This window comes from Roseateles chitinivorans, from assembly GCF_050632145.1.
Taxonomy (GTDB): domain Bacteria; phylum Pseudomonadota; class Gammaproteobacteria; order Burkholderiales; family Burkholderiaceae_C; genus Roseateles; species Roseateles chitinivorans_B.
The window spans coordinates 2927231-2983386 of record NZ_CP192577.1; the positions used below are offsets into that span (position 1 = coordinate 2927231).

At 69.2% G+C, this 56156-nt stretch carries 51 protein-coding genes, 2 tRNA genes and 1 pseudogene (2 of these 54 running past the window's edge); 28 read left to right on the plus strand and 26 right to left on the minus strand.

The window, feature by feature from the left end; genetic code table 11:
• The 4 genes from ACQ86G_RS13525 to ACQ86G_RS13540 all read left to right on the plus strand — a co-directional run.
• A protein-coding gene (locus ACQ86G_RS13525; protein ID WP_431261028.1) for a peptidase inhibitor family I36 protein crosses the window boundary here: on the plus strand, positions 1-1138 show its 3' portion. 878 nt of this gene lie to the left of the window's left edge; 1138 of the gene's 2016 nt are visible here — the last part of the coding sequence; the start codon falls outside the window, past its left edge; it ends in the stop codon at positions 1136-1138.
• Between the two features lie 135 nt (positions 1139-1273).
• On the plus strand, positions 1274-1969 hold the full coding sequence (locus tag ACQ86G_RS13530) for a phytanoyl-CoA dioxygenase family protein (RefSeq protein ID WP_431261029.1): 696 nt from the start codon (positions 1274-1276) through the stop codon (positions 1967-1969).
• Positions 1970-1993: 24 nt separating this feature from the next.
• Positions 1994-2533, plus strand: a complete 540-nt coding sequence (locus tag ACQ86G_RS13535; protein ID WP_431261030.1) for a hypothetical protein — start codon at positions 1994-1996, stop codon at positions 2531-2533.
• 137 nt (positions 2534-2670) lie between these two features.
• The gene (locus tag ACQ86G_RS13540) at positions 2671-5367 is read left to right on the plus strand and encodes a DUF2339 domain-containing protein (protein WP_431261031.1); all 2697 of its coding nucleotides are present in this window, start codon (positions 2671-2673) and stop codon (positions 5365-5367) included.
• 32 nt (positions 5368-5399) lie between these two features.
• On the opposite strand, the gene ACQ86G_RS13545 is transcribed toward ACQ86G_RS13540, so the two are convergent.
• From ACQ86G_RS13545 to xdhA, 6 genes are all read right to left on the minus strand, one after another.
• A complete protein-coding gene (locus ACQ86G_RS13545) occupies positions 5400-5975 on the minus strand; it encodes an outer membrane beta-barrel protein (protein WP_431261032.1) in 576 nt (191 codons plus the stop codon).
• A 54-nt stretch (positions 5976-6029) separates the two neighbouring features.
• On the minus strand, positions 6030-7451 hold the full coding sequence (locus ACQ86G_RS13550; protein ID WP_431261033.1) for a sensor histidine kinase: 1422 nt from the start codon (positions 7449-7451) through the stop codon (positions 6030-6032).
• Entirely contained in the window at positions 7448-8107 is a 660-nt protein-coding gene (locus tag ACQ86G_RS13555; RefSeq protein ID WP_431261034.1) for a response regulator, read from the minus strand. The genes ACQ86G_RS13550 and ACQ86G_RS13555 overlap by 4 nt, the downstream gene beginning before the upstream one ends.
• Before the next feature lie 70 nt (positions 8108-8177).
• Positions 8178-9806 carry a phosphoethanolamine transferase gene (locus ACQ86G_RS13560; protein WP_431261035.1) on the minus strand — a complete coding sequence of 543 codons (1629 nt, stop codon included), beginning with the start codon at positions 9804-9806 and terminating at the stop codon, positions 8178-8180.
• A 260-nt stretch (positions 9807-10066) separates the two neighbouring features.
• Complete coding sequence (gene xdhB, locus ACQ86G_RS13565; protein WP_431261036.1) at positions 10067-12472, minus strand: xanthine dehydrogenase molybdopterin binding subunit; 2406 nt, start codon at positions 12470-12472, stop codon at positions 10067-10069.
• Positions 12469-14019, minus strand: a complete 1551-nt coding sequence (gene xdhA / locus ACQ86G_RS13570; protein WP_431261037.1) for a xanthine dehydrogenase small subunit — start codon at positions 14017-14019, stop codon at positions 12469-12471. Before xdhA ends, xdhB begins: the two co-directional genes overlap by 4 nt.
• A 173-nt stretch (positions 14020-14192) precedes the next feature.
• Here xdhA and ACQ86G_RS13575 point away from each other — a divergent pair, with 173 nt between their 5' ends.
• The 4 genes from ACQ86G_RS13575 to ACQ86G_RS13590 all read left to right on the plus strand — a co-directional run bounded on the left by ACQ86G_RS13575 (position 14193) and on the right by ACQ86G_RS13590 (position 19319).
• Entirely contained in the window at positions 14193-15161 is a 969-nt protein-coding gene (locus ACQ86G_RS13575; protein ID WP_431261038.1) for a LysR family transcriptional regulator, read from the plus strand.
• Between the two features lie 78 nt (positions 15162-15239).
• Entirely contained in the window at positions 15240-16553 is a 1314-nt protein-coding gene (gene guaD, locus ACQ86G_RS13580; RefSeq protein WP_431261039.1) for a guanine deaminase, read from the plus strand.
• A 153-nt stretch (positions 16554-16706) separates the two neighbouring features.
• A complete protein-coding gene (locus ACQ86G_RS13585; RefSeq protein WP_431261040.1) occupies positions 16707-18695 on the plus strand; it encodes a prolyl oligopeptidase family serine peptidase in 1989 nt (662 codons plus the stop codon).
• 201 nt (positions 18696-18896) lie between these two features.
• A complete protein-coding gene (locus ACQ86G_RS13590; RefSeq protein ID WP_431261041.1) occupies positions 18897-19319 on the plus strand; it encodes a cold-shock protein in 423 nt (140 codons plus the stop codon).
• A 115-nt stretch (positions 19320-19434) separates the two neighbouring features.
• On the opposite strand, the gene ACQ86G_RS13595 is transcribed toward ACQ86G_RS13590, so the two are convergent.
• Entirely contained in the window at positions 19435-21813 is a 2379-nt protein-coding gene (locus ACQ86G_RS13595; protein ID WP_431261042.1) for a TonB-dependent receptor plug domain-containing protein, read from the minus strand.
• A 438-nt stretch (positions 21814-22251) separates the two neighbouring features.
• Between ACQ86G_RS13595 and ACQ86G_RS13600 the strand changes: the two genes are divergently transcribed.
• Positions 22252-22458 carry a Blp family class II bacteriocin gene (locus tag ACQ86G_RS13600; RefSeq protein WP_431261043.1) on the plus strand — a complete coding sequence of 69 codons (207 nt, stop codon included), beginning with the start codon at positions 22252-22254 and terminating at the stop codon, positions 22456-22458.
• 77 nt (positions 22459-22535) lie between these two features.
• Entirely contained in the window at positions 22536-22766 is a 231-nt protein-coding gene (locus tag ACQ86G_RS13605) for a hypothetical protein (protein WP_431261044.1), read from the plus strand.
• 192 nt (positions 22767-22958) lie between these two features.
• On the opposite strand, the gene ACQ86G_RS13610 is transcribed toward ACQ86G_RS13605, so the two are convergent.
• Positions 22959-24011, minus strand: a complete 1053-nt coding sequence (locus tag ACQ86G_RS13610) for a LacI family DNA-binding transcriptional regulator (RefSeq protein WP_431261045.1) — start codon at positions 24009-24011, stop codon at positions 22959-22961.
• Between the two features lie 113 nt (positions 24012-24124).
• On the opposite strand from ACQ86G_RS13610, the gene ACQ86G_RS13615 reads away from it, so the two are divergent.
• From ACQ86G_RS13615 to ACQ86G_RS13630, 4 genes are all read left to right on the plus strand, one after another.
• The gene (locus ACQ86G_RS13615) at positions 24125-24871 is read left to right on the plus strand and encodes a sulfite exporter TauE/SafE family protein (RefSeq protein WP_431261046.1); all 747 of its coding nucleotides are present in this window, start codon (positions 24125-24127) and stop codon (positions 24869-24871) included.
• Positions 24872-24919: 48 nt separating this feature from the next.
• On the plus strand, positions 24920-25312 hold the full coding sequence (locus ACQ86G_RS13620) for a response regulator (RefSeq protein ID WP_431261047.1): 393 nt from the start codon (positions 24920-24922) through the stop codon (positions 25310-25312).
• An 89-nt stretch (positions 25313-25401) separates the two neighbouring features.
• On the plus strand, positions 25402-26163 hold the full coding sequence (locus tag ACQ86G_RS13625; protein WP_431261048.1) for a YoaK family protein: 762 nt from the start codon (positions 25402-25404) through the stop codon (positions 26161-26163).
• A 52-nt stretch (positions 26164-26215) separates the two neighbouring features.
• On the plus strand, positions 26216-26845 hold the full coding sequence (locus ACQ86G_RS13630) for a hypothetical protein (protein WP_431261049.1): 630 nt from the start codon (positions 26216-26218) through the stop codon (positions 26843-26845).
• A gap of 20 nt (positions 26846-26865) precedes the next feature.
• On the opposite strand, the gene ACQ86G_RS13635 is transcribed toward ACQ86G_RS13630, so the two are convergent.
• From ACQ86G_RS13635 to ACQ86G_RS13650, 4 genes are all read right to left on the minus strand, one after another.
• On the minus strand, positions 26866-27555 hold the full coding sequence (locus ACQ86G_RS13635) for a hypothetical protein (protein WP_431261050.1): 690 nt from the start codon (positions 27553-27555) through the stop codon (positions 26866-26868).
• A gap of 78 nt (positions 27556-27633) precedes the next feature.
• Complete coding sequence (locus tag ACQ86G_RS13640; RefSeq protein ID WP_431261051.1) at positions 27634-28248, minus strand: DUF4124 domain-containing protein; 615 nt, start codon at positions 28246-28248, stop codon at positions 27634-27636.
• Positions 28249-28356: 108 nt separating this feature from the next.
• On the minus strand, positions 28357-28830 hold the full coding sequence (locus ACQ86G_RS13645; protein WP_431261052.1) for a hypothetical protein: 474 nt from the start codon (positions 28828-28830) through the stop codon (positions 28357-28359).
• Between the two features lie 17 nt (positions 28831-28847).
• Positions 28848-29420 (minus strand): hypothetical protein, encoded by a 573-nt coding sequence (locus ACQ86G_RS13650; RefSeq protein ID WP_431261053.1) that lies wholly within the window; start codon positions 29418-29420, stop codon positions 28848-28850.
• A gap of 336 nt (positions 29421-29756) precedes the next feature.
• Here ACQ86G_RS13650 and ACQ86G_RS13655 point away from each other — a divergent pair, with 336 nt between their 5' ends.
• Positions 29757-30449, plus strand: coding sequence for a hypothetical protein (locus ACQ86G_RS13655; protein WP_431261054.1), 693 nt, complete (start codon positions 29757-29759; stop codon positions 30447-30449).
• A gap of 61 nt (positions 30450-30510) precedes the next feature.
• Here the strand turns inward: ACQ86G_RS13655 and ACQ86G_RS13660 are convergent.
• From ACQ86G_RS13660 to ACQ86G_RS13670, 3 genes are all read right to left on the minus strand, one after another.
• Positions 30511-30586 (minus strand) — tRNA-Asn (locus ACQ86G_RS13660).
• A 103-nt stretch (positions 30587-30689) separates the two neighbouring features.
• A tRNA-Asn gene (locus tag ACQ86G_RS13665) sits at positions 30690-30765 on the minus strand.
• A gap of 36 nt (positions 30766-30801) precedes the next feature.
• Positions 30802-33024: a TonB-dependent siderophore receptor gene (locus ACQ86G_RS13670; protein ID WP_431261055.1), complete on the minus strand. Its 2223-nt coding sequence runs from the start codon at positions 33022-33024 to the stop codon at positions 30802-30804.
• A 447-nt stretch (positions 33025-33471) separates the two neighbouring features.
• Between ACQ86G_RS13670 and ACQ86G_RS13675 the strand changes: the two genes are divergently transcribed.
• The 10 genes from ACQ86G_RS13675 to ACQ86G_RS13720 all read left to right on the plus strand — a co-directional run bounded on the left by ACQ86G_RS13675 (position 33472) and on the right by ACQ86G_RS13720 (position 43638).
• Positions 33472-33723: a hypothetical protein gene (locus ACQ86G_RS13675; protein WP_431261056.1), complete on the plus strand. Its 252-nt coding sequence runs from the start codon at positions 33472-33474 to the stop codon at positions 33721-33723.
• Positions 33724-33982: 259 nt separating this feature from the next.
• Positions 33983-34312, plus strand: a complete 330-nt coding sequence (locus ACQ86G_RS13680; RefSeq protein WP_431261057.1) for a DUF4148 domain-containing protein — start codon at positions 33983-33985, stop codon at positions 34310-34312.
• Positions 34313-34517: 205 nt separating this feature from the next.
• On the plus strand, positions 34518-34772 hold the full coding sequence (locus ACQ86G_RS13685) for a hypothetical protein (protein ID WP_431261058.1): 255 nt from the start codon (positions 34518-34520) through the stop codon (positions 34770-34772).
• Positions 34773-35022: 250 nt separating this feature from the next.
• Positions 35023-35355 (plus strand): DUF4148 domain-containing protein, encoded by a 333-nt coding sequence (locus ACQ86G_RS13690; protein ID WP_431261059.1) that lies wholly within the window; start codon positions 35023-35025, stop codon positions 35353-35355.
• Positions 35356-35562: 207 nt separating this feature from the next.
• Positions 35563-35817, plus strand: coding sequence for a hypothetical protein (locus tag ACQ86G_RS13695; RefSeq protein WP_431261060.1), 255 nt, complete (start codon positions 35563-35565; stop codon positions 35815-35817).
• A gap of 158 nt (positions 35818-35975) precedes the next feature.
• Positions 35976-38903 (plus strand): ATP-binding protein, encoded by a 2928-nt coding sequence (locus ACQ86G_RS13700; RefSeq protein ID WP_431261061.1) that lies wholly within the window; start codon positions 35976-35978, stop codon positions 38901-38903.
• A 148-nt stretch (positions 38904-39051) separates the two neighbouring features.
• Positions 39052-40548, plus strand: coding sequence for an efflux transporter outer membrane subunit (locus ACQ86G_RS13705; protein WP_431261062.1), 1497 nt, complete (start codon positions 39052-39054; stop codon positions 40546-40548).
• Between the two features lie 76 nt (positions 40549-40624).
• Positions 40625-41821 carry an HlyD family efflux transporter periplasmic adaptor subunit gene (locus tag ACQ86G_RS13710; protein WP_431261063.1) on the plus strand — a complete coding sequence of 399 codons (1197 nt, stop codon included), beginning with the start codon at positions 40625-40627 and terminating at the stop codon, positions 41819-41821.
• A gap of 22 nt (positions 41822-41843) precedes the next feature.
• Entirely contained in the window at positions 41844-43385 is a 1542-nt protein-coding gene (locus tag ACQ86G_RS13715; protein WP_431261064.1) for a DHA2 family efflux MFS transporter permease subunit, read from the plus strand.
• 16 nt (positions 43386-43401) lie between these two features.
• Entirely contained in the window at positions 43402-43638 is a 237-nt protein-coding gene (locus tag ACQ86G_RS13720) for a hypothetical protein (protein WP_431261065.1), read from the plus strand.
• Here ACQ86G_RS13720 and ACQ86G_RS13725 read toward each other — a convergent pair.
• From ACQ86G_RS13725 to ACQ86G_RS13735, 3 genes are read right to left on the minus strand one after another with little or no spacing between them, the layout of a single operon-like run.
• Positions 43615-44055 (minus strand): hypothetical protein, encoded by a 441-nt coding sequence (locus tag ACQ86G_RS13725; protein ID WP_431261066.1) that lies wholly within the window; start codon positions 44053-44055, stop codon positions 43615-43617. The genes ACQ86G_RS13720 and ACQ86G_RS13725 overlap by 24 nt on opposite strands.
• 3 nt (positions 44056-44058) lie before the next feature.
• The gene (locus ACQ86G_RS13730; RefSeq protein ID WP_431261067.1) at positions 44059-44610 is read right to left on the minus strand and encodes a DUF7716 domain-containing protein; all 552 of its coding nucleotides are present in this window, start codon (positions 44608-44610) and stop codon (positions 44059-44061) included.
• Positions 44611-44612: 2 nt separating this feature from the next.
• Positions 44613-44948, minus strand: a complete 336-nt coding sequence (locus ACQ86G_RS13735; protein ID WP_431261068.1) for a hypothetical protein — start codon at positions 44946-44948, stop codon at positions 44613-44615.
• A gap of 355 nt (positions 44949-45303) precedes the next feature.
• Here ACQ86G_RS13735 and ACQ86G_RS13740 point away from each other — a divergent pair, with 355 nt between their 5' ends.
• The 3 genes from ACQ86G_RS13740 (at position 45304) to ACQ86G_RS13750 (ending at position 48982) form a co-directional block, all read left to right on the plus strand.
• On the plus strand, positions 45304-46473 hold the full coding sequence (locus ACQ86G_RS13740; protein ID WP_431261069.1) for a PspA/IM30 family protein: 1170 nt from the start codon (positions 45304-45306) through the stop codon (positions 46471-46473).
• Positions 46470-47096 (plus strand): YqiJ family protein, encoded by a 627-nt coding sequence (locus ACQ86G_RS13745; RefSeq protein WP_431261070.1) that lies wholly within the window; start codon positions 46470-46472, stop codon positions 47094-47096. Before ACQ86G_RS13740 ends, ACQ86G_RS13745 begins: the two co-directional genes overlap by 4 nt.
• 134 nt (positions 47097-47230) lie before the next feature.
• Positions 47231-48982, plus strand: coding sequence for a flotillin family protein (locus ACQ86G_RS13750; protein ID WP_431261071.1), 1752 nt, complete (start codon positions 47231-47233; stop codon positions 48980-48982).
• Positions 48983-49154: 172 nt separating this feature from the next.
• On the opposite strand, the gene ACQ86G_RS13755 is transcribed toward ACQ86G_RS13750, so the two are convergent.
• The 8 genes and pseudogenes from ACQ86G_RS13755 to ACQ86G_RS13790 form a co-directional block, all read right to left on the minus strand.
• Positions 49155-50258, minus strand: coding sequence for an NAD(P)/FAD-dependent oxidoreductase (locus ACQ86G_RS13755; protein WP_431261072.1), 1104 nt, complete (start codon positions 50256-50258; stop codon positions 49155-49157).
• 53 nt (positions 50259-50311) lie between these two features.
• Positions 50312-50635 carry a ferredoxin FdxA gene (gene fdxA, locus ACQ86G_RS13760; protein ID WP_416757927.1) on the minus strand — a complete coding sequence of 108 codons (324 nt, stop codon included), beginning with the start codon at positions 50633-50635 and terminating at the stop codon, positions 50312-50314.
• Between the two features lie 108 nt (positions 50636-50743).
• Positions 50744-51607: a uroporphyrinogen-III C-methyltransferase gene (cobA, locus tag ACQ86G_RS13765; protein ID WP_431261073.1), complete on the minus strand. Its 864-nt coding sequence runs from the start codon at positions 51605-51607 to the stop codon at positions 50744-50746.
• A 46-nt stretch (positions 51608-51653) separates the two neighbouring features.
• The gene (locus ACQ86G_RS13770; RefSeq protein WP_431261074.1) at positions 51654-53021 is read right to left on the minus strand and encodes a sulfate adenylyltransferase subunit 1; all 1368 of its coding nucleotides are present in this window, start codon (positions 53019-53021) and stop codon (positions 51654-51656) included.
• Positions 53021-53980 carry a sulfate adenylyltransferase subunit CysD gene (gene cysD, locus ACQ86G_RS13775; RefSeq protein ID WP_431099745.1) on the minus strand — a complete coding sequence of 320 codons (960 nt, stop codon included), beginning with the start codon at positions 53978-53980 and terminating at the stop codon, positions 53021-53023. Before cysD ends, ACQ86G_RS13770 begins: the two co-directional genes overlap by 1 nt.
• Positions 53981-54002: 22 nt before the next feature.
• Positions 54003-54884 (minus strand): phosphoadenylyl-sulfate reductase, encoded by an 882-nt coding sequence (locus ACQ86G_RS13780; protein ID WP_431261075.1) that lies wholly within the window; start codon positions 54882-54884, stop codon positions 54003-54005.
• Positions 54885-54886: 2 nt separating this feature from the next.
• Positions 54887-55387, minus strand: a complete 501-nt coding sequence (locus ACQ86G_RS13785; protein WP_431261076.1) for a DUF934 domain-containing protein — start codon at positions 55385-55387, stop codon at positions 54887-54889.
• Between the two features lie 35 nt (positions 55388-55422).
• Positions 55423-56156 (minus strand): annotated as a pseudogene (locus ACQ86G_RS13790) (nitrite/sulfite reductase); it runs 954 nt beyond the window's last position.

Here is a 56156-nt window from a genome sequence, read left to right on the forward strand (position 1 = left end):
CCTGCGCGCGCTGTTCCCGGTGTCCACGGTGACGCCCCAGTCGCATCCGGTCTTCGTGTCGGGCAAGGTCACGACGCTGCCGACCACCGACGCGCAGTGGAGCGATGCCTTCGGCAAGATCCTGGGCGAGCTGGCCGACCTGCACCGCATCGAGGGCGCCGCGCGCCACGACTACTACTTCGGCTTCATCCCGAAGCGCACCTGGGGCCTGGCGGGTCTGGGCTACGTGCCCGGCAACTCGGCGGTCGGTTTCGACATGCCGAGCAATCCGGACACGGTGCGCGATGTCGTCGCGCACGAACTCGGCCACAACTTCTCGCTGCCGCACGCGGCCTGCGGCGGCGCCGGTTCGCCGGATCCGAAGTACCCGTACCCGGACGCCAACCTGGGCAAGCCGGGCCGCTACATCTGGAGCTACCTGTCGGACACGAACTCGTTCTACGACCCGCGCCCGACGGACCGCCACGACATCATGAGCTACTGCGGCGGCACGGTGTTCTCGGACTACAACTACCGCATCATGCAGACCTTCCTGACGCCGGCCGACACGGTCAAGGCACAGGCGGCGGAAGCCAAGGCGGTGGCGCAGGACGTGCTGCTGATCAGCGGCAACATCAACGGCCGCCAGGTCGAGGTGAATCCGGTGAAGTCGCTGTTCGCCAAGCCTGACGTGGCCTCCGGCCCGTACGTGCTGCGCGTGCAGACGACGGGCGGCCAGATCGTGGACCAGGCCTTCACGGCGCAGTCGCTGGACCATGACGGCGACAACCAGCACTTCAGCGTGCTCGTGCCGAAGGTCGACAACATCGCCAGCATCAGCGTGCTGAAGGACGGCGTGACCCTGGCGCAGGCCCAGGCGCGCGTGACCAGCGCCCGTGCCAAGGCCCAGGCGGCCGGCGGCAGCCGTGCGCAGGTGTCGGTGAAGGAAGCCGGCGGCAAGGCGACGCTGCGCTGGGATGCGGACGCCGCGCCGTTCCTGAGCGTGACCTGGACGGACGGCACCCGCCGCCTGAACCTGGCGCAGGACCTGCAAGGTGGCGAGGCCACGCTGGATACGCATGAACTGCCGGCCGGCGGCCGCTTCGAGTTCATCGTGTCGGACGGCCTGAACGCGCAGCGCATCGAATCGGCGCGTTGAGCGGCTGAGCGCGCACTCGCGCGCTGACAGTCAGACGGGGGACGGGGCCGGAGGGCTCGGTCCCCCGTTGTCGTTGGGGGCGACGGCAACGGCGGCGTCGACGGTCGGTCTCCGACTTCCCGCAGAATGCGCCGCATGAGTGTCGACGTCGATTTCGAGGCTGGCGGATTCGCGTTGATCGAGTCCGTGGTCGATCCCGAGGAACTGAAGGCGCTGGCGCCGGTGATGTTGCGCGAGGGCGCCGTGGGCGGCTCCCGCTGCCTCCTGGACAGGCCGGAGATCGCCGCTTTGGCGACCACACTGCAGGCGCATCGCGTGCTGCGGTCGCTGATCCCGGAGGACCACGTCGCGGTCCAGTGCACCTACTTCGAGAAGTCGAGCGATCGCAACTGGCTGGTCGCCCTGCATCTGGACCTGAGCATCCCGGTGGCGCGACGTGTGGAGGCGCCGATGCTGCGGGGCTGGTCCGACAAGGAGGGCACGGTGTTCGTGCAGCCGCCGCCGCAGGTCCTGGAACAGTTGATCGCCGTCCGCCTGCACCTCGATGCCTGCGGCGTGGAAGATGGACCGCTGCGCGTGGTCCCGGGTTCGCACCGGCTGGGGGTGCTCTCGCCGGAAGCGGCCGCGGCGGTCCGTGCCGACCGGGGCGAGTCCACCTGCCTCGCCGCGGCGGGCGACGCGCTGGTCATGCGCCCGCTGGCGCTGCACGCGTCGTCGAAGTCCACCGGGACCAGCAGGCGCCGCGTCCTGCATGTCGTGTTCGGACCGCCGCGATTGCCATTCGGACTGGCGTGGGCTGCAACACGTCTGCCGGCATCAGCCGAAGCATGAGCCACAGGACAAATTTCTCAGACCATGCTCACTAGATTCCGAACACTGGCGCTGCCGCTGGCGGCACTTCTGTTGTGGTGCTCGGCATGTGTCGGTTCTCCCAACATCGCATTCGGTCTCGTGACCTTGGACGGTGACGGCAATGCATTGCTGGTCACCGACCGCGTCGTTCCGGCGACGGCGACCATTCACCTGCAATATGCGGATGGGCAGTCGCGGCCCCAGTGCTGCAAGCTGCTGCGCGGCAGCGACCTGCAGCCAACCACCGAAGACGTCAACGCCGCCAACAAGCTGACCGATGCCAAACCGCAGCTCTATCGTGCGAAGGTTCCCGGCGACTGGGCCGATCTTCCGTTCGTCGGACTCGCGGCCTTCGGTGACGTCGGGGCCGTGTCAGGCGATGCAAGCAGCCTTCGAGTCACCGGCCAGGATGGCAGTCGCGTCCGCGCTGAACTTTGCCTGGGTCGCGAAGGTGTGCACCTGATCGACAAGCGGGGCGGCAAGGTCGCTTCCCATCTGTATCTCTGGCTCGGATACGAGGTGGAGTCGCCTACCTGTCGATGATTCCGGCAGAGGCGTGGTCGAGCGGGGCAGCCTCTCCGGCATCACCAAGCGCTACCACAGGACTTTCGTCCATTGACGCGGTTCGCGCCTGAAAGACACTTCGGGCCTTCCCCCGACCTGCTCCGGCCGCGCGCGACATGGATTCCTTCGAAGCTTTCTGCCTGCTCGCCGCCCTGGGCTATCTGTGGTGGCAACTCACCAACGTGAAGCGGCGCGTCCGGGTCCTGGAGGAGCAGCTCGCGACGCAGAACGCGGCGCGGCATGGGCCGCAGGGCATCACGTCACCGGCAGCCGCAGCGGCAGCGTTGAAGTCGACCGCAGAGCCGACTTCGTCGACGTCGACGCCTGCACCGCCGCCTGCAATGCCTGCGACAGCGTCCGTCGTCGCACCGTCGGCAGTGACGTCGCCCCTTCCTCAGCACAGCGACCAGTCGATGCCCCTGTCGGTGACGGCGGCGACGGCTGCGCTCGCGTCAGCCGAGGCGCCGATCGCAGCAGCACCTTCGCCATCCGCGCCGGCGGCGCCCCGCACCGTCCCGAAACCGCCCGCGACTCCCGCCATGCCGCAGTGGCAGGTGGCGTTCTTCGACCTGCTGCGCAGGAACCTCTTCGCCGTCGCCGGCATCGTCCTGCTGCTGCTCGGCTTCGTGGTGCTGTTCCGCTCCATCGAATGGGGCCATCTGCTGTCGCCGCTCGCCAAGGTGTCGCTGGGATGGGGCGCGGGAGCGGCGCTCGGGGTCGCCGGCATCCGGCTGAGCGCGCGCAACACGTTGTGGGGTCAGGTCGTGCAGGGCGGCGCCGCCGCCATCGGTTTCCTCGCGACCTATGTCGGCGCGTCGGTGTACGAGGTCGTCTCGCCGACCGTCGCGCTGGTCCTCTTCACGGCGATCGCCGGCGCGCTGGTGTATCGCGCGTTGAAGGAGGACGCGAAGGTCCTGGCCGGTGTCGGTTTCCTCGGCGCCTATGCCGCGCCGCTGCTGGCCATGTACGGTCACGCCGGCCTGCTGTTCAATCTGGGCTACGGCCTCATCGTCACGACTTTCGCGTTGTGGGTGAGCCTGTCGCGTCGCTGGCTGGAGATCGGCATCCACGCCCACGTCTGCGCCACGGGCCTGGCCTCGTTGGCCTACGTGGGTGCGAGCCACGAGCCCGCGTTGCCCGCGTGGCAGCAGCAGGCGCTGCTGCTGGCCTACGTCGTCCAGTTCGCGGGCTGGGCCCTGGCCTGGGCGCATCGTCACAGCCCCGCCGAGGTGGCGCGCGGTGATGTGTCGTCCGCTCCAGCGCGCGAGATCCCGATCCTCAGCGCCTGCTTCTCGACGACCGCCGTCGTGTTCCTGGCGCTGGAGAGCTGGCTGCTCGCGCCGACCGCGTTCCTGGTCGTCGCCTTCGTCACGGCGGCGGTGCTCGCCTTCATCGGCCTCAAGGTGTTCCGGCAGCAGGCGCTGCGCGAGACCGCCTGGGTGCTGAGCGCGCTGAGCGTGGCGGCCGGACTGGTGCAGGGCGACCTCGCGCGGTCGGTCGCGAGCTTCGGCCTGTTCGCCGAGGGCGCCATCCTGACGCTGACGACCCGCGCGCAATCCGTCTTCCGGCGCCTCGTGGCGCGCGGCCTCGTGGCGGTCGGCGCCCTCGCGGTGCTCGACGTGCCGGCGTCGTGGCCCGTCGCCTTGCTGCTGCTGGCGGGCCTCGCGCTGTCGCTGCGCATGCAGCGCGAGGGACGGGCGGTCGACGCCGGGCTGGCGGCGACCGTGACCGTCGCGGCGGCGGCGGTGCTCTCGTACCGCCATGTCGGACTCGGCTTCGAGCTGCTGCCGATGTTCACGCTGCTCATGCTCGCGGCGACCCTGCTGGCGCATGTGCTGGGCCGTTCCACGTCGTCCTCGACCTCGACCACGACCACGACCACGACCACGACCACGACCACGCAGGGCGCGCGCGATGCGACGCCGTCCGACGTCACCCTCGTCCGCTCCATCTACGCGGCGGTGCTGGCCGGAGGATGGCTGGCGACCTTGACCGTGGCGCAGGAGGCGCCGCGGGCGCTGGCGCTCGGCGCGCTGGTCGCGCCCGTGGTCTTCGGCGCGGCGGCGGCCTTCCTGTCGCTGCGCCGGACGCTCAGCCCCGGCGCGGCGGAGCGCGCGAAGGCGCTGCTCTGGCTCGCGCACCTGCTGCCGGCGGTCGTGGCCTTCGTCTTCAACAGCAGCTGGTCGCTGGTCACCTTGCTCGCCGTGGCCGGTACCGCAGCCTTCGCGCATGCGTCGCGCCGGCTGCGCGTCGATGCGCCGTCGGCCAGGGAGTTCTTCATCACGTCCGCCAGCGTGGCGCACGCGGCGCTGCTGGGATCTCCGATTCCGCTGGTGCTTGCGGCCTGGCCCGATGCAGGCACGAACAGCGTGGAATGGGTGCTGGCGGCGGCATCGTTCCATGCCGCGCTGGTGACCTGGTGGCAGCTCGGCGAAGGCGTGCCCGCGCAGGTCCGCAGCGTTGCCGCCACGGCGGTCGGCGTGGCGATGAGCTATGTGATCGTCCGCGGCCTCACCGATGCGCCGCGGCAGGCGTTCCTGCTCGCGTGGAGCAGCTACCTGCTGCCGGTGGCGCTGGCTGCCGTCGGCGTGGGCTTCCTGTTCCTGAGCACGCGCGGCGGTCGCCGCCTGGCCTGGCAGGTCTCGGCCGCCGTCCTGGCCGGCTCGGCGGTCAAGCTGCTGCTGTCGCTGGGCAGCTTGGCGCTGTCGCCGATGGGCATCGTCGGCAGCCTGCTCGGCATGGGGGCGCTGTTCCTGATGGCCGGCTATCTGGCGCCGCAGCCGCCGGCCCGGGAACCGGCGTCGCACGGGTAGCCGCGTCACCATCGACGCGGCCGGCGTGACGGTCAGAAGCCGAGCTTCACGCCGATCTCCAGCTTGCGTTGGCGGAACTCGCCGAGCTGCGTCCGCCCGCCGCCGAAGGATTCGAATTCCAACGGCACGGACAGCCGGTCGCCGAACCTGGCCTCGACGCCGAGGCCCCACATCGGACGCACCAGGCGGTCACGGGCCGACTGCCCCAGCGAGTCCCGGTACCGGAAGCGGTTCAGCGCCAGACCGGCCTTGCCGAACACCGCGAAGGTGTCGTCCAGGTCCACCGTGTAGCGCCCCGCGAGCGAGAAGACATCGGAGGAGATCCGCGCCGTGTCGCGGGAGCCGGGCGTCGGATCCGTGAATCGCCAGTGGCCGAAGGCGCCGTAACCCGCCTCCACCGACCATTCGGGGCTGAAGCGCAGGCCGCCGTACAGCCGCAGGGCGGTGGGGTGGTTGTCGTTCCTGATCGTGGTCGAGGGACCGATGTCCAGGCGCGCCTCGCCGGGCGTGGCCCACGAGAGCCCCGCGTAGGGATCGGCGGCCAGCGCCGCCGAGGCGATCCATGCCAGCGGGATCGTGGCGAGAAGTCGGTGCGGAAACGTCTTCACTGCTGCTTTCAGAAGGCTGTCGACATTGACGCCGCCATTCTGGAAACGCGGACCTTAAGGAATGCCCAAGATCGCGGCCGGCACCCGCAGCTCGAAGCGCACGCCCCGGCCGTCGAGTCCGGTCTCCACGGTGAGGAGGCCGCCCAGGCGCTCGGCAGCCTGCCGCACGATCGCCAGACCCAGGCCCGATCCCGGCTGGTCGTGGCCCGGTCCCCGCCAGAAGCGGTCGAACACCCGCGCCCGATCGGGCTCGGCGATCCCGGGGCCGTCGTCGGCAACGCTCAGACGCAGTCCGCCGTCCGGGTCGACCGCCAGGACGACCTCGATGCGGCCGCCCGCGGGCACGTAGCGCAACGCGTTGTCCAGCAGGTTCTGCAGGATCGACGCCAGGGCCCCGCGATCGAGGCGCGCCAGCACCTGGTCCGGTGCGTCCAGCGAGAGGGCCAGCCCTCGTTGCCGGGCGTCCGCGTTCCGCTCCGCCAGCAGGCGCGCGCTGAAGGCGGCGATGTCGACGGCTTCGGCGGCGGGCGCGGCGCGCGGGTCGAGCGACGCGAGATCCAGCAACTGCTGCGACAGGCGCGCGCTCCGCGCGATGGCGTCGAGCATCGCCGCCGAGGCCTCGCCGCGGGCCGCCGGTTCCTCCGCATGCAGGAGCACGTGCGCCTGCGCGGCGATCACCGCCAGCGGCGTCCGCAGTTCATGGGCCGCGTCATGGACGAAGGACTGCTCGCGCTCGACCCGCTCGCGCAGGCGCCTCAGCAGGGTATCGAAGGCCCGGCCGAGGGGGCGCAGCTCGGCGTACCGCAGATCCATGCCCAGCGGCGCCAGCGCGGCTTCCGCATCGATGCCCTCGATGCGGCGCGTGAAGCGGCGCAACGGCGCCAGGCCGGTCCGCACAGCCACCCAGAGCGGCAGGACCATCAGCGGCAGGGCCAGCAGCAGCTGCTTGGACAGCTCCCAGCTGGCGAAACCCAGCAGGCGGGTGTTGTCGATGGCAGGCTCGGCCACCCGCAGCGACCAGCGCGGCCCGTCCGCCCGCCAGGTCCAGTGGCGTCGCCCGGCCAGGACCTGTTCGCCGACGCCCAGGCGGGCGATGGGGGCGGCGTCCGCGGAGGCGTAGAGCAAAGTCCCGGACCGGTCGTAGAGCTGCAGCAGCACATCGCCGGTCACGAGGTCGACATGCTGCCGCTGCCACTGGCGTTGCGCATGGAGGTAGCGCGCATGGCCGGCGATCAGCCGGGTCGCCTGCCCGGCATCCTCGATTTCATCGAGTCCCGCGGCCAGCTGGCGACCGAGCTGCCGCACGCCGGGATCGGTGGCGAGCTGCTCCCGCACGTCGATCTGGTCCTGGACCAGCACCAGGGCTGCCAGCAGCGCGATGGCGACCAGCAGCGCGCCGATCAGGCGCCGGGTCAGCGTCGGACGCAGCCAGCGGCCGGACCGGACCGTCGGCAGGCGCGTCGGCGGGCGCGTCATGCGCAGTCCAGCCAGTAGCCGACGCCGCGCACGGTGCCGATGCGTGCGGCGCCGATCTTGCGGCGCAGGTTGGCCAGGTGCACTTCCAGCGTGCCGAAGTCCAGCGGTTCACCCAGCGGCGACAGCCGTTGCGCCAGCGCGTGCTTGGCGACCACGCCGCCGCGTTCGCGCGCGAGCTCGATCAGCAGCTGGAATTCGCGCGGCGAGAGCGACAGCTCGATGCCCTCGAGCAGCACGCGTCGGCGGCCGGACTCGATCGTCAGCGCGCCCAGGCGCCAGCAGTCGTCGGCCTGCTGGGCGCCGCGACGCACCACCGCCCGCATGCGGGCGATCAGTTCGGGGATCTCGAAGGGCTTGACCACGTAGTCGTCGGCGCCGCCGTCGAAGCCGGCGAGCCGGTCCTGCAGCGCCGACCGCGCGGTGATCACGATCACCGGCACCGTGCTGCCCTGGCGTCGCCAGCGCGTCAGCAACTGATGACCGTCGCCGTCGGGCAGGGCCTGATCGAGCAGGACGGCGTCCTGCGCATCCGGATCCAGCCGGACCGGCGCGTCGGCCATGCGGCGCAGCCATTCGCTGCTGTGGCCCTCGATCCGGAGCGCGGCCTGCAGGGCGCGACCGAGTTCGAGGTCGTCCTCGATGAGAAGGAGGTGCATGCGGCGTGGCGGTGGAGTCGCTGGGGTGGCGCGCATTCTGGCGCAAGGCGGCCGGCCGGCGGCGAGACCGCTACTGGTCGAAGCGCTCGACCGGCGCCGCCAGTCGCGGCGCCTGCCAGACATACCGGGCATCCAGGACGTTGCGGTCGTGCCGGGCGCCTTGCCACTCCAGCGCCATCAGGTCGGTCAGCGTCCAGCCGGCCCAGTCCGCCCGGAACGGCCGACCGGCGGTCCGGGCATCGAAGGCCGCGCCCTGACGCCACAGCAGTGCCGGGATCCGGTATCCGGCCGGCGTGCCGGGACTGTGGCCGGCGTGGCTGATGTCGTGGCCCACCTCCTGGCCGTGGTCCGAGAGGAACATCCAGGCCGCGTCGCCGTTCCGGGGCGCATGCCGGCGGGTCAGGCGCAGCGATGCCGCCACCACGGTGTCGTGATACGCGATCGCGCGGTCGTAGGCGCGGCGGGACGCACGCAGCCAGGCGGGTCGCCCCTCGTCCACCATTTCCGCGTCCACAGCGTCCGTCGCGATGGCCATCAACGGCGCATCGGCCGGTGCCCGCAGGCGGTAGTGCGGATGCGCGCCCAGCAGGTGCACGACGATCAGCTTGCGCGGTGCCGGATCCGACAAGGCCTCCTCGAGGCAGTCGAGCAACTCCCCGTCCAGGCTGGCGCCGGAGCGGCCAGACTCCCGATTGATCATCTCCAGCGAGTCGGCCAGACGCGCATGCTGCTGCTCGATGGCGGTGTCGTCGTGGTTGCTCATCCACCAGACGCGGTAGCCCGCGGCGCGAGCCAGCGCCAGCACATGGTGCGTCCGGTCCACCGGGTCGTCCGCGTCCCGCGTGCCGAAGCTGAAGAGGCCGCTGAGCGAGGCCACCGTGCCGGGTTCGACCGACCAGGCATGGCGCAGGGTGAGCATCCGCTCCCGCTCGTCCTGCTGCAGCGCGGCCAGCTGCGGCGTGGTCGGCCGGACGTAGCCGTAGAGGCTCATGTTGTCGCGGTTGACGCTGTCGGTGAGCACCAGCACGACGGTCGACGGTCCGGTCCCGGTGAAGCGCACGCCGGCCTGGCGCGCATTCGACAGCAGCGCGTCCCGCTGCTGCTGCTGGTCCGACCAGTCGCGCTGCAGCGCGTGGGCGGACGCCACCCAGGCGGGCCAGTACACGAGCGGGTGATGCCGGCGCCAGGGCTTGATGGCGAGGCTGGCGACGCAGACCAGCACCAGCAGCGCCATGGCCCAGCGCTCCGGGCGACGCAAGGCCGCCTCGTGCCGGTTGCAGACCGTCAGCAGGCGCAGGGCGCCGACGATCACCGCCACCAGCAGGACGCCCTGGCCGGCGAGCGACGCACCCTGCGATGCCGCGAACTCGAGGGCCTCGTGCGGCGTCGTGTTGGCCACCGCGGACAGGACCAGCGCGCTGTCGGGCAGCGCGCGGTAGCCGGCCTGCAGGAAGGCACGGACGGCGCTGTCGAGCAGGAACAGCACCAGGACCGCGCCGACCGCCACGAGTCGGACGCGACGCCAGCGCGGATCGCTCACGCGCAGCCGCAACCACAGCAGGGCGGGAAGGGCCAGCACGGCGACCTGCGCGATGCGGCGGCCGTCGTGGGCCAGCACGAAGGACAGGAGCAGCAGCCCGCACAGGAGCGCGGCCGCGACCGGCCGGGTCCGGCGCGACGCCGGGGAAGGTTCAGGCATGTCGACGCGGTCGCTGCCGGGCGACGGGCGTCGGCGACCTTCTCAAGGGAAGGCGGGATCCTAGCCACGGAGGCGATCGGTCGGACTTGCGACGACGGACGGTCCGTCCTGCGGGGATCTTCAGCGGGACTTCAGGTCCGGCCGGCAGCCGGCGATCGGCGTCGACCGCTCCGCCGCGCTGCTCTTCTACTTCGGGCTGTTCCTGTTCCCCGTGATCGCCGACGACCGCGACATCGTCGCGGTCCTGCTAGCCGCTGACGTCACTGCGACGTCGACGTCACCGCTTCCACCGCATCCAGCACCGCCTCCGGCGTCGCCGGCGCGCGCAGCGGCGGATCGCAGCGCTCGGGCCCGCAGGCCGCGACCGCGTCCTTGATCGCGAGCAGCACCGAGAACGGCAGCAGCAGCGGCGGCTCGCCGACCGCCTTCGAGCGGTGGATGCTGTCCGCCGCGTTCGGTGCGTCGTAGAGCGCGACGCGGAAATCCTGAGGCATGTCGTTGGCCGTCGGGATCTTGTAGGTGCTCGGCGCGTGCGTCAGCAACAGGCCGGACTGCGGATGCCACACCAGCTCCTCGCTGGTCAGCCAGCCCTGGCCCTGCACGAACGCGCCTTCGACCTGGCCGATGTCCAGCGCCGGATTGAGCGACCTGCCGACGTCGTGCAGCACGTCCGCGCGCAGCACGCGCGTCTCGCCGGTCAGCGTGTCGATGAGCACCTCCGCCACTGCCGCGCCGAAGGCGTAGTAGTAGAACGGGTGGCCCTGCAGCTTCGCGCGGTCCCAGTGCAGGCCGGGCGTGGCGTAGAAGCCGTCGCTCCAGAGCTGGATGCGCTCCAGGTAGGCCTTGGCGACAAGCGCCTTGAAGCCGATCGACTTCGGGCTGTCGAGTCCTTCGCGATGTCCGTCGCCGTTGCCATCGCTGCGTTCGTCGACGCGCACTTCGCCGCCGTCGAAGACGAGCGCGTGTTCATCGCAGCCGAGCAGCCGCGCCGCCAGCGGCTTCAGGCGTTGCTTGATCTTGCGCGCCGCGTCCTGCGCCGCCTTGCCGTTGAGGTCCGAGCCGGTGGACGCCGCCGTCGCCGAGGTGTTGGCGACCTTGCTGGTGTCGGTCGCGCTCGCGCGCACCTGCGACGCCGGCACGCCCAGCTCGTGCGCCACCACCTGCGCGACCTTGGTGTTGAGCCCCTGGCCCATCTCCGTGCCGCCGTGGTTCACCAGCACCGAGCCGTCCGTGTAGACATGCACCAGCGCGCCCGCCTGGTTCAGGTGGACGACGTTGAACGAGATGCCGAACTTCACCGGCGTCAGCGCCAGCCCGCGCTTGAGCACCGGGTTGGCCGCGTTGAACGCGGCGATCTCCGCGCGCCGCGCGTGGTAGCCCGAGGTCTCGACCAGCTCGTCCGTGAGCGGACGGATCTGGTTGTCCTCGACGCGCTGACCGTAGGGCGTCACGTCCTGGCCGTCGCGATAGAAGTTGCGCTGCCGCACCGTGAGCGGATCGAGGCCCAGCTTGCGCGCGACGCCGTCGAGGATCATCTCGATCGCCAGTGCGCCCTGCGGGCCGCCGAAGCCGCGGAAGGCCGTGTTGCTCTGCGTGTTCGTCTTCGCGGCGTAGCCGTGCATGGCGACGTCCGGCAGCCAGTAGGCGTTGTCGAAGTGGCACAGCGCGCGCGCCATCACCGGTCCCGACAGGTCGGCGCTGTGGCCGCAGTTGGAGATCAGGTCGATCTCGGCGGCGAGGACATGCCCCTCGTCGTTGAACCCCACCGACCAGCGGTAGTCGAAGCCGTGACGGCGACCGGTGACGAGGAAGTCGTCGTCGCGATCAACGCGCAGCTTGACCGGACGGCGCAGCTTGTTCGCCGCGATGGCCGCAACGCAGGCAAACAGCGCCGACTGCGATTCCTTGCCGCCGAAGCCGCCGCCCATGCGCCGGCATTGCACCGTGACCTGATGCGACTGCCAGCCCATCGCGTGCGAGACCAGCTGCTGCATCTCCGATGGATGCTGCGTCGAGCAGTGGATCAGCAGCGCCTGGTTCTCCTGCGGCAGCGCGTAGCTGATCTGGCCTTCCAGGTAGAACTGTTCCTGTCCTCCGACGGCCCACTCACCGTCGAGGCGGTGGGGTGCGGCGGCCAGCGCCGCGGCCGCGTCGCCGCGCGCCAGGTGCATCGGCGGGATGACGTACTGCCCGATGGCATGGGCCTCGCGCGCGGTCAGCACCGCCGGCAGCGGCGTGCCGACGATGACCTGCTTCGCCATCGCGGCGGCGCGACGCGCGAGCTCGCGGTCCGTCGCGATCACCGCATAGACCGGCTGGCCGACGTAACGCAGTTCGCCGTCGGCGAGGATGGGATCGTCGTGCAGCAGCGGGCCGCAGTTGTTCTCGGCGGGGATGTCGGCGGCGGTCAGCACCGCGACGACGCCCGGTTGCCGGCGCAGCAGCTCGACGTCGATCGAGACGAGCGTGCCATGCGCGATCGGCGAGAGGCCCAGCGCCGCGTGCAGCGTGCCCTGCGCCTCGGCGATGTCGTCGATGTAGGTCGCCTCGCCGCTGACATGCAGGTGCGCGGCCTCGTGCGCGCGGCTGACGCCGACCTGCGGCTGCAGCGCGGCGGGCGGTGCGTCGGCCGCGAAGCCGACCGGCAGTTCCGACGGCTTGTTCATGCGACGCTCCGCTGCAGGTTGACGGCCTGCCAGATGCTGGTGGACCCGGCGGGGAGCGGCGCGTTCGCGCGGGTCTCCAGCCAGAAGCGGCGGATCAGGTTCGCGGCGGTGCGCTCGCGGTAGCTCGCACTCGCGCGCAGGTCGGTCATCGGCTTGAAGTCTTCCTTCAGCGCGGCGGCCGCGGCGATCGAGGCCGCCTCGTCCCAGGCGCGGCCGGTGACGGCGGCTTCCGCCTTCGCCGCGCGCTTCACGATCGCCGCCATGCCGCCGAACGCGAAGCGGGCATCGCGCACGACGCCGTCCTCGAGCCGCAGGCTCAGCACCGCGCAGACGGCGGAGATGTCGCTGTCGTATCGCTTGGCGAGCTTGTAGCCGCGCAGCCGGGTGCCGGGCGGCGGGGTGGGGACCTCGAGCGCCTCGACGAATTCGCCGGGCTCGAGCGCGTTCTTCATGTAGTCCAGGTAGAAGGCCTCGAGCGGCAGCGTGCGCTGCGACGCACCGCGGCGCAGCACGATGCGCGCGCCCAGGGCGATCAGCGCCGGGGCGCCGTCGCCGATCGGCGAACCGTTGGCGATGTTGCCGCCCAGCGTGCCGGCGTGGCGCACCGGCGGCGATGCGAAGCGCAGCCACAGCTCGCGCAGGGCGGGCACGCGCGCGGTCAGCGCGGACCAGGCGTCTTCCAGCGTCACCGATGCGCCGATGCGCAGGGTGGTGCCGTTGCCGTTGCTGCCGCCGCCATCGGCGTCCCGCGTGGCAATGATGTCGATGCGGCGCAGTTCCTCGACGCGCCCCGTGAGGATCACGTCGCCGAGCTCGCGCTGCTGCTTGTTGACCCAGAGGCCGACGTCGGTCGCGCCGGCGACCAGCCGCGCCTGCGGCATCGATTCGCGCAGCGCGGCGAACTCGTCGATCGTGCGCGGCGCGAAGACCCGCTGAGTCGAACCGGCGCGCGAGGGCGCTTCGTAATGGAGCGGAGGATCCTCGGCCAGCACCCGCAGTGCCTCGACGAGGGGCGCGCGGTCGAGGATGCGCACGGGCGCGTCGAACATGCGCTCGCCCGCATCCAGGATCGGCCGGTAGCCGGTGCAGCGGCACAGGTTGCCGGCGAGGTCGTCGGCCAGCGCCTGACGCTCCGGTCGCGTCCCGCAGGCCTGGTGCCGCTCATAGATCGCCTGCATCGTCATCGCGAAGCCGGGCGTGCAGAACCCGCATTGCGAGCCGTGGCAGTCGACCAGCGCCTGCTGGACCGGGTTCAGGTCGGCACTGTGGCCGAGGTCCTCGACCGTCAGCAGCGCCTTGCCGTCGAGCATCGGCAGGAACTGGATGCAGGCGTTGACGTTGCGCAGTTCGACGGCCTGACCTTCAGCGTCCAACTCGCCGACCAGCACTGTGCAGGCGCCGCAGTCGCCTTCGGCGCAGCCTTCCTTGGTACCGGCGCAGCGGGCGTGCTCGCGCAGGTACTGCAGCACCGTGGTGGTCGGCGGCAGCCCGGACACGGACTGCAGCTGACCCTGGTGGAAGAAGCGGATCGGACGGGGAGAGGTCATGGACGGAAGCGAGGCTGGGCGCGCCGGAAAGGACGCTGTCTGGCAAGCAAGAAGCGGGCGAGGAACGGGCGGGAAGCCAGTGAGAGTGGCGGTGAACGGCGCCGGATGCACTTATCCGGAACGGTACTCCTCCGACGTCGCTATGGTTATACGATGGAGGTTATGACTTCTATATGCCGTGGGCCATGTCGGAAGCGCTGAACTTCGACAAGATCGACCTCCTTCTGGTGCGGGTCCTGCATACCTTGATTTCCGAGCGCAGTGTGTCCAGGGCCGCCATGCGGCTCGGCAGCACGCAGCCCGCCTTGAGCGCGCAGCTGCGGCGTCTGCGCACCCTGACGGGCGATCCGCTGCTGGTGCGCAGCGGCACCGGCATGACGCCGACCGCGACCGCGCTGGAGCTGCTGGGCCCGGCCGAGCGCCTGCTGCGCGAGGCCGACGAGCTCTTCGGCGCGCGGCTGCGCAAGACCGGTTTCGATCCCGCGACCGCCGAGCTGCGGCTGCGCGTCGCCGCGAGCGACTACCTCGACCCGCTGTTCCTGCCGATGCTGGTCGCGCACCTGCAGCGCCAGGCGCCGGGCGTGCAACTCGACCTGCAGCCGTTGAACGCGGACTTCGACTACCGGGCCTCGCTGGCGCGGGGCGAGGTGGACCTCGTCATCGGCAACTGGCTGGAGCCGCCCGGCGAGCTCCACATGGGCCGGCTGCTGGTGGACGAGGTCGTCTGCCTGGTCAGCCAGGACCATCCCGCCGCGCGGATGGCGCCGCGCGCCTGGACGCAGGAGCGTTATCTCGACTGCCAGCACCTGGCGCCGATGCCGCTGAGCCGCGGCCAGCCGGGCGTGATCGAGCAGCACCTGGCCTCGCTCGGGCTGGAGCGCCGCATCGCGGTGCGCTGCGCCCACTTCGGGCAGCTGCCACAGATGGTGGCGCGCAGCTTGCTGGTGCTGACCACCGGCCGGCTGTTCTGCAACCGCTACCTGGATCAGTTGCCGGTGACGGTGCTGCGCTGCCCGGTGGCGTTCCCGCCGATGACCTATTACCAGCTGTGGCACGACGTCAGCCACAACAGCGCGCCCTTGCGCTGGCTGCGCGAGCAGGTGCGCGATGTCGCGCGCGAGCTTGTGAAGCCGGCCGCCTGATGCACGCCGGCTCGAATCGCCTGCTTCCGACACGTTCTCTTCCGATCCCCCTTCTTCCGACTCTCCATTCCTGACCGCATGACGACCGACCGATCCGCCGCTCCGGCACGCCTGGCCCTGAAAGGCGACCTGCTGGACTTCACCGCCGCGCCGCACTGGGCGCGCGTGGACGACCCCGCCGTGCGCTTCCGTCCGGATCACTGGCTGCTGGTCGAGGACGGCCGCATCGTCGGCGCGCAGGCCGGGGATCCGGGCGAGGGTTGGGTCCGTCACGACCACAGCGGCCGGCTGATCCTGCCGGGCTTCGTCGACACCCATGTGCACAGCCCGCAGCTGGACGTGATCGCGTCCTACGGCACCGAGCTGCTGGACTGGCTCAACACCTACACCTTCCCCGCCGAGCAGCGCTACCAGGACCCCGAGGTCGCGCGCATCGGCGCGGGTCGTTTCCTCGACGCGCTGCTGGCGCACGGCACGACGTCGGCGGTCGTTTATCCGACGGTGCACAAGGTCTCGGCCGATGCGCTGTTCGACGCCGCCGCCGAGCGGGGCATGCGCCTGATCACCGGCAAGGTGCTGATGGACCGCCACGCGCCGGAGGCGCTGCGGGACGATGTGAAGCAGGCCGAGCGTGATTGCCTCGACCTCATCGCGAAGCACCACCAGCGCGAGCGCCTGTCCTATGCCGTCACCGTGCGCTTCGCGCCGACGAGCACGCCGGAGCAGCTCGCGATGGCCGGCGCGTTGTGCCGCGCCGATGCCAGCCTCTACATGCAGACCCATGTCGCGGAGAACCGTGGCGAGGTCGAATGGGTCGCGAAGCTCTTCCCCGAGGCGCGCAGCTACCTCGACGTCTACGACCGCGTCGGCCTGCTGCACCCGCGCGCGGTGCTGGCGCACGGCATCTGGCTGGACGACGAGGACCGCCGCGTCGTCGCGCGCACGGGCGCCCACATCGCGCATTGCCCGTCGTCCAACCTGTTCCTGGGCAGCGGCCTGTTCGACTGGCCCGGCGCGCTGGAGGCCGGCGTGCGCGTGAGCGCGGCCAGCGACGTGGGCGGCGGCACCTCGCTGTCGGCGCAGCGGACGCTGGCGGACGGCTACAAGGTGCAGGCGCTCAACGGCCAGCGGCTGACCGCCTGGGCGGGGCTGCATGCGGCGACGCTCGGCGCGGCCGAGGCGCTGGGGCTGGCGGACGAGCTGGGCCACTTCGGGACGAGGACGCTCGCCGACGTCTGCATCTGGGACTGGGCCGCCGGCCCGGTCGCCGAGGCCCGCATGGCGCTGGCCCGCGACCCGCATGAACGCGCCTTCGCCTGGATGACGCTGTCGGACGACCGCAACCTGGTCGCGAGCTACGTCGCGGGCGTGCCGCGCTACCGGCGGCCCTGACGATACCGGCGTTTCCCGTTCATCGCGCCTGGATGCGGCCTGTCGGGGCAGGGCGCAGCGCGTGGAAGCCGGGATGGTCAAAGCCTGACCCTGATGCCTACAGTCGGGGGATCCCGGGACGTCCCCGGGACCGATCAGGAGAGGAGATCCCCGATGACGAAGTTGTCCCCGAAGGGCGCGCCGCGTCTCGCGCTGACGGCCCTGTGCGTGGCCCTGGCCGCCGTGACGGCGATGCCGTCGCAGGCCGCGACGGAGAAGGTCGCGAAGACCCCCGCGACGGCCGCCACGGCCAAGGCGCAGGCCAGGCCCGCGCAGCCGCGCCCCGCCAAGCCCTACACGATCGAGCAGTTCATGGCGACGACGTCCGTCCGCGGCGCGTCGTTCTCGCAGGACGAGCGCCGCATCCTGTTCAGCAGCAATGCGACCGGGATCTTCAACGTCTACAGCCAGTCCGTCGACGGCGGCGAGCCGGTGGCGCTGACGAAGTCCACGACGGAGAGCCATTACGCCGTGGGCTATTTCCGCAACGACGACCGCGTGCTGTTCACCCGCGACCAGGGCGGCAACGAGAACAACCACCTGATCGTGCGCGAACTCGACGGCAGCGAGCGCGACCTGACCCCCGGCGACAAGGTCAAGGCCGGTTTCACCGGCTGGAGCCGCGACGGCGACGCCTTCTTCGTCACGACCAACGAGCGCGACGCGCGCTACATCGACGTCTACCGCTACGACGCGAAGACCTACGCCCGCACGCTGATCTACCAGAACAACGACGGCAACGCGGTGTTCGACGTCAGCGGCGACGGCCGCTGGGTGGCGCTGGGCAAGACCAACACGACGGCGGATTCGGACGTCTACCTGTACGACACGCAGTCGAAGGAGACGAAGCATCTGACGCCGCACCAGGGCGTGGCCTCGTTCAGCACGACGGACTTCGATCCGGAATCGAAGACGCTGCTGATCCTCTCGAACGAAGGCTCCGAGTTCCAGCGCCTGATCGCCTACGACCTGGCCTCGGGCCAGAAGCGCGACCTGGAGAAGGCGGACTGGGACATCGTCTACAGCAGCTATTCGCGCGACGGGCGCTACCGCGTGACCGGCGTCAACGCCGACGCCAGCCTGGAACTGCGCATCGTGCAGACCGCTGACGGCAAGCCGGTGACGCTGCCCAAGCTGCCCGGCGGCGAACTGCGCGGCGTGACCTTCTCGAAGAGCAGCCAGCGCATGGCGTTCTACCTGAACGGCGACCGCTCGCCGAGCAACCTCTATGTCTACGACTTCGGCACGAAGCAGGCCAAGCAGCTGACACGCACGCTGTCCAAGGACATCGATCCGGAGGAGCTCGTCGAAGGCCGCATCGTGCGCTTCCGCTCGTTCGACGGGATGGAGATCCCCTCGGTCTACTACGAGCCGAAGGAGGCCTCGCCGACCCGCAAGGTGCCGGCCGTGGTGATGGTGCACGGCGGCCCGGGCGGCCAGACCACGCGCGGCTACGCGGCGATGGTGCAGTACCTGGTCAATCACGGCTACGCGGTGCTGGGCATCAACAACCGCGGCAGCTCCGGTTACGGCAAGACCTTCTTCACCGCCGACGACGGCAAGCACGGCCGCGAGCCGCTGTGGGACTGCATCGAGGCCAAGACCTACCTGGCCGGCACCGGGGTCATCGATCCCGAACGCATCGGCATCATGGGCGGCAGCTACGGCGGCTACATGACGCTGGCGGCGATGGCCTTCCGGCCGGAAGCCTTCAAGGTCGGCATCGACATCTTCGGCGTGTCCAACTGGCTGCGCACGCTGGAATCGATCCCGCCCTACTGGGAGAGCTTCCGCAAGGCGCTGTACCTGGAGATCGGCGATCCGGTGAAGGACAAGGACTTCCTGATCGCGACCTCGCCGCTGTTCCATGCCAAGGAGATCCGCAAGCCGCTGCTGGTGATCCAGGGCAAGAACGATCCGCGCGTGATCAAGCCCGAGAGCGACGAGATCGTGGACGCCGTCAAGAAGAACGGGGTGCCGGTCGAGTACCTCGTCTTCGACGACGAGGGCCACGGGTTCTCGAAGAAGAAGAACCAGATCGAGGCCAACCAGAAAGTGCTCGAATTCCTCGACAAGTATCTGAAGCCCGGCCTGAAGAACTAAAACCGTGTGAAGTTGCACGGTTTACAGGCTGTTGCCGTGCCTCGCACGGTGTTCGGCACGATGCCCCCACACACCAAAAGAGCCCGGCCCTGCGCCGGGCCTTTTCGTCAGGATTGAGAGAGAAGCGCCCGGTCCAGGACGCCGCCGCAGGCCACGAGCCGGCGGGGCGCGTCGGGTTTCTACACGATGGGGGATCAGATCATGCGATTCGATGGCAGGTTGGAAAGTTGGTACGCCGAGCGCGGCCACGGGATGATGAAGCCGGAGCAGGGCGGTGATGCGCTGTTCGTGCATGTGTCGGCCTTCCCGATGGACGGTCAACCGCCGCGCGAAGGCGAGCGCCTGAGCTTCGAGGTTGTGTCCAGAAGTGACGGCAGCAAACAGGCGGTGCGGGTGCATCGTCTGCAGGAATACAAGCTGCCGTCGCAGCTGCGTCCCGCCCGCACGGGCTCGCGTCCGCCGCGTCCGATCGCCCGCCGTCGCACGTCGCCGCTGACGTGGACCGTCCTGGTGCTGCTGCTGCTGGGTGTGGGCGCCACCGTGTGGTCGCCTGCCAGCCACGCCGTCGCCGGCAAGGACCAGGCGCAGACCCAGACCCAGGCGCAGAGCCCCTCGCGCCGCTGAACCGGTTGACTCCTTGGGGCTGGCCTCTGCAGCCCCGTCGCCCTCGCGGAGGCCAACTGCCCCGCTCTTCTCAGGCTGCCCTCGCGGGCAGCCTTTTGCGCCTGCGGGTGTCGGATCACACCTTCAGTTCGAGGCGGACGGTCCACACGGTGAAGCTGCGGCCGGTGCTCTCGCTGGTGACGATGCGGCCCGGCGTGGTGGCGATGCTGCCGTTGCCGAAGGTCAGCGGCACCAGGTTGCTGGCGGCGACGCGCACGGCGACCACGGGCGAGAAGGTCCACATCGCGGAGAGGTCGATGACACGCTTCTTGTCGATGTCGTTGAGCACCTGGTCGCTCTGCTGCAGCAGCGTCGTCGGCGTGTAGTTCAGCGAGGCGCCCAGCGTCAGCGGCACCGAGCGCAGCCGGTAGTCCGCGCCGAGGTTGGCGGTGTAGCGCGGTTGCTGGTCGAGCTTGTTGTTCGGGCCCTGGATGCCGTCCACCGCCGAGTGGAACAGCGACAGGTTGCTGCGCACGTTGACCGGGATCGCGTCGGTGAGATATTCGTCGAGGCGGAACTTGGCCTCGAGCTCGACGCCGTAGGTCTTGGCGTCGCCGATGTTGCGCGGCCGCACGACATAGCGCTGCACGCTGGCGTAGGGCACGGTCTCGAGTTCGGCCTGGCTGCGGATCAGGTCGGTGATGCGGCGGTAGAAGAAGTTGGCGCTGAGCAGGCCGCCCTTCGAAAGGTATTTCTCGTAACCGATCTCGACGCCAGTGGCCATCTCCGGCTTCAGGTCGGGATTGCCGAAGCGGTCCGGGTAGTTGATCTCATTGGGGCCGCAGAGCTCCTGCGGCCGCTTGCACGTGTACTGGTTGTTGATGCTGAGGCGACCGATCACATCGTTCAGGTTGGGCGCCTTGTAGCTGCGCGTCAGGCTGGCGCGGATCTGCTCGCGGCTCTTCTCGTCGATCTTGTAGACGGCGTGCAGCAGGGGCGTGAGGACGCTGGACGTGTTCTTGACCGGACCTTCGCTGTTGGCGCTGTCGGTCTGGATGCCTTCCCAGCGCAAGCCGGCGTAGAAGCCCCATTCCTTGCCGACGCTCCACTCGTCCTGGCCGTACACGGCCAGCCGGCGGGTGGAGGCGCTGACGTTCTCGCCGAAGTCGGCCAGGTAGGCGCAGTTGCCGGAGACCATCGTGTCGCCGTAGACCTCGGTGCAGCCGCGGGTCTGGGTGCGCTCGGTGCCTTCGCCCTCGACGCCGGCGACGAGGTTGTGCTCGCCGTCCATCTGGTGCGTGAGCTTGAGGTTGACGCTCCACTGCTTGTCGCGGCTTTTCGTCGTGTCGTCCTGGGTGCGGAAGAAGACGCCCGGCGTCCTGTCGAGGTCCTCCTCGCGATGGGCGCTGCTGTCCATCGTCATGCGACCGGCACCGACGCGCGTCTCCATGCGGGTGTGCTCATCGAAGCGCTTGTTCCACTGCAGGTTCAGGCGCGCCATGGCGGAGCGGCTGCTGCTGTCGTTGGTGGCGGTGTCGTACTTGATGCGCTCGAACCTGTCCTCGTCGGGCACGGCGGACTGGGTCTGGCGGGAGCTGCTGCCGCCGCTGCCGCGGTTGACCATCACGAAGGGCTGGATGGCGAGGGTGTCGCCGCCGTCCAGGCGCAGTTGCAGGCGGCCGGTCATGTTGAGCGACTTGCGCTCGTCGGACGTCTGGCCGCGGGTCTGGAGCAGGGTGTCGCTCTTGAACGCGCCGGTGTCCTTGTCGAAGCGCTGGGTGAACGACTGCGAGTCGATGTCGTCCAGCCGCTTGTGCTGCATCGCGTTGACGGTGAAGTTGTAGGCGTCGCCGTTGTCGCCGATCTTGTCGTTGCGGGTCCAGTTGAAGTGCGGGGTGACGTGGTCGCGCTCGAAGGTGGTGGCGAGGCGGACCTCGTTGAGCCGGCGCTGGATGGCCTCGCGCAGGACGACGTTGATGGTGCCGGCGATGGCGCGCGCGCCGAACTCGGCGGTGGGCGCGCGCATCACCTCGATGCGTTCGATCTGTTCGGGCGGGAGCTCGTCCAGCGAGAAGCCCGGGGGCATGCGTTCGCCGTTGACGAGGATCTGGGTGTAGCCGCCGCCCATGCCGCGCATGCGGACTTCGCCGCCGCGGCCGGGGCGGCCGCCGGTGGTGACGCCGGGCAGGCGCTTGAGCACCTCGCCGATGGTCGAGTCGCCGTAGCGCTCGATCTCCTCGCGGCCGATGATGATCTTCGACGCGGTGGAGGCGCGACGCTGGTCGTCGTCGCGCGAGGTGCCCTGGATCTCGACGCGGTCGAGCTGGGTCGGGTTGTCGGCTTCCTTCGTGGCGGGCGGGGCGGCGGGGCGCGAGCGCTCAGGGGTCGGTGTGGGCGCTTTCGCGGGCGCCGTGGCGGGGGCGGGCGGCGTGGTCTGGGACCAGGCGGAGGCGCTCAGGCCCAGCAGGAGGGCGAAGGAGAGCGGATGCAGGGCTGGTCGGCGGGTGCTTGTCATTGGGCAATGGCAGGAGCAAGCGCGGCCCGATCTGGCGATGGCTGGGACGGAAGCGCGAAACAGGGTTGTGGGGGGAGCCGCGGACGATGGCGAGGGCAATGCATCGGCTATCGGTCGCGGATTGGTCGAAAGGATCGCACGCTGTACGTTTCGCAACGGAGGCGGGCGCGGACTTTCAAAGTTCTTTACCCAAGGTGATGGGCGGGCGCGACGCGATTAGGTGGAAACCCCGCAAATGCGGGCCTGAACCCAAGCACATTTAGCCAATTTGAGTGATATCCGCCTTGGATGGGTGGAAGGCGTCAGTGCTGTGTACTGACTCATGTCATTGGCTGCGCTGGACGCGCTCGGCACATTGAAGGCGCTCGCTGATCAGTCACGAGCGGGGCACGACGACACGCTGGTTCGTCGCTTCTTCATCCTCATTGGAGTCAACAAATGGAAATGCGTGAACTCACGCTTGAAGAGTTGGATCTGGTTGCTGGGGGCGTCTCTGATGCCTTGCTGAGCGACATCGGGAAAGGGGCCCTTGCCGGTGGCTTTGCCGGTTTCGCGGTGACCGGTGCCAACCCGATGGGGTTCCTGGGCGGAGCCGCGATCGGCGCGGTCGGCGGAGCGCTGTACCACTGCTGGCTCGCACACTAACTGGGTCCATGGGCCGACATGTCGTTGGGTGTGCCGTCGTCGGACGGCATGCATTCTTTTTCCCTACAGGAGGACTTGTGCTCGATCTGCTGAATCTCGAGAAGCTCCGTGCCGCTGGGCCGCGGAGGTTTCTGATCTTCTTTTCGTTCGGGCTGTCGATGCTCTTCTTCGGCCTGTTCGTCGCCATCGGGGTAGTCATCGATGGGCACTTCGATGCGAACTGGAAGCTGCTGGTGGTGAGCCTGGGTTTCGGCCCGATCATGGTCGGGCTCTTTGGAAGGCGCATCTGGAGGCTGTCCTCGCAGTGAGGGCTTCTTGAACTTCCAATGAAAGAAGCCACCCCTCGGGTGGCTTCGTTTCGGAAAAGGGTATCCGTGACGCTGGTGACGGGTTCCAGCTTTCTGCCCAGTAGTGCAGCCGGTTGTTGTCTCGGATGCCTTGCATTCTGCCGAGGATTTGTGACGGGCAGTTGACGAAAAGCAAGGTCAGAGCGGGTCAGTTCATCGGCAGGCGTCCGCCGCCGAAGGCTGCAGGCGCCGGGTCGACTCCCGCACGATCAGCTGAGGCATCGGCGGCTGGATCGCCGAGCCGCCCGTCCGCAGCAGCTCCAGCATCGCCGCGGCCGCGCGGCGGCCCAGTTCTGCGATGTGGACGTCGACGGTCGTGCGCGGCGGGCTGGCATGCGCGGTGTTCAGGAGATCGTCGTAGCCGACGAGCGAGATGTCCTCCGGAATGCGGAAGCCGCGGCTGTGCAGCACGCGCGCGGCGCCAGCCGCCATCTGGTCGTTGGCGGCGAAGACGGCCGTGAACTGCAGGCCCTGGTCGAGCATTCGGGTCATCGCCGCGGCGCCGCCGACTTCGCAATAGTTGCCGCCGCCGATCAAGGCCTCGTCGACGGCGAGACCCGCCTCGGCGAACGCCGCGCGATAGCCGAGCTCTCGTTCGGACGAATCCGCATGCGCCGGATCGCCGCTGATGAACGCGATGCGTGTGTGTCCGCGTTCGATCAGGTGCCGGGTCGCCACGCGCGCGCCTTCGAGGTCGTCCGTCTTCAAGGCATGAAGACCGTCCGCCCGCAGCGCGCGACCGGTCACGACGACGGGCAGCTCGCGCGCGAGCGCAGCGAGGAACTCATCGCTCAATCCGCCGGTCAGCACGATGATCCCGTCCACGCGTCGCGACCGCAGCGAGGCGATGCAGCGCTGCTCCTCCTCGGGCTGCCAGTGTCCGCTCGCCACGACGAGGCCGTACCCCGCGGGCGTCAGCACCTCCTCGATGCCGCGCAGCATCAGTGCGTAGAACGGGCTCTCGAAGTACTGCGCCAGCAGCCCGACGTTGAAGGTCCGGCCGTCGGCCAGCGCGCGGGCGATGGTGTTGGGCACGAACCCCAGTTCGTCGATCGCGCGCCGGACGCGCTCGGCCTTGTCCGAACTCACCTGCGCGGCGCCGCTGAGCACGCGCGAGACGGTGCTCGGCGAGACGCCGCTGGCGGTGGCCACCATGCCCAGCGTGACCTCGCTGGACGTCGACAGGAGGGGCTTCTTTCTCTTCATGGGAAAGCGCTTTCAAGAACCGTTCCATCGTACGCTCGCTTCCGTCCGATGGAAGAATGCGCCGCAGCCCCGACCACGGATTTACCGGCTGCACCATCCTCCAATCGCACGACATGGACTCTCTCGGCATCGTGATCCTGGGCGCCGTCTGCGCCGGCTTCGTCCAGGGCCTGTCGGGCTTCGGATTCGGACTGACCGCGATGTCCTTCTGGGCCTGGACGCTGGACCCGCGCCTGGCGGCCGCGCTGGCGGTCTTCGGCTCGCTCACCGGCCAGATCATCGCGGCGGTGACGGTGCGCCGCGGCTTCGACTGGCGGCGGCTGGTGCCGTTCCTGGTCGGCGGACTGGTCGGCGTGCCGATCGGCACGGCGCTGCTGCCGCTGCTCGACCTCCAGATGTTCAAGGCCGTCCTCGGCGGGCTGCTCGTGGTCTGGTGTCCGGCGATGCTGATGGCGGCCCGGCTGCCGCGCGTCCAGTTCGGCGGGCGCGTGGCCGACGGCGTGGTCGGTGCGGTCGGCGGGGTGATGGGCGGCCTCGGCGGATTCACCGGAACGGTGCCGACGCTGTGGTGCACGCTGCGCGGACTCCCCAAGGACGAGCAGCGCTCGATCATCCAGAACTTCAACCTCTCGGCGCTGGCCGTGACGATGGCGGTCTATCTGTCCACGGGCGTGGTGACGAGCGAGATGCTGCCGCTGTTCGGCGTCGTCGCGCCGGCGATGCTGGTGCCGACGCTGCTCGGCGGACGGCTGTACCACGGCATCTCCGACCAGCGCTTCCGCCAGATCGTGCTGGGGCTGCTGACGGCTTCGGGTGTCGCGCTGCTGTCGTCCTCGCTCCCCGCCCTGCTGTCCCGCTGAGCGGGCCCGCCGATTGCTACCGCCGCCCAAACTGTCATCCTTACGCCCATGTCGGAACGCCTCAAGGTCCTGGTCGCCGATGACCAGCCGGATTCGCTGGATCTCCTGCGCGAGCTGCTCACGGTCTACAACTTCGAGTTGCGGGTGGCCCGCAGCGGGCTGGAGGCGATCGGTATCGGGCTGAAGTGGGAGCCCGACCTCCTGATCACCGACATCGACATGCCCGACGCCGACGGCCGGCACCTGGCGAAGCGGCTGAAGCTCAGCCTGCCGGCGCTGATCGCGATCGCGGTCAGCGGCACGCCGCTGAACACGGACTTCGAGTCGGCCGAGGACCTGATCTTCGACGACTACTTCGTCAAGCCGATCGACTTCAAGCGCATGCATGCGACGCTGACGAAGTACGGCGCGAAGGTCGACGGGCAGCCGGCGATGCCCTGAGGGTGGCCGGCGGGCGGCGGGCGACCGGCTTGATCGGCGCGGTCGCGCCCGTATCATCGTCCGCACTGTCACCGACCTCGGGAGGCGCCGTGAGGCGACTGCTGCACCTGACGAGCCGCCACCGCGCGCCGTCGACGAACCAGGCGCTGGGGCTGCTGCTCGCGTTCAATGCGGGGGCGGTGAACGCGGGCGGGTTCCTGATCCTGCAGCGCTACACCTCCCACATGACCGGCTTCGCCTCGCAGCTGGCGGACGGTGCGGTGATGGGGCAGGGGACGCTGGTGCTGAACGCGCTGGGGGCGATCCTGGCCTTCCTGGCCGGCGCGGCGGTGTGCGCGGTGCTGGTGAACTGGGCGAGGCAGCACGGCCTGCGCAGCGTCTATGCGCTGCCGCTGATGCTGGAGGCGGCGCTGCTGTTCCCCTTCGGCCTGATGGGTGCGATCACGCTGACCTGGCACACGCCGTTCGCGGTGCCGCTGACGGTGCTGCTGCTGGCCTTCATCATGGGTCTGCAGAACGCGGTGGGGTCCAAGACCTCGGGCGGGAGCATCCGCACCACGCACATGACGGGGAACATCACCGACCTCGGCATGGAGCTCGGGAAGATGCTCTATTGGAACCGGCAGCCGTCGGTGAAGCGCGCGGCGGTGCGCCACGACCGGCAGCGGGCGACGCGCGCGGGCGGGCTGCTGGCGGCGTTCGTGCTGGGTGGCGTGGCGGGTGCGCTGGGATTCCAGCACCTCGGGTTCGTGTGCGTGGTGCCGCTCGCCGCGGTGCTGTTCGTGCTGGCCTTGCCGCCGGTGACGAAGGATTGGGGCCGATGGCGGGGGCTGCTCACGCGGGGGCGCTGAGCAGCCGGCGACGCCTCCGGCCGAAGCACAATCGGGCGCACTGGAGCCCCACATGCAAGACCCCCTCGACGTCGACCTCGACCCTCAAAAGATCAACGCCTTCTGGGCCTGGCTGGTGTCGCGCCAGTCGGACCTGGACGCCATGGCATCGCCTGACGACCCGTTCTGGGACGAGTTGCTCGCGCAGCTTCAGGCGTTGAACGAGGGCCTGTGGTTCGAGGTCTCGGCGCCCGGCGAAGGCGAGCGGGAACTGGTGATCACCGCGCAAGGCGAGTGGGAGCTGTTCCCGCTGGTCGAGGCAATGGTGTCGGTGGCGCCGGAGCTGCCGGGATGGATCCCCGTGGCGTTGAAGCCGCCGATGGGCTTCGACTTCGGCATCCGCTATCAAGGCCTGGAACTGGCCGCCGACGGCATCTGGTTCGAGCCGCTGGTCGATCCCGACGCGCCGGAGGTGCTGGGTCTTCGGATCGCCGTCCAAGGCTTCAACGACGACCAGGAAGAGGAGTTCGCCAACGGCCTGCTGATCATGCTGGACACGGCGCTCGGCGAGAAGGCGGCCGCGACGGACGTCGATCTGGTGGAAGTCTGCGAAGTGCCCGCCGACCCCGATGACGAGGGCTTCCTGCCGTTCACGGAGCTGGGCAGCTATCTCGCCTGGCGGAAGAGCCGGTTGACGCACTGAGGCGGGCCGCAAGGCCCTGCTCAATCTTCCGACTCGTCCTCTGGACCCTCGATCTTGGCCAGCGAGGCCACGATCACTTCATCCCAGCTGTAGCGGGCGCCGCTCTCCTCGAGCAGGTCGAAGATGTCCCACTCGTCCTGATGCAGGTAGGCCAGGCCGAAGCGACCGGACCGGTCGTAGTAGATGTAGTAGTGGGCCTCGTCGCCGGCGTCGATGTCCGTCCAGAAACCCACGACCTGGTAGTTCTGGTTGAGGTGGTCCAGCTGCTCCCGGCTGAAGATCGCATCGCCACTGTCCAGATCGACTTCCGGGCGGTCATTGCCCCAGACGTAGTTGATCATGTCGGCGAGGCCGAGGGAGTGGAACTGCCTGTAGGGGTAGTCGCTGGCGCGCGCCCGTTCCATCTCGGCGAGATCCAGGAGTGTCCATCGAGACAGGCGATTGCCGCCATTCAACGAGCCGTGCTCGCGATAGAACTCGACGAGCTCGGCGGGGAAGGGGATGGCCGGCTGGAAACGTTCGATCAGATCGGCGGACAAAGGCTGGCCGAATCCACCCAGCGAGGCGTAGAGACGGAGATGTTCCTCCAGGCTGCCTTTGTGACCCTTCTGCTCGACGAGGTACGCATGGTATTTTTCGCGGAACGCGCGTTCCCGCTGGTTCCGGATGTTCATGGCCTCGGTCACGAGGTGGAGGGTGTCGCTGTTCATCGGGAGCGGAAGGCGTGGGCGGCCAGGCAGTATGCGTGCGGCGGCGTGTGACCAAGGTCAGCCCGCAGCCCCCGTTGATCAGCGGTCGCGCAAGGTCTGGCCCTGCCGGGCCCGGCGCTGGGCTTCACGCTCTTCGGTCTCGCGCTGGCGCGCGATGCGGTCGCCTTCACCGGCATTGGCGGCGCTGTGCATCGCCTCCGCGCGACGTCGGGCGTCGGCGCCGCCGGTCAGGCTGCTCTGCGCATCCACCGCCTGTTTGCTCACGTTCCAGTCGGAAGCGTTGTAGTTGCCCTGACCTTTCTGGCATTGGCGCGCGCGACGGATCTCGTCCTGGACGAAGCGCTTGGCGTCCGCGCTCAGCGAGATGGAGTTGGCCTTGGTCTCCATCGCGGTGATGTCGCGGTCGGAGGGGCAGGTGTTGCTGGGCGCGGCGGGCGCCGGGGTTGGCGCGGCGCCTGCCTGCTGCTCGGCCGCCGCGGCCCGTGAGCGCTCGGCGGCGGCTCTGTCCGCCGAGGTGTCGATCACGTTGCTCTGCAAGGACTGCGACTTCATCTGCTCGCCCTTGGCCGCGCAGGGCTGGTCCGAGTAATGGGTCTTGCCGTCGGTGGTGCATTTCCAGACCTGGGCATGGACGCCGGTCGCGGCGAAGACGCCGAGCAGTCCGCCGATGACGGCCAGATGGATCTTGTGCATGTCGTGTCTCCCTGAAACCCATCGAACGCACGGGTGCCCCGCGCAGTTGACCTGAAACGTTGCGAAGGGTATCCGTCGATTCCCAAGCCGGCGACGCTGGCTCAAGTCTTAAGGGCGAGGCTGCCGCAACCGCGGGACCAGCTTCCATCCAACGAAGCCCGCAGCCACAAGCGTGGGATTCAAGTAGATGGCGAACACCAGCGCCAGATCGGTCCTCTGCCATGCTTCGTCGGCTGTGAGGGCCCCTCGCAGAAGCGCGGGGACGTGCTGCAGGCCCTGCAGCAGGCACGTCACGCCGAATCCGATGGCGATGGCCACTGCGCATCGCGTGAGTGGGCGTTTGTCGTGGGCAAGGCCGGGCCAGGCCGCGGTCGCCGCGAGTAGCACGAGGCAGCAGAGGGATCCGTACAGGAGTGCATACGGAATACCGATGAGGTAGCTGAACAGCGTGACCGAGAAGAGCGGAAAGGCGTTGTCGGCCAGATTGAAGCCTGTGTAGGCGATGAAGCCCATCGCGGCCACCAGGGGGCCCACCGCCACGAAGTGCAAGGTTCCCGAGAAGAGGAATCGGAGCGCGCCCATGGGTGGTGATGCCTCCTTCATGTCGATCGCGACGAAACGCTGATCAATGCCATCCAGGGCATGGTCCTGCCGATGGCAAAGAGATCGTTATGCCGCTTGGCCGACTTCAATGATCCCTCGCTGTGCGTGCGCGGCGCCTGGTTGGCGCTGATGACCGCGGCTGAGAACTCCTCGAAGGCGGCGTCCCAGGCGTCGGTGCGTTGCGGATGGTGACGGTAGATCGCCTCGTGCGCGCGTTCCCAGAACGCCGTGCACGCGGATCCAAAGGGCGTGTTCTTCGCGAAGCGTTTGGGGATTCTCGCGAGGCCGTCGGCGGCGAACGCCAGGGCCCACGACGTCGATTGATCGACGGCGTCGGGATGCTTCAGAAGAATCTCCAGCGCCGTCTCCAGAAGGTTCAGCCGCTTGTGGATGTAGATCTGATCAGGCACGTAGGCCGCTTCGATGTCGTCGAACGCCTTCAGGATCGATCGCGCCACGTCGATCTGCTGCTGCGGCGATGAGGCAGCACGCAAGAGGCGGTCGAATCGATCGGCGAGCGCCCAGAGTTGCTGCTCGACCTGCGGGGTGGGCTGTTTTCTGTCGTCCATCGTGGGTCTGTCCGGAGATGGCGAGGATTCTCTTCATCGGAGGGGACCAGGAAGGTGACCAAGGTCAGCAGCGGCAGGCTGTGTTGCAAAGAAAAAGCCCCACTCGCTTTCGCTAATGGGGCTTCAATTTTGGCTCCTCGACCTCGGCTCGAACTAGGGACCTACGGATTAGCAATCCAGAGATGCCGAGCGCTGGGCCCCACCTAAGGCCAAGATCCGTGAGAGTTCGTTCGTCGATGCGCTAACACCCTCCCCCGAAAGGCGGTCTCAAGAGCGCATGGCCTTGGCCGAAGACCTCTTGAACGCCCAGCAGCGCTTGTGGCGAGGGAGAAAACAATGAATGTCACCAGCCTGCCGAGCTCCGCGACCCCGTACGCGCGAGCCGCTGGCGCCTCTTCATCGCCACCGGCTGTCGTGCAGGCTGAAGCGGATGGGCGCTACAACTCATCCACGATGGTCACCCTGACGTACTCGGCCCCGGACTCAGAGGAGCACCAGGCGCTTTACGAGCGGACCATGAGGCACGTCTCTGGCCCCATGCTGGCGTCCGACGACAGCATCAGGACCATTGAAGATCGGTTGAAGAAGTTCCAGAAGAATCTTTCGCTGGCTCGTCCGGACCTCGCGAAATCGGATTGGGACGTCACCATCAAGGACGGCAAGCTCAAGGTCACGGGCGACATCGATCCCGATGACAAGCGCTACATGGAAGCTCGACTCAACAGCGATCAAGCGCTCGTCGGTGCCGTCGGGAGTTACATGCGCGCGGCTGAGGTCTACCTGGAGACGTCTGAAGACAATCCGCCGTACACGGCAATGAATGGCGACACGGGCAGAAGCACCCTGTACAACTTCAAGGACGTCAACAAGCAGCTTGAGGGCAAGGTCTCATTCAAAGAGCTGATTGCGACCTCGTGGGCTGCGTATGACAACCCGCGAGGCGGTCCACCAAGCGACCCTGGCAACTACCGTGGCGGTCGCTCCTTGGAGATTCTCGCCTCGCGTCTGACTTCGACGCCGCTTGAATAGTTCAAGTCGCAACGACCCAAAGAAAAAGCCCCACTCGCTTTCGCGAATGGGGCTTCAATTTTGGCTCCTCGACCTGGGCTCGAACCAGGGACCTACGGATTAACAGTCCGGCGCTCTACCGACTGAGCTATCGAGGAAAAGTCTGCTCAGATCCAATCGATCTGAATTCTTGGGCCAGCGTCTTCGGTCGGACTCTGGCTGAAAAAGAACGAAGGTCCGAAGACCTTCGTTATCTGATCTTGGCTCCCCGACCTGGGCTCGAACCAGGGACCTACGGATTAACAGTCCGGCGCTCTACCGACTGAGCTATCGGGGATCAGAGCCTAAGAGTATACACAGAAAAATCAGACCTTCACAAGACCCACTCCACCGATGCACGCCACGTGCGATTGGCGAGCGGATACAGGTACACGTGCCCGTACTGATAGGGCGACTCGCGCCACGCCCGGCGGTCCGTCACGTTGTCCACGCCGACGCGCCAGATCAGCAGTTGCCGTCCGACGTTCTGCTCGTAGCGCGCGCCCAGGTCCAGGCGCGTCCAACTGGGGATCGCCACCGAGTTGTCGGGCACCACCATGCGCTTGCCTTCGTAGACGACACCCGCCTGCAGCTCCAGGCCGGGAAGGCCGGCACCCTGCCGCGCCTGCAGCTTCAGCACCGTCTCCGGCACGTTCGTCGGCTTCAGGCCGTTGAGCGTCGCGTCCTCGCTGCCCTCCCGGCGCGCGTGCAGCTTCATCGCGCTCGCCATCAGGCCGCCGCCCGTCCACTTCAGATCCGCCTGCGCTTCCACGCCGCGGTGGTTCTGCTCACCGTCAATGCGGCGTTCGAGCCGGTCGACGTTGTTCACCGTCAGCGTCACGTCGTTCGTCGTCGGCTTGCTGATGTCGAAGTAGTTGATCGACCAGTCCACCGTGCGGCTGCCCGACTTCAGACCGATCTCCCATTGCCGGCTGCGCAGCGCGGGCAGCACCTGGCTCGGGTGGACATAGATGGGCAGGTTCGGCGTCACCACCGATTCGATGCCCTGACCCCAACTCGCGTACGCGAGCAGTTGCGGATCGATCGCATAGCTCACGCCCAGCCAGGGCGTCGTGAACGACTGCGAGTACGGATTCGCATCGCCGACCTGACCCGGCTGCGGTCCGACGGCGACGCTGTCGCGTTTCAGGCGGGTGTGGCGCACGCCGAGCCAACCCTGCCAGCGCTCGCTGAACTGGACAGCGTCGCGGAGATAAAGCTCTGTGCCGCGCTCGGTGCGGTCCGTGTTGGTGGCCCCCAGCGTGGGGTCGGCCACTGTCGGCAACGTGCCGTCGATGTTGCCGGTGCCCGCCCAGTTGTAGGCCTGGCCCTGCAGCCGGCTCTTGTAGCGCGAGAACAGCACGCCCGTCGACACCTGATGCTCGATGCCCAGCAGACTCAGCTTGCCCTGCGCCGACAGGTCGAGCGCCTCGCTGTTGCGATGTTCGTTGTCGCTGCGGAAGTCGTATTGGTCGAAGGTGCCGTCGGGGCAGTAGGTGCTCGGGTAGTACGTGCCGTCGCCGGCCGTGCAGCCGAACGGGTAGGCGAGGCGGTCGTCGTTCACCAGGCGCTGGATCGCCGCGTGCGCCTGCAGCTTCCAGTCGGCGGTCAGCTGATGCTGCACGCGCAGCGAGGCGGTGCGGCCTTCGAAGACCACCGGCTGGCTCCACGACTGGTTGTTCAGGTTGATGCGCGGATCGATGGCCTTCGCGTCGGGCAGCTTGTCGCCGAGCAGGCTGAAGCCGGGCTGGCTCGGCTGGGACTGGCGGCTGATCTCGACCTCGGCCTCGACCAGCGTGTCGCGCGTGACGCGCCAGTCGCCGGCGACGGCCATCATCCAGCGGTTGCCGTCGGCGTCGCGCAGCTCGGGGCGCAGCTTGGCCGCCTCGACGTTGACGCGCAGGCCGAAGGCCTTGTCGTTGCCGTGACCGTCGCCGAAGCGGCGGCTCCAGTCCATCGCGGACTCGATGGTGCCGCGCTCGCTGACGCCCAGGCGCACGCTGGTGAGCTCCACCGTCGGGCGCTTCACGACGAGGTTGACCAACCCGCCCGGCGCGCTGGTGCCGGCCTGGATGCCGGTCGTGCCCTTGATGGCTTCGACGCTGCTCTTGTTGGCGAGCGACAGGGCGGTCTCGGCGTTGATCGGCAGCCCGTCGCGGCGGTAGTTGAAGCGGTTGTCGAGGTCGTAGCCGCGGATCTTCAGATAGGAGACGTAGCCGGCGGAGTTGTACGAGTCGCCCACGCTCGCGTCGAGCAGCGTGAGCCCGGCGAGGTTGGACAGGCCGCGGTCGGCGAGCTGCTCGGCGCTGACGATGCTGGCCTGCATCGGGAGCTTGGCGACGGGCGTGTCGCCGAAGCCGCCGGCCATCACCGGCGCGTCGGACTTGCCCTTGACGACGACGCTGGGCAGGGCGGGGGAGGCGGTCTGCGCGTTGGCCGATGCGTTGGCCGGCGAGTCGGTCGACTGCGCGGCGGCGTGCAGCGAGACGCCGCCGGCGATCAGCGCGATCGCGAGCCGGTGCAGCGGGAAGGAATTCAGAGCGGACGAAGTTGCCATCGATGTGCCGAAGCCAGAAATGCGATGGCAGGTCGGCAAACCGGGCACGCCGATGAGAAGGCGGCGTGCGGGACACGAGGCGTGTCGAAGGCATGCTTCCCTGCGCGAGGATTACCTCGGGCCCGCAAGATCACTCCCGCGGGCCTGGCGGCCGAAGCCGCCGATCAGGTTCAAAGGGACTTTCTCAGCCGCGTTGTCGACGGATCGACGGCGCAGCACCCCTAGCGAAGCTCGCCGGACGAGCCGGCGAGCGATGGTGATTCTAGTCGAGCATCAATTCCCCGCATTTCCGGCCAGACCTGCTTCGCTGCGTGCGTCGCTCCGTTTGTCCGTCACGGATGCAGTTCACGCCGCCGCCGTGCAGCTTCGTCTCCTGGCGCTCGCAAGTGGCCCGGTCGATGACGACACTGACTCCATCGACACAGCAAACGCCTTCAGGAGATCGACATGAACGCCACCCGCCTCAGCATCACTTCCGCCACCAACACCACCGTCAAGGCCGTCGCCTTCGGTGCCATCGCGGCGCTGGCCCTGGGTCTGGGATTCGCTCATGCACAAGGCCAACGCGAGATGCGCGCCTCGATCGTCACGCTGGATCCGGTCGTGATCAGCGTCAAGCGCGAGCAGCTGCCGACCGTGTACATCACCGGCCGCCGCAGCGCTGACGCGATCGACACGCAAGTCGCCTCGGCCGAGTGAACGTCCCAGGTCGCGCTGTATCGGTGGAGCGATCCACGGACTGACGCCCTTCGGTTCGCTCCCATGCAAGACGCCCGGCTCATGCCGGGCGTCTTGCTTTGTGGAGCGCGCCGGCGATTGTTGCGGCGATCACAACGGCCCATTGCGACGCGGGCCGTTTATCCAGACGGGCCCCGCACCTAACCTTCAGTCATCGGCAAACGAAGCCGGCCCAAGACCCCAGACACCCCGATCCACCGCTCTCTCAAAGGACACCATCATGACCGCCAAGACCCTGATCGCCACCGCCCTGATCGCCCTGTCCGCCGCGGCCGTGCCGGCCTTCGCGCAGAGCTACAGCCACCTCGACCCGATCACGCAGGGCCAGAAGAGCCGGGCCGAAGTGCTGGCTGACCTGGAGATCTACCGGGAGTCGGGCCTGGCCGCCGTCGACCGCACGGAAGACACCTCGCTGGAGCTGAACCAGCGCGCCAAGGCGGAAGCCCGCTACGCTGAGCTGAAGGCCTCGCCGAGGTACGCCGCCGTGGTGCAGCGCTTCGCCGCCAAGGAAGGCAAGGGCGCGGTCACGGAAGGCGTGTCCGCCCGCTGAGCCCCGATCCAGCCCCTGGAGCGCCGCCCGGACGCATGTCCCGGCGGCGTTTCTCATCGAGCACGCGGGAAGGCGCTCTCCGTTTGTCCGCCGCTGATGCAGTTCACGCCGCCGCCGTGCAGCTTCGTCTCCTGACGCTCGCAAGCAGCCGGTTCGATGACGACACTGACTCCATCGACACAGCAAACCGCCTCAGGAGAACGACATGACCCACACCGCCCGCCTTCAGATTTCTTCCGCCACCCACACCACCGTCAAGGCCGTCCTCTTCGGCGCCGTGGCCGCCGTGGTGCTGGGCCTGGGCATCGCCCACGCCGAAGGCCAGCGCGAGATGCGCGCCTCGATCGTCACGCTCGACCCGGTGGTGATCACCGTGAAGCGCGAACAGCTGCCGACCGTCTACATCACCGGTCGCCGCGACACCTCGGCTGACGCCGTCCAGATCGCTTCGGCCCAGTAAGCCCTGACGGTTGCGCTGTATCGATGGAGCGAGCCTCCGGCTGACATCCCTCTGCCGCTTCCCCCAACGCCCGGCCTTTGCCGGGCGTTTTGCATTTGAACGTCCGACCGGATTGTTGCTCCCCCTGCATCCGTCCATTGCTTGCGCCCGTATTTATGGAGAGCGGGCCGGCTTCTATTGTTCAGTCAACGGCAGACGAAGCCGGCCTCGATACCAGACACCACCCTCTACCGCTCTCCAAGGAATCATCATGACCACCACCAAGACCCTGATCGCCACCGCCCTGGTCGCCCTGTCGGCCGCCGCCTCGCCGGTCTTCGCACAGAGCTACAGCCACCTCGACCCGATCACGCAGAGCCAGAAGAGCCGCGCCGAAGTCCTGGCCGATCTGCAGATCTACCGCGAGTCCGGCCTGGCCGCCGTCGACCGCACCGAAGACTTCGCGCTGAACGCCACCCAGCGCGCCAAGGCCGAGGCCCGTTACGCCGAGCTGAAGTCCTCGCCGAAGTACGCCGAACTGGTGCAGCGCTTCGCCGCCAAGGAAGGCAAGGGCGCCGTCGTCGAAGGCGTGTCCGCCCGCTGAGCCTTGAATCCGTCCCCGATCGACGCCGTCAGGACACAGGTCCTGGCGGCGTTTCCGGCTGACGGCGCCTGATGACGCTCTCCGTTTGTCCGCCGCTGATGCAGTTCACGCCGTCGCCGTGCAGCTTCGTCTCCTGACGCTCGCAAGCAGCCGGTTCGATGACGACACTGACTCCATCGACACAGCAAACCGCCTCAGGAGAACGACATGACCCACACCGCCCGCCTTCAGATTTCTTCCGCCACCCACACCACCGTCAAGGCCGTCCTCTTCGGCGCCGTGGCTGCCGTGGTGCTGGGCCTGGGCATCGCCCACGCCGAAGGCCAGCGCGAACTGCGCGCCTCGATCGTCACGCTCGACCCGGTGGTGATCACCGTGAAGCGCGAACAGCTGCCGACCGTCTACATCACCGGTCGCCGCGACACCTCGGCTGACGCCGTCCAGATCGCTTCGGCCCAGTAAGTCCTGACGGTTGCGCTGTATCGATGGAGCGAGCCTCCGGCTGACACTGCCTCTGCCGCTCCCAGGAAACGCCCGGCCCGTGCCGGGCGTTCTGCTTTCCGTCGAGCCCTGATCGTGGTCCTGCGCGCGCGTCCGGGCAGGTCGATAATTCCGCCGCCATGGACGATCCCCGAGCCCCTCTGTCGCTGCGCTTCGGCCCCTTCGCCTTCGATGAGGCGGATGCGCGGCTGCTGGCCGACGGGCAGGCCGTCGCGCTGGCGCCCAAGGCCTTCGGCGTGCTCGCGGCACTGCTGCGCAACGCCGGCCAGCTCGTCACCAAGGACGCCTTGCTCGACGCCGTCTGGGGCCATCGGCACGTCAGCGAATCGGTCCTCAAGACGACCATCAGCGAGCTGCGCGCCGCCCTCGGCGACGATGCCAAGAGCCCGCGCTGGGTCGAGACGGCCTCGCGCCGGGGCTATCGTTTCATCGGACGACTCGATGGCGACGTCGGAGGCTCGGCCCCAGGCCCAGGCCCAGGCCCAGGCCCAGGCCCGAGCCTGGACCCGGACCCGGACCCGCCGTCGATCGTGCCGGCGATCGCGTCGTCTTCCGATCTCATCGGCCGTGACGCCGAACTGGCCCGCCTGCGCGCCGCCTGGACACGCGCCTCGGGCGGACAGCGCCAGCTGTGCTGCGTCGCCGGCGAAGCCGGCATCGGCAAGACCGCCATGATCGACGCCTTCGTCGCCACGCTGGGCGACGCGGCCACCGCGCACGGCCAGTGCATCGAACAGGTCGGCGAGGGCGAGCCCTACCTGCCCGTGCTGGACGCGCTCGCCGGGCTTGCGCGGACGGACGACTCGCTCATCGCGCTGCTGCGCCGCGTCGCGCCGACCTGGCTGCTGCAGCTGCCCTGGCTCATCGACCGCGACGAGCAGGAACGACTGCAGGCCGGCCTGGCGAACTCGACCCAGGACCGCATGCTGCGCGAGTTCTCCGAGCTCGTGGAACAGCTCACCGCCGTGCGGCCGCTGCTGCTGGTCACCGAGGATCTCCACTGGTGCGACGAGGCCACCGTCCGCCTGATCGATCACGTCGCCCGGCGTCGACCGTCCGCTCGCCTGATGTGGATCGCGACCTACCGGACGCCCGAGCTCGTCGCCCACGAGCATCCGCTCAACGGCCTGCGCCACGAACTGCGCGCCCGCAAGCTCTGCGAGGAACTGCTCCTCGAGCCGTTCAGCGAGGCGGAACTCGCCGTCTACCTCGCGCGCCACCGGCCCGGCCTCGTCGCCGACGAGGCGCACGTGCGGCGTCTGCACCGCCAGACGGACGGGCTGCCGCTGTTCGTCGCCAATGCGATCGACGAGCTCGCCGCGGCGTCGGGCGACGCGGCGTCCTCCGACGACTGGCCCGTGCCGGATTCGCTCGCGGGTGTCATCGAACGCCAGCGCGCCCGGCTTGCGCCGGAAGCCGCCGCATTGCTGGAAGCGGCCGCCGTGTGCGGTGTCGAGTTCGAGTGCTCGATCGTCGCCGCGATGCTGGGGCTCGACGCCGAAGCCGTGGCGGCGCACTGCGACGAGCTGGTCCGGCGTCAGGCCTGGCTGGCACCGTCCGTGCTGGAGACGCTTGCCGACGGGACGCTGGAGGCGCGCTTCGCGTTCCGCCATGCGCTGTACCGGCAGGCGCTGTATCAGCGGATCGCGCCGTCGACGCGTGTCGGGCTGCATCGGCGGGCCGCCGCGGCGCTCGCGCAGTTGCGCGCCGACCGGATCGAGGCCTTCGCCGCCGCGCTCGCGCTGCACCACGAGCGCGGACTGGAGGCGCTCGCCGCCATGGGCGCCTACGTGGCGGCGGGGGAACGGGCGCTCAAGCGCTTCGCGCCGCGCGAGGCGCTGCTGCTCGCCACGCGCGGCCTGGCCTTGCTCGACCGCTGCCCCGAAGGCGAGCCCCGCTGTGTGGCTGAGCTGGCGCTGCAGCAGATGCGCGGTGCGTCGCTCGCGCAGTCCACGGGCGTGACGACGCCGGAGGGGCGCGACGCCTACCTCCGCTGCGCCGCGCTCTGCGAGATGCTGCCGCCGACCAAGCCGCGCGCCTGGGTGATGACCGGCCTGGTCTGGATGTTCATCGCCAGCGGCGAGTACCTGCAGGCCGAGGCGATGTCGCTGCGGCTGCGCGCGGCTGCCGACGCCTTCGACGACGATCTGCTGCGCGCGGCGGGTGCGGTGTCGCTCGCCGTCACGCTGCTGCAGCGGGGGCGGCTGCGCGAGGTGCTGCCGCTGGCGCAGGAAGCGCGGGCGCTTACCGAGGCGCTGGGCCATCCGCGTCTGCCGCCGACCGTGCTCCACGATCCGTCCGCGCTGGCGCTGGGCGTCGGCGCGGTCGCCCACGCCTGCGTCGGCAACGCCGAGACCGCCGGACAGTGGGCCGCCGCCGCGGTGGCTCACGCCACGAAGATCGGACTGCCGGTGATGCGCGGCTTCACGGCGAGATGCGCCAGCATCGTCGACGTCCGTTTCGATCGGGCCGAGGAGGTGCTGGCCCGCACGCTGCGCATGCGCGAGCTGGTGCGCGAGCACCAGCTGGGGCAGGGCGAAGGTCCGAGCCTGGCGATGCTCGGCTGGGCGCGGGCCTTCACCGGCGAGCCGGCGGAAGGCTTGCGAGAGGTGGAGGCGGGCTGCGCCGCCCACGCGGCGACCGGCGCCTGGTTCGAGGCCTCAGGGCTGCGGCGGATGGCCGTCGACGCGGCGCTGGCCGCCGGCCAGTTGGACGCGGCGCGGCGCCATCTGGCGGACGGCTTCGAGATGGCCGAGCGGTTGGGCGAGACGCTTCATCTGCCCGACCTGTGGGTCTCGCGCGCCGCCCTGGCCGCGCGCGAAGGCGATCACGCCGGCGCGCGCGTCGCCGCCGAGACCTCGGCCCGCATCGCGGCCGAGCAGGGCGCGCTGGCGGCGGAGCTCGTCGCCCGGCTGGCGCTCTGCGAGCTCCCGGACGCGACGGACGCCGACCTCGACGCCCTGCGGGACATCCGCTCACGCTGGCGCGACGTGCTGCCCTGGCCGGTGCTGGCGCGGACCGACGCGTTGCTGGCGGCACGCGTCTGAGCACTCCGGCCCCTCTCATGAACCGGGTCTCAGCCCGGGCGTCGACCTGCACCAGACCCTGATCCCGACAGCGATCCTGACCATTTCCAGACCGTTCCCCGACCGTTCCTGAACGACTTCCCGGACCGTCGTCCCTACGCTTCAGTCCATGGTTTTCGCGCCTTCCGCGCCGACCGTGACGACCTGGAGAAAAGACGATGTCCCCCTGCCTTCGACGCTTCGCTCGCCCTGCGCTGGTCTCGGCCGTGGCGCTCGCGTTGGCCGCCTGCGCCGCGCTGCCCGACGTGCCGCCGCTCACCCTCCCGCGACCGGTCGACGGCTACGCGACGTCGCAGGCGCTGGCGGCCGACCGGGCCGCCCCTCCGATTGGCCGTCCGACGCCTGGTGGCGCGCTTACGGCGACCAGCAGCTCGACCAGCTGATCGACGAGGCCCTCGTCGGCTCGCCGTCGATCGCCACCGCCCAGGCTCGTCTGGCACGGGCGGAGGCCACCGTGCAGACCTCCCGCGCCGCCGACCGGCCGCAGCTGCGCGGCAACGCCTCGATCACCGGGCAGAAGCAGAGCTACGAGTACCTGACGCCGCGCGCCGCCGTGCCCGAAGGCTGGAAGGACTACGGTCGCGCGACACTGGATTTCTCCTGGGACCTGGACTTCTGGGGGCGCAACCGCGCGGCACTGGCCGCGGCGCTGTCCGACGCCGAAGCGGCGAAGGCCGACGCCGCGCAGGCGCGGCTGATGCTGGCCGCGTCCGTGGCCTCGGGCTACGCCGAATTCGCCCGGCTCTGGGCCGTGCAGGACACCGCCGAGGCCGCGTTGGCCGTGCGCGAGAAGACGGTCGAGCTGTTCCGCATGCGCCGCGAGAACGGGCTGGAGACGCTCGGCAGCGTGCGTCAGGTCGAGGCGCGGCGCGCGATGGCCGAAGCCGACCTGCTGTCAGCCCGCGAGCAGCTCACGTTGCAGCGCCATCGCCTCGCGGCGCTGACCGGCGCCGGGCCTGATCGCGGCCTTGCGCTCATCCGGCCGCAACTGGACGTCGCGCGCGAGCTCGGCCTGCCGGAGCGCCTGCCCGCGCAGCTGCTGGGCCGTCGCCCCGACATCGTCGCCGCGCGACGGCGTGTCGAAGCCGCGCTCGGTCGCGTCGACTCCGCCAAGGCGGCGTTCTATCCCGACGTGAACCTCACGGCCTTCGCCGGCATGCAGTCGCTGGGTTTGTCCAAGCTGACCGATGGCGGCGCCTTCACCGGCAGCATCGGCCCGGCGATCTCGCTGCCGATCTTCGACGGCGGCCGGCTGCGCGGCCAGTTCCGCGGCGCCCGCGCCGACGCCGATGCCGCCGTCGCCAGCTACGACCAGGCTGTCGTGCAGGCGCTGCAGGAAGTGGCCGACATCGCCGCCAGCACACGATCCCTCGGCGGCGAACTCGCCAGCACCGATGCCGGCGTCGACGCCGCGCGAGAGGCCTGGGAGATCCAGCAGCGCCGCTACACCGGCGGCCTGTCCACCTACCTGGAAGTCCTCACCGCCGAGGACGCCTGGCTGTCCAACCGCCGCGCGCAGACGGATTTGCGTTCTCGCGCCTTCACCCTCGACGTGTCATTGAAGCGCGCGCTCGGCGGCGGCTACACCGCCCCGCCGAAATCCTGAACCCGAGCCCGAGCCCGAGCCAGCGCCCGAACCCGTTCCCCCGACAAGAAGCCCGAGAGAGAAAGCGAGTCCCCCCATGACCGAAGCCGTCTTCGATGCCCAGCCGCATCAGCCTCAACATCAGTCACAGCATCTGCACGCCGTCAAGGAGCCCGCCCACGCGGCTCCCGCCGCACCAGCCCGCCCGGAGACCCGCCGCAAGCTGTTCACCGTGCTCGCGCTGACCGTCGTCGCCGGGGCCGCAGGTGTCTTTGCCTACGAGCACTTCTTCGCGTCGCGCTACGTCAGCACCGACAACGCCTACACCGCCGCCGAGACCGCGCAGGTCACGCCCTTCGTCGGCGGCATCGTGCGCGACGTGCGCGTCGCCGACACGCAGGCCGTGAAGCGTGGCGACGTGCTGGTCGTGCTCGACGACACCGATGCCCGCCTCGCGCTGGACCAGGCCGAGGCCGAGCTCGGCCGCGCCCAGCGTCGCGTGCGAGGCTACGTCGCCAACGATGCCAGCCTCGCCGCGCAGATCTCGGCGCGCGACTCCGATCGCACCCGCGCGGAAGCGCAACTCGCCTCCGCCGCCGCGGACCTCGAGCGCGCCCGCGTCGACCTGCAGCGGCGTGAGGCGCTCGCGGATTCGGGCTCCGTCTCGGCCGATGAGATCACCCGCGCCCGCAACGCCTTCCAGACCGCGAGCGCCGCGCTCGCCGCCGCGAAAGCCGCCGCCGCGCAGACCTCCGCCAACCGCGTTGCGGCCGTCGGCCAGCGCGAGGCGAATGCCACGTTGATCGCCGGCGCCAGCGAGGACACCAACCCCGAGGTCGCGCTGGCTCGTGCCCGGCGCGACCAGGCCCGCGTCAACCTCGAACGCATGGTGGTGCGGGCACCGGTGGACGGCGTCGTCGCCCGGCGCGCGGTGCAGCTGGGTCAGCAGGTCGCCGCAGGCTCGCCGCTGCTGAGCATCGTCCCCATCGGCCAGGTGCACGTCGACGCCAACTTCAAGGAAGGGCAGCTCGACAAGGTCCGCATCGGCCAGCGCGTCGAGATCGAGTCCGACCTCTACGGCCGCGCGGTCGTCTATCACGGCACCGTCCAGGGCCTGTCCGGCGGCACGGGCTCGGCCTTCGCCGCGATCCCGGCGCAGAACGCGACCGGCAACTGGATCAAGGTCGTGCAGCGCGTGCCGGTGCGCATCGCGCTGGATCCGCGCGAGCTCGCCGAGCGGCCGCTGCAGGTCGGCCTGTCGATGAGCGCCACCGTCGACACGCGCGCCGAGTGAGCGGCCGTCCAGGAGTCGCGTCATGACCGCCGCCGTCCTTTCCGCCAACGACCGTCCGCTCGAGGGCGGGCAGTTGTGGCTTGCCGCCATCGTCCTGGCCGCCGCGAACTTCATCGCGGTGCTGGACATGACCATCGCCAACGTCTCCGTGCCCGACATCGCGGGCAGCCTCGGCATCAGTTCCAGCCAGGGGACCTGGGTCATCACCTCGTACGCCGTGGCCGAGGCCTGCATCGTGCCGCTCACCGGCTGGATCGCCGGCCGCTTCGGCGCGGTGCGCGTGTTCTCGACGGCGATGGTGCTGTTCGGCCTGTGCTCGGCGCTGTGCGGGCTCTCGCCGACGCTCGGCCTGCTGGTCACCGGCCGCGTGCTGCAAGGCCTGTCGGGCGGCTCGCTGATGCCGCTGTCGCAGACGCTCCTGCTGCGCGTGTTCCCGAAGGAGAAGGCCGGCAGCGCGATGGCGCTGTGGGCGATGACGACGCTGGTCGCGCCCATCCTCGGGCCCATCCTGGGCGGCTGGCTCTGCGACGCGTTCTCGTGGCCGCTGATCTTCTTCATCAACGTGCCGATCGCCCTCGCCGTGGCGCCGATCGCGGCGCGGCTGCTGCGCCGCTACGAGACGCCGCTGGAACGCAAGCCGATCGACCGCGTGGGCCTGCTGCTGCTGATCGTCTTCGTCGGCGCGCTGCAGCTGATGCTGGACCTGGGCAAGGAGAAGGACTGGTTCGAGTCCAACGAGATCATCGCGCTGGCGGTGGTCGCCGCGGTCGGCTTCGTGGCCTTCCTGATCTGGGAGCTGACCGAGCCCTATCCGATCGTCGACCTGCGGGTGTTCCGGCATCGCGGCTTCGCCGTCGGCGTGCTGACGATCGCCTTGGGCTTCGGCGCGATGTTCGGCGCCAACGTGCTCACGCCGCTGTGGCTGCAGAGCTTCATGGGCTACACGTCGACCTGGGCCGGCCTGGCGACGGCCTGGTCCGGCGTGCTGGCGGTCGCGGCGGCGCCGATCGCCGGCAAGCTCGCGGGCAGGATGGATCCGCGTCCGCTGGTGTTCTTCGGACTGGCCTGGCTGGGCGGCGTGATGATGCTGCGCACGGTGGGCACCACGCAGATGGGCTACTGGCAGATCGCCCTCCCGCTGCTGCTGATGGGCATCGGCATGCCGTTCTTCTTCGTGCCGCTCACGGCGCTCTCGCTGGGCAGCGTCGAGCCGCACGAGACCGCGTCGGCTGCCGGGCTGCAGAACTTCATGCGCACGCTGGCCGGCGCGGTGGCGACCTCGCTGGTCACCACGAGCTGGGAGAACCGCACCACGGCGATCCATGCGGACCTGGTCGGGTCGCTGGACCGCTCGGGGGAGATGATGCGCTCGCTCACCGGTCTGGGGCTGGCGCCGGACGCGCGCAACGCGATGCTCGACAACCTGCTCACGGGTCAGAGCGTGATGCTCGCCACCAACCAGATCCTGTGGATCGTGGCGGCGCTGTTCATGTTCTCGGCCTTCGTCATCTGGCTCGCACCGCGACCCACCCGTGCGGTGGCGATGAGCGAAGCCGGCCACTGAGCGCAGAAGGGCGGTCATGACCCTGACCCAGGATCCGCAGCACCCGGCGCGCCGGCACTACGTCCTCAAGCTCGATCGTCAGGCCGATCCGGCGCGAGGCGCGGTGAGCGGAAGGATCGAGAACCTGGCCACCGGGCGGGTGTTCGATTTCGACGATGCAGCGTCGTTGATGGAAGGGCTGGCGCGGGAGTTGGAGAACGCGGGAGATGACGCTGCCGCTCCTGCGGCATCAGGGGCTGTGCCAGCGCGCTGAGGTCGGATCGAATCGGAGCAGAACGAACTCCGGCGCGTTTTCTTCGGTGATGTCGACGGTCTTGCCGGTGGCGGTGGCGAGATCCGCCAGAAAGCCCAGCAGCGCCTGATGCGTCTCCAGCTCGACGACCTGTCGCGGATCGATGTCCAGCTCGATCTCGTCGTGCAGATAGAACAGGCAGTTGAGATCGGCCTGTCCGATCCGGATCCTCAGGAGGTGGCTGACGTCGCGACTGGCGAAGATGCGTTCCGCACTGGGCAGCGCCATGGCCACGCCATCCACCTGATAGTCGAAGGCGTGGCGCCGTGCCAGATCCAGAAGGGCGGCCCAGTCGGGCAGGGTGGCCTCGCGGATGAGGACGTCCCGCAGGGATCCGTCCTGGGTCCAGAGATCGCGAGGCACTGTGGGCAGCGTCATCCGTCAGCCTTCGACTGATGGTCCAGGCTGCGCGACGTTCAGCTCGGCCGGCGCAAACGGGCAGGGCCGCTTCCAGATCGATTCGAAATGATGAACGTTGCAGAGCGCGCTGTGTTCGATCGCACCGCGTTCACACCCTGCGATGCGGCAAGCCATGAAATGGCTTCGTGGGGTGAGTCGATCGAAGAACTCTTGATCGGTGATGCGTTGCGCTTCGTCTGGTGGCAGCGGTTCCGGCGCACCGGGGTGAGGCAGCCAAGCATCGAATCGCCAGTAGTAGAGGAACGATTCGAGCAGTAGCGCGTCGGTCGGATCCGGATCGAACCTCCGCGCGCAGTAGGCGGTGTCCTCCAGCAAGGAGTTGTCGAGACCTTCATAGGGGAAGCCCGCGCGAAGCGCTTCGGCTCCAGAGTCATCCGAATCGGAGACCATGAGGCAGGAAGCATCGGGCGTGATCCCGTCCCGCTCCTTCAGGTACAGCCAACCATCCTCCAGCGTCCTTGCGGCCGCTTGGCGCAAGACCTCGCGAAGGGTGGAGATGCGCAAGCTCGACATGGCTAGAACTTTATGCCGCCCGGGAGCAGGCGGAAGAACGCCCAGATCAGGAAGGCGATCACCGGGATCACGATCGCGTAAACGTTCGCCACCTGTCGCCAGTTCAGCGGCACGGGTTCTGCGGCGACGGACTGTTCCGTGAGGCTGGCGCCGCTGCTGAGCAGATGCGAATGATCCTGCGGGGCGCCGTCATGAGGCGGAAAGACGCGCCATGAGCTCAGCGGCACCAGCGGCAGTCCGAGGAGGACGATCCACTTCGTCGTGATGTAGCGGCCGCCGCGATCGTGCTCTCGCTCACCGACGTACTTCGTCCCGGTCCCGTTGAATGTGGATGGCATCGGTCTCTTCTCCCTCACAAGAAAGCGCCCGCAGGACGCGGGTCTGGCGGGGATTTTCTGTCATCCGGTGAGGTGTCCTGGCAGAGCCGGGCGGGTGCGCGAGTTCAAACGGCAGGGGTGGTCGGTAGAGGCGCGAGGCCGTGCTCTCCCACCAATGGGGGAGGGTGATTGACTGCCGTCCCCTCGCCCGGTCCACTCCGCTCTCGGAGCGGCAAGAGGCCTTCGGAAAAATCTGAGGAGTCGCCAGGAAATGCGGCGGAACCCGGTTGTTGACGAGTGAATTCAGATGAATACACTGGTCTCGTCCCAACGCTTTCCAGCCCCCGACATGACCCCGAGCAGTTCGCCCCCCACCATGGAGCCCCTGTCGGCCCGCGTCCCGAGCGATCTCTACTTCTGGCTGTCGCAGCTGCAGGTCGAAGGCGCGGCCACCAACAGCGACAAGCTCCGCGTGCTGCTCGGCCAGCTCAAGCGGCAGCACGACGGCGCCTTCGACTACGTGACCGCCCATGCCTGGACCCGCGACCTGACGGCGCGGCTCCGGGAGTCGCTGGTCCGGGTCGAGAACGATTCAGGCCAGCATTCCGAAGTCGTCAGCCTGCTGCTCGACCACTTCGTGGGCGCGCTCGCGCTGGCCATCAGCCAGGCGCCCGCCGACGCCGACGAGGCCCGCAAGTTCGAGGAAGCGCTGGTGCGCCGGGCCGCCGCGCTGAGTGAGACGCTGCTCAGACAGGGCACGCCGCTCACCGCCTCCGCCTACGACCCGCAGGTCGTGCGCCGTCACCTGGGCACCACGCTGGCACTCGCCCACCCCTGCAATCCGCTCCGCTCTCGAAAGGCAACTGAGATGACCGACTCCCTGAAGACCCGCGTCGGCCGCGTGATCGCCGGCGGCGTCCATGCGCTCCTCGATCGCATCGAGGACCAGGCCCCCGAAGCTACGATGGAGCAGGCCATCCGCGAGGCCGATGCCGTCATCGACGACGTGCGCCACGAACTGGGCACCGTCTCCGCCAACCGGCACCTGTCGCAGCGCCAGCATGCCAACCTCAACCAGCTGCACGCATCGCTGTCGTCGCAGATCGACGAGGCGATGACCGCCGGTCGTGACGACCTCGCCCGCGCCGCGGTCGCCCGTCAGCTCGACATCGAGGCGCAGCTGCCCGTGCTGGAGACCACGCTCGCCGAGCACGCCCGCCAGGAAAACGAGCTGACCGGCTTCGTCGCCGCCTTGCTGGCCAAGAAACGCGAGATGCAGGACGCGCTCGCCGAATTCCGCAGGAGCCGCGCCGCCGCTGCCGCCACCACGGCGCCTGCGGGCACCGGCAGCGCCGCCGGTGCCGCCCATCGCATCGGCAAGGTCACCGACGCCTTCGACCGCGTCTACGAACGCCAGACCGGCCTGGCCGGCACCGCGCGCCAGAACAGCCTGCAGCAGGCCGCCCAGTTGAAGGAGCTGGACGACCTCGTCCGCGACAACAAGATCGCCGAGCGCATGGCGCAACTGAAGGCCACGAAGTCATGAGCCTGTTCACCGCGCCGCAGAACCTGCCGTTCGGCATCGGGTTCGCGTTGATCGTCGGTGTCGCGCTCGTCGAGGGCGCGGGCATGCTGATCTCGTTCAGCCCGAGCAACCTGATCGACGACTGGCTGCCTGAAGTCCATGGCGACTCCGGCCTCGACCGCGTGCTCGGCTGGCTGCACCTGGGCAAAGTGCCGGCGCTCGTGCTGCTGCTGCTGTTCCTGACCGGCTACACGGTCTTCGGCTACAGCCTGCAGGTCGTGATGAACGGGCTGTTCGGCGGCTACCTGCCGGCCGTGGCGGCCGGCATCGCCGCCGTGCCTGCCGGACTGGCCACCGTCCGCGGCCTGGGCGCGCTGGTCGCGCACATCATCCCGCAGGACGAGACCAGCGCCATCAGCGAGCAGAGCCTCGTCGGCCGGGTCGGTGTCGTCGTGACCGGGGCCGCCCGCCGCGGCCTCGCCGCGCAGGCGCGGGTCAAGGACGTGCACGGCCGGTCGCACTACCTGATGGTCGAGCCCGACGTCGACGACGAGGTCTTCGAGGAAGGCGTGCAGGTGCTCATCGTCAGCAAGGTCGGCGCCTTCTACCGCTGCATCCACAACCCGCATCCGACGCTGATGTAGACCGCCGTCCGCCGCAACGAACGCCCGGCACGTTCCACCTTTCCAGAACGCCGGATCCACCGGCCTATCCGAATTCAAAGTCGACGTCGATTTCCAAGTCGAATTTCAAGTTTCATCGAGGGAGCAAACAGTCCATGGACAACCTGATCGAGCTGCTGGTCATCTCCGGCATCGCCCTGCTGGCGCTGCTCACGATCGGCATCATCTTCGCGCGTCTCTACAAGCGCTCGACGAAGGAAACCGCCTTCGTCCGTACCGGTCTCGGCGGCCAGAAAGTGATCATGGACGGCGGCGCGATCGTGCTGCCGGTCTTCCACGAGCGCGTGCTGGTCAACATGAACACGCTCAAGCTCGAGGTCGTGCGCCGCGAGCGCGAGAGCCTGATCACCCGCGACCGCATGCGCGTCGACGTGACCGCCGCGTTCTTCGTCCGCGTCAAGCAGACGGAGGAAGCCGTGAGCATCGCCGCCCAGACGCTGGGCGCCCGCACGCTGAGCCCGAACGAGCTCAAGGCGCTGGTCGAGGACAAGTTCGTCGACTCGCTGCGCGCGACCGCCGCGACGATGTCGATCCAGGAGTTGCAGGACAAGCGCCGCGACTTCGTGCAGGCCGTGCAGAACGCCGTCGCCGAAGACCTGGAGAAGAACGGCCTGGAGCTGGAGTCGGTCTCGCTGACCAGCCTGGACCAGACGGACAAGCAGTTCTTCAATCCGAACAACGCCTTCGATGCGGAGGGCCTGACGCGGCTGACCGAGCAGACCGAGGCGCGCCGCAAGCAGCGCAACGACGTCGAGCAGGACACCGAGGTGCAGGTCCGGACCAAGAACCTGGATGCCACGCGCCAGAAGCTGACGATCGACAAGGACCAGGAGTTCGCGAGCCTCGCGCAGCACCGCGAGATCGAGATCACCCGCGCGGAGCAGGTCGCGTTGATCGCGTCCCAGCAGGCCGAGCGCACCCGCCAGGCCGAGGCCGCCAAGATCGAGGCCGAACGTCAGGTGAGCCAGAAGCGCATCGAGGCCGATCGCGAGATCAAGGCGGCGGAGATCGAGAAGAACCTGGCCATCCAGACCCGCGAGATCGAGCTCGAGCGCAAGACCGAGATGCAGCGCGCCGAGCAGCGCAAGCAGGTCGAGATGGCGCGTCAGGACACGCAGATCGCGATCGCGACGAAGTCGCGCGAGCAGTCCGATGCGGACGCGGCCGCCAACCTGGCGCGCTCTGAAGCCGTGAAGGCCGAGGAACTCGTGAACACGGCACGTCAGGTCGCGGTGGCGGAGCGGGAGAAGAGCATCCAGCTGATCGAGGCCTCGAAGGAAGCCGAGCAGCTGGCCATCGCGGTCCGCGTGTCGGCTTCCGCCGAGAAGGAAGCCGCGCTGGACCGCGCCGAGGCGCTGACGATCGAAGCCACGGCCAAGCAGGCGGCGGCGCTGGCGGAGGCCGAAGGCCGCCGCGCGATCAACGAGGCGCTGAACACGTTGTCGGCCGCTCAGATCGACCTGCAGGTCCGCACGATGCTGCTGCAGCAGCTGCCCCACATCCTGGAGCAGGCCGTGCGTCCGATGGAGAAGATCGACTCGATCCGCATCTTCCAGGTCAACGGCATGCCGGGCGGGGGCGGCGACGGCGCGGGAGCGGCAAACGGCCAGGGCGGCCAGGGCGGCCATGGCGCGGCCGGCGGCGCGACCTTCCCCGAGCAGGTGATGAACTCGGCGCTGCAGTATCAGATCGCCAAGCCCATCGTCGACGCGGTGATGAAGGACGCGGGGCTGTCCAACGAAGGCATCACCGGTGTGGCGCAGACGTTGGCCGGCATGCTCTCGCCGGGCCATGGCGCGGCGGTGCCGCACGCCGCGAAGCCGGCGATCGAAGGCCCGCACGCCTGATCGAGCGCGGCGCGCCTTCGCGGCGCGCCCGCTCGTCAGCTTGCGCGGTGGATCGACCGCTGGACCGGTCGCTGGATCGATCGCGCACTGCCGGGCAGCAACAAAAAAGCCCGCTGGCATCGCCAAGCGGGCTTTCGTTCTGTCGGGGACCCGCGGTCCCGCGAGGCGCAGCTCAGTCGAAGTTCGGCGTCTCGACGCCCAGCACCTTGTGCAGCTTCGGGCTGGTGGTCGTGTACTGCAGGTGGACGCGCTTTTCCGGGTTGATGATCGGCATCGCGCCGAAGGCCGCCAGCGCGGCTTCGTGGAAGCCCGACAGGATCAGCTTCTTCTTGCCCGGGTAGGTGTTGATGTCACCCACCGCGAAGATGCCCGGCACGTTGGTCTGGAACTTCTCGGTGTCGACCTGGATCTGCTTCTTCTCCAGCGACAGGCCCCACTCGGCGATCGGGCCCAGCTTCGGCGACAGGCCGAAGAACACCAGCACCTGGTCGGCCGGCACCACGCGCGTGACGCCGTCGCCGCCGGTGATCTTCAGGCCCTTGAGCGAATCCTCGCCCTCGTCCAGGTCGGCGACCTGACCGACGATGAACTGCATCTCGTAGGCGTCGCACAGCTCGCGCATCTTGGCCACCGAGGCCGGCGCGGCACGGAAGCCGTCGCGGCGGTGCACCAGGATCACGCTCTCCGCCTTGTGCGGGTTGCCGTCGGCGTTGCCGCCGCAGAAGTTCAGCGCCCAGTCCAGCGCCGAGTCGCCGCCGCCGATGATCACCAGGTTCTTGCCGGCGAACTGCGACGGGTTGCGCACCCGGTAGTGGACCTGCGAGCCCTCGTACTTGTCGATGCCGTCGACCTTCAGCGTGCGCGGCTGGAACGAGCCCACGCCGCCCGCGATGAAGATGGTCTTGGTCAGGAACTGCGTGCCCTTGCTCGTCGCGACGAAGAAACGACCATCCTCCTGCTTCTCGACCGTCGTGACTTCCTGGCCCAGATGGAAGGTCGCGCCGAACGGCTCGATCTGCTTCATCAGGTTGTCGGTCAGCTCCTTGCCCGTCACCACCGGCAGCGCCGGGATGTCGTAGATCGGCTTGTCCGGGTAGAGCTCGATGCATTGACCGCCGGGATAGGCCAGCGAGTCGATGATGTGGGCCTTGATCTCGAGCAGGCCCAGTTCGAACACCTGGAACAGGCCCACCGGGCCAGCGCCGACGATGACGGCGTCGGTTTCGATCACGCCCGCGTGCGGGGCGGAGGTCGATTCAGTCACTTGCGTTTCCATTCTTGTAGGGGCGGCCGCCGGCAGGGTCCGGCGCCGCGGGATGAGGGGATCGGTCAGCGGACCAGCTGATCGATCTTGCCCGTCTTGTCCTTCCACTCCTCGGCGTCCGGGAGTGCGGCCTTGCGCTTGGTGATGCTGGGCCACTTCTTCGCCAGGTCGGCATTCAGCTTGATCATGATCTGCTGATCGCCGGGCACGTCCTCCTCCGGCATGATCGCGTTCACCGGGCACTCCGGGATGCAGACCGCGCAGTCGATGCACTCATCGGGGTCGATGGTCAGGAAGTTCGGACCTTCGCGGAAGCAGTCGACGGGACAGACATCGACGCAGTCGGTGTATTTGCAGCGAATGCAGGCTTCGGTGACGACGTGGGTCATAGCGGCTCTTCTAGTGACGGAGACCGGCAGGCGGCCCCTCTGAAATCAGCGATCCCCTGGCGGTCCGTGGACGGTGGGCTCGGTCGCGCTGACGGAAAACGGGAGATTTTAAACGTTCGGGCTTTGGGGCAGGGATTCCAGCCCCTGCGGCTCAAGGTCTTGGCGTGAGGACGGTGTCGCGTAATCGCCCAAATCCCCGCCCACATCGCCGCCCAGCGCCTTGCCCGGGTCGCCCCGCGTTCCGGCGGTGGTGGCCGTGCCCGACCCGGCCGGCGGCTCCGCCAGCGGGGCCGCGCCCGCGCCGACGATCACCACCGTCGGCCGCCCCTTGTGCAGCATCGAGGCCGCGCCCAGCGACGCCACGTCGTGCTCGCTGGACAGCGCATCGGCGCAGCCGGCCCGGGACACGACGCTCACCGGCGTGCCGGCATCCCAGCCTGCGGCGAGCAGCCGGCGGGCCAGGGCGGCCAGCTGCTGGCCGGCCATGTAGAACACCTCGGTGTCGGCGGACTTGCCGGCCTGCAGGTCGCCCTCGCGCGTCATGGCGGTCGTCAGCGCGACGCTGCGACCCGCGCCGCGCCGCGTGAGCGGTCGTCCGGTCTGCGCGGCGGCCGCGATCGCGGCAGTCACGCCAGGGACGATCTCGTAGGGGATGTCCGCTTCGGCGAGCGCCAGCAGTTCTTCCTCGAGGCGGCCGAAGACGTTGGCATCGCCGCCCTTCAAGCGGACGACGACCTCATGCGCCTGGGCCTCGCGGACCAGCGCGGCATTGATCGCCGTCTGCTTCGTGGAATGGCAGAACCCGCGCTTGCCGACGTCCAGCCACTTCGCCTGCGGCGCGAGCTCGCGCAGCGCCGGGTCGGTGAGGGCGTCGAACAGCACGACGTCCGCCAGCGCGAGCGCCCGTGCGCCGCGCAGCGTGATCAGGTCGGCGGCGCCGGGTCCGGCGCTGACGAAGAGGACACGTCCCATGGCGATGGCTCCTGGTGGTCGGTCGGGGGCGCGGAGGACCGGGAGATCAGCGGACCAGCAGCGCGCCGCTGGTGCGGTTGCTGGTGGGGTCCACGACGATCAGCGCGCCGCCGACGCGGTTGTCCGCGTACGGCTGCAGCGGCAGCTCGGCCTGCAGCTCGATGGTGACGTGGCCGATCTCGTTGACCGACAGCTCGTGCGCCTCGGTCTCGGCCAGCGTCTGGATGTCCAGCCGGTGGTCGATCGCGGCGATGCGGGCCTGGACCCAGCGGTTGCCGTGGCGCACCCAGTACTTGCGGCCGAGGACGGCCGGCTCGGTGTCGATCCACGCCAGCGTGGCCTCGAAGGTCCGGCGGGGCGTGGCCGCGCCCGGCGCGACGATCCAGTCGCCGCGCGAGACGTCGACCTGGCGGTCCAGCAGCAGTCCGGCCGATTCACCGGCGACCGAGGTCGCCACCGGCTCGCCGGCGCGGCGCAGCTCGCCGACGATGGCGGTCTGGCCGCTCGGCAGGATCTGCACTTCGTCGCCGACCTGCACCTGGCCCTGCGCGATCCGGCCCCACAGCACGCGCGGGTTGTTGCCGGTGCCGTCGCCGTCCTTGGCCACGTACTGCACCGGCAGCGCGAGCGGCGCCTCGACCGTTTCCTGCACGGTCGGCAGCGACTCCAGCACCTGCAGCAGCGACGGACCGTCGTACCAGTCCGCTTCCAGCGGCTGCGTCACGTTGTCGCCGCGCAGCGCGGAGACGGGCACGACCGCGGTCACGCGGATGCCGGCGGCCGAGGCGAACTTCTCCAGCGCGGCCGAGACCTTGCGGAACGCGTCACCCGGATTCTTGGCGGCGTCGATCTTGTTGATCGCGAAGACGATGCTGGGCACGCGCAGCAGGTGCGCGAGCAGGCTGTGGCGGCGCGTCTGCGCCAGCAGCGGGACGTCGTCGACCGACAGGTCCAGCTTGGTCACGTCCACCAGCACGACTGCGGCATCGCTGCCCGCGGCGGCGGTGACCATGTTGCGGGTGTACTGCTCATGGCCCGGCGCGTCGGCAATGATGAACTTGCGCTGCTTGGTCGCGAAGTAGCGGTAGGCGACGTCGATCGTGATGCCCTGTTCGCGTTCGGCTTCGAGGCCGTCGGTCAGCAGGCTCAGGTCGATCGGCTGGCCGGCGGCGCGCTTGGCCAGCGTGTCGAGCTGGTCGGCGAGGATGGCGCGGCTGTCGAAGAGCAGGCGCCCGATCAGCGTGCTCTTGCCGTCGTCGACGCTGCCGGCGGTGAGGAAGCGCAGCGCGCGGTGCGTCGTGTCGAGGTCGGATTGATGGATCTTGGTCACGGCGGGGGAGGGGCTCACGGTGCTCACGTTGCTCGAGGCGCTCGCATTGCTCGCGTCGTTCGGGGCGTTCAGGACGGCGGACATCAGAAGTAGCCCTCCTTCTTGCGGCGCTCCATCGAGGCGTCGGAGGTGCGGTCGTCCATGCGGGTCGCGCCGCGCTCGGAGACCGTGACCGTCAGCGTCTCGGCGACGATGTCGGCGGCGTTGGCGGCCGGGCTCTCGACCGGGCAGGTGCAGGTCATGTCGCCGACGGTGCGGAAGCGCACCTGCGCCGTCTCGACGGTCTCGCCGGCTTCCGGCGGGGTCACGTCGGTCAGCGGCACCAGCAGGCCCTTGCGGCGGATCACCTGGCGGTCGTGCGCGAAGTACAGCGACGGCAGCGGGATGTTCTCGCGGGCGATGTAGAGCCACACGTCCAGCTCGGTCCAGTTGCTGATCGGGAAGGCGCGGAAGTGCTCGCCCGGACGGATGCGGGTGTTGAAGAGGTTCCACAGCTCGGGCCGCTGTTCCTTCGGCTGCCATTGGCCGAAGCTGTCGCGGTGGCTGAAGATGCGCTCCTTGGCGCGCGCCTTCTCCTCGTCGCGGCGGGCGCCGCCGATCAGCACGTCGAAGCGGTGCTCCTCGATGGTTTCCAGCAGCGTCACCGTCTGGTGGCCGTTGCGCGATTCCAGCGGATGCGCCAGGCGGATCGTGCCCTTCTTGATGGAGTCTTCCAGGTGGCCGACGACCAGACGCTCGCCCATCTCCTCGACGCGGCGGTCGCGGAACTCGATCACCTCGGGGAAGTTGTGGCCGGTGTCCACGTGGACCAACGGGAAGGGCAGCTTGCCGGCGAACTCGTTGCCGGCGATGCGGCGCTTGAAGGCCTTCTCGGCCAGGCGCAGGACCACGCACGAGTCCTTGCCGCCGGAGAACAGCAGGGCGGGGCGCTCGAAGGCGGCGGCGACCTCGCGCAGGATGAAGATGGCCTCCTCTTCGAGGTGGTCCAGGTGGCGGTGGTCCGCCAGCGGCAGCAGTTGTTCGAGGTTCACGGGGGCGTTCATGCCTGGGCTCCGGAGGTCGCGTTCAACGTCGGGGGGACGCTTCGGGTTCAGATTCGGTGTCGGAGGCGCTGCCGGGCTCGGCATGCGTGGCGTGCAGCCCGCATTCCTTCGCGCTGTCCTCCCACCACCAGCGGCCGGCGCGGAAGTCCTCGCCGACGGCGATCGCGCGGGTGCAGGGCGCGCAGCCGATGCTGGGCATGAACTGGTCATGCAGCGGGTTGTAGGGAACGACGTGCTGCTGCACGTAGTGCCAGACGTCGGCCCAGCTCCACTCGGCCAGCGGATTGATCTTGGTGCGGCCTTGGCCGTCATCCTCGCGGAACGGGACCTCGGCGCGGTTGGCGCTCTGCTCGCGGCGCAGGCCGGTGATCCAGGCCGTGCGGCCGGCCAGCATGCGCGACAGCGGCTCCAGCTTGCGCACGCCGCAGCAGGCCTTGCGCAGCTCGACGCTGCGATACATCGGCTCTTCACCGTGGGCGCGGACGAAGTGGACGACCTGCTCGTTCACCGGCGCGAAGACGTCCACCTCGATGCCGTAGCGGTCGTGGATGCGCGGGATCAGCGCCAGCGTTTCCGCATGCAGCTTGCCGGTGTCCAGCGTCGCCAGCGCGATCGGCAGGCCGTGGCGCGCAATGAGGTCGGTGATGACCATGTCCTCGACGCCCAGCGAGGTCGACTGCAGCGCGCCGGGGCCGAAGTCCGCCGCGGCCTGCTTCAGCACCTCGACCGTGCGTGCGACGCGTTCGTCGAAGCCGGCGGTCTTGCGGGCGTACAGGCCGATGGCCGAGCCGACGCCGGCATCCGCGCCGGGCAGCGCGGAGACGCCGGCCGTGACGCTTCCGGATGCGGCATCGGACGCGCCGCCGATGGGCGCGAAGTCCAGCGAAGACACCTCGCCGCTCATGCTCAGGCCTCGGACTTCTGCCCCGGACGGGCGAACAGCGGGCGCGTCTCGTTGACGTCCGCCTGGTAGTGGCCGGGGAAGAAGCTCAGTGCGCGCTCGGCGGCTTCCTGGTTCTGGTCGCCGCGCATCTGCACCGCGTCGACGCCGCAACGCTGCAGCAGCGGCAGCATGTCGACGAGCACTTCACCGGTCGCGCGGACCTCGCCGGCGAAGCGCAGCCGCGAGCGCAGCACGTGCGCCTGGCTGTACGCGCGGCCGTCGACCCACTTCGGGAACTGCAGCACGGCCAGCGCGAGGCGCGGCAGGTCGTCCTTCAGGTCGAGCACGTCGATGTCGTTGGGCAGGATCACGCCGGTCGCCAGGCCTTCGGGCCAGGTGTCGCGCACGGCGTGCCACTGCTCCAGCGTCAGCAGCTTGTGGTCGGCGGCGGCGGGATGCGGTTGCGGGCCGTCCTCGCCGGCGCAGGTGTGCCAGGGGTCTTGGGCCTTGGAGACGAACTTCATGGTGCGGGGGCGTTCCATGTCCGGGGTGCTCGGGGTCATTGCTTGGCGGTCGTGCGGCGGATCTCGTTGGTCGCCTGCTTGAAGGCGTCCAGGCCGATGCGGCGGACCGTCTGGAGGAAGCGCTCGCCGGCCTCGCGCTCGCGGCGGTAGGTCGCGATCACGGCCTCGACGGCGTCGGCGGCCTCGTCGGCGGCGAAGGACGGGCCGATCACCTTGCCCGGCACGGCCGTGCCGACTGCGTCGAGCCGTCCGAGCCGCCCAGCGTGATCTGGTACCACTCGCTGCCGTCCTTGTCGACGCCGAGCACGCCGATGTGGCCGCTGTGGTGGTGACCGCAGCTGTTGATGCAGCCGCTGATGTGCAGGTCGATGTCGCCGATGTCCCAGAGCTCGTCGAGGTCCTGGAAGCGGTCGGTGATCTCCGACGCGACGGGGATGGAGCGGGCGTTGGCCAGCGCGCAGAAGTCGCCGCCGGGGCACACGATCATGTCGGTCAGCAGGCCGATGTTGGGCGTGGCGAAGCCGTGTTCCTTCGCGGCCTCGAAGAGCGCGGGCAGGTCGCTCTCGCGCACCCAGGGCAGCAGCAGGTTCTGGTCGTGCGAGACGCGCAGCTCGCCGTGGCTGTAGGCGTCGGAGAGCGCGGCGGCGGCGTCCATCTGCGCGTCGGTGATGTCGCCCGGCGGCAGGCCGACGCGCTTGAGCGACAGCGTCACCGAGCGGTAGCCGCTGACGCGGTGCGCGTGGACGTTGCGTTCCAGCCAGCGGCGGTA

Bases quoted from the DNA above. Each gene is read 5' to 3' on its own strand.
- ACQ86G_RS13610 (WP_431261045.1), bottom strand. From the start codon at position 24,011: ATGAAGAGAAAGAAGCCCCTCCTGTCGACGTCCAGCGAGGTCACGCTG.
- xdhA (WP_431261037.1), bottom strand. From the start codon at position 14,019: ATGACCTCTCCCCGTCCGATCCGCTTCTTCCACCAGGGTCAGCTGCAG.
- ACQ86G_RS13635 (WP_431261050.1), bottom strand. From the start codon at position 27,555: ATGAACAGCGACACCCTCCACCTCGTGACCGAGGCCATGAACATCCGG.
- ACQ86G_RS13550 (WP_431261033.1), bottom strand. From the start codon at position 7,451: ATGACGCGCCCGCCGACGCGCCTGCCGACGGTCCGGTCCGGCCGCTGG.
- ACQ86G_RS13595 (WP_431261042.1), bottom strand. From the start codon at position 21,813: ATGACAAGCACCCGCCGACCAGCCCTGCATCCGCTCTCCTTCGCCCTC.
- ACQ86G_RS13615 (WP_431261046.1), top strand. From the start codon at position 24,125: ATGGACTCTCTCGGCATCGTGATCCTGGGCGCCGTCTGCGCCGGCTTC.
- ACQ86G_RS13770 (WP_431261074.1), bottom strand. From the start codon at position 53,021: ATGTCCGCCGTCCTGAACGCCCCGAACGACGCGAGCAATGCGAGCGCC.
- ACQ86G_RS13700 (WP_431261061.1), top strand. From the start codon at position 35,976: ATGGACGATCCCCGAGCCCCTCTGTCGCTGCGCTTCGGCCCCTTCGCC.
- ACQ86G_RS13680 (WP_431261057.1), top strand. From the start codon at position 33,983: ATGACCGCCAAGACCCTGATCGCCACCGCCCTGATCGCCCTGTCCGCC.
- cobA (WP_431261073.1), bottom strand. From the start codon at position 51,607: ATGGGACGTGTCCTCTTCGTCAGCGCCGGACCCGGCGCCGCCGACCTG.
- ACQ86G_RS13705 (WP_431261062.1), top strand. From the start codon at position 39,052: ATGGTTTTCGCGCCTTCCGCGCCGACCGTGACGACCTGGAGAAAAGAC.
- ACQ86G_RS13685 (WP_431261058.1), top strand. From the start codon at position 34,518: ATGACCCACACCGCCCGCCTTCAGATTTCTTCCGCCACCCACACCACC.
- ACQ86G_RS13670 (WP_431261055.1), bottom strand. From the start codon at position 33,024: ATGGCAACTTCGTCCGCTCTGAATTCCTTCCCGCTGCACCGGCTCGCG.
- ACQ86G_RS13560 (WP_431261035.1), bottom strand. From the start codon at position 9,806: ATGCCTGAACCTTCCCCGGCGTCGCGCCGGACCCGGCCGGTCGCGGCC.
- cysD (WP_431099745.1), bottom strand. From the start codon at position 53,980: ATGAACGCCCCCGTGAACCTCGAACAACTGCTGCCGCTGGCGGACCAC.
- ACQ86G_RS13720 (WP_431261065.1), top strand. From the start codon at position 43,402: ATGACCCTGACCCAGGATCCGCAGCACCCGGCGCGCCGGCACTACGTC.
- ACQ86G_RS13640 (WP_431261051.1), bottom strand. From the start codon at position 28,248: ATGCACAAGATCCATCTGGCCGTCATCGGCGGACTGCTCGGCGTCTTC.
- ACQ86G_RS13690 (WP_431261059.1), top strand. From the start codon at position 35,023: ATGACCACCACCAAGACCCTGATCGCCACCGCCCTGGTCGCCCTGTCG.
- ACQ86G_RS13715 (WP_431261064.1), top strand. From the start codon at position 41,844: ATGACCGCCGCCGTCCTTTCCGCCAACGACCGTCCGCTCGAGGGCGGG.
- ACQ86G_RS13655 (WP_431261054.1), top strand. From the start codon at position 29,757: ATGAATGTCACCAGCCTGCCGAGCTCCGCGACCCCGTACGCGCGAGCC.
- ACQ86G_RS13600 (WP_431261043.1), top strand. From the start codon at position 22,252: ATGGAAATGCGTGAACTCACGCTTGAAGAGTTGGATCTGGTTGCTGGG.
- ACQ86G_RS13755 (WP_431261072.1), bottom strand. From the start codon at position 50,258: ATGGAAACGCAAGTGACTGAATCGACCTCCGCCCCGCACGCGGGCGTG.
- ACQ86G_RS13630 (WP_431261049.1), top strand. From the start codon at position 26,216: ATGCAAGACCCCCTCGACGTCGACCTCGACCCTCAAAAGATCAACGCC.
- xdhB (WP_431261036.1), bottom strand. From the start codon at position 12,472: ATGAACAAGCCGTCGGAACTGCCGGTCGGCTTCGCGGCCGACGCACCG.
- ACQ86G_RS13745 (WP_431261070.1), top strand. From the start codon at position 46,470: ATGAGCCTGTTCACCGCGCCGCAGAACCTGCCGTTCGGCATCGGGTTC.
- ACQ86G_RS13785 (WP_431261076.1), bottom strand. From the start codon at position 55,387: ATGAAGTTCGTCTCCAAGGCCCAAGACCCCTGGCACACCTGCGCCGGC.
- ACQ86G_RS13535 (WP_431261030.1), top strand. From the start codon at position 1,994: ATGCTCACTAGATTCCGAACACTGGCGCTGCCGCTGGCGGCACTTCTG.
- ACQ86G_RS13730 (WP_431261067.1), bottom strand. From the start codon at position 44,610: ATGTCGAGCTTGCGCATCTCCACCCTTCGCGAGGTCTTGCGCCAAGCG.
- ACQ86G_RS13750 (WP_431261071.1), top strand. From the start codon at position 47,231: ATGGACAACCTGATCGAGCTGCTGGTCATCTCCGGCATCGCCCTGCTG.
- guaD (WP_431261039.1), top strand. From the start codon at position 15,240: ATGACGACCGACCGATCCGCCGCTCCGGCACGCCTGGCCCTGAAAGGC.
- ACQ86G_RS13780 (WP_431261075.1), bottom strand. From the start codon at position 54,884: ATGAGCGGCGAGGTGTCTTCGCTGGACTTCGCGCCCATCGGCGGCGCG.
- ACQ86G_RS13585 (WP_431261040.1), top strand. From the start codon at position 16,707: ATGACGAAGTTGTCCCCGAAGGGCGCGCCGCGTCTCGCGCTGACGGCC.
- ACQ86G_RS13735 (WP_431261068.1), bottom strand. From the start codon at position 44,948: ATGCCATCCACATTCAACGGGACCGGGACGAAGTACGTCGGTGAGCGA.
- ACQ86G_RS13725 (WP_431261066.1), bottom strand. From the start codon at position 44,055: ATGACGCTGCCCACAGTGCCTCGCGATCTCTGGACCCAGGACGGATCC.
- ACQ86G_RS13590 (WP_431261041.1), top strand. From the start codon at position 18,897: ATGCGATTCGATGGCAGGTTGGAAAGTTGGTACGCCGAGCGCGGCCAC.
- ACQ86G_RS13650 (WP_431261053.1), bottom strand. From the start codon at position 29,420: ATGGACGACAGAAAACAGCCCACCCCGCAGGTCGAGCAGCAACTCTGG.
- ACQ86G_RS13740 (WP_431261069.1), top strand. From the start codon at position 45,304: ATGGAGCCCCTGTCGGCCCGCGTCCCGAGCGATCTCTACTTCTGGCTG.
- fdxA (WP_416757927.1), bottom strand. From the start codon at position 50,635: ATGACCCACGTCGTCACCGAAGCCTGCATTCGCTGCAAATACACCGAC.
- ACQ86G_RS13540 (WP_431261031.1), top strand. From the start codon at position 2,671: ATGGATTCCTTCGAAGCTTTCTGCCTGCTCGCCGCCCTGGGCTATCTG.
- ACQ86G_RS13575 (WP_431261038.1), top strand. From the start codon at position 14,193: ATGCCGTGGGCCATGTCGGAAGCGCTGAACTTCGACAAGATCGACCTC.
- ACQ86G_RS13530 (WP_431261029.1), top strand. From the start codon at position 1,274: ATGAGTGTCGACGTCGATTTCGAGGCTGGCGGATTCGCGTTGATCGAG.
- ACQ86G_RS13620 (WP_431261047.1), top strand. From the start codon at position 24,920: ATGTCGGAACGCCTCAAGGTCCTGGTCGCCGATGACCAGCCGGATTCG.
- ACQ86G_RS13695 (WP_431261060.1), top strand. From the start codon at position 35,563: ATGACCCACACCGCCCGCCTTCAGATTTCTTCCGCCACCCACACCACC.
- ACQ86G_RS13555 (WP_431261034.1), bottom strand. From the start codon at position 8,107: ATGCACCTCCTTCTCATCGAGGACGACCTCGAACTCGGTCGCGCCCTG.
- ACQ86G_RS13675 (WP_431261056.1), top strand. From the start codon at position 33,472: ATGAACGCCACCCGCCTCAGCATCACTTCCGCCACCAACACCACCGTC.
- ACQ86G_RS13645 (WP_431261052.1), bottom strand. From the start codon at position 28,830: ATGGGCGCGCTCCGATTCCTCTTCTCGGGAACCTTGCACTTCGTGGCG.
- ACQ86G_RS13710 (WP_431261063.1), top strand. From the start codon at position 40,625: ATGACCGAAGCCGTCTTCGATGCCCAGCCGCATCAGCCTCAACATCAG.